Origin of the sequence: Lysinibacillus capsici (genome assembly GCF_003367505.1) — a bacterium.
Classification (GTDB): Bacteria; Bacillota; Bacilli; order Bacillales_A; family Planococcaceae; genus Lysinibacillus; species Lysinibacillus capsici.
In genome coordinates this window covers 288,356-346,026 of the sequence record NZ_PXXX01000018.1, presented here as the reverse complement: position 1 = coordinate 346,026, position 57,671 = coordinate 288,356, and the positions used below count along the sequence as shown (strand labels likewise).

Below are 57,671 nucleotides of genomic sequence, written 5' to 3'. Positions count from 1 at the left end.
CATCGTTTGTAGGTTATTTGAAAGGGAAGAGTAGTTTAATGATATTCGATCGGCATGTGAACCTGAAATACAAATATGGAAATAGGAAGTTTTGGTGTCGCGGATATTATGTAGATACAGTAGGTCGAAACAGAAAAATTATACAGGAATATATAAAAAATCAATTGCAAGAGGATATTCTTGAGGATCAAATGACCATGAAAGAATTCATTGATCCATTTACAGGAGAAGAAATACAAGCAAAAAAGCGAAAATAATAAAACCACTTTAGTGGAAGCGTGAAAACGGAGTGCGGTTGGCGGACCTTTCAGTGTGTCTTTAGACATGGGCCAGTACCCCAGCGTTTCACGCGTAGAGCAAATCATCAGTTAGACTGGTGGTTCTGATTTTTTATACATTGATGTATAAGTTCTCGATAGTGCCTAAGAGGTGCCAAAATCAGTCTTTTTGATCGAAAAGTTTATCAAAATGAGAACTAGCTCGTTGAAATGTTTCTTGTAAAGTGGTATTAAATGTGAAACAAGACTGTCCAGAGACAGTCCTGCTAAGAATGTTTTTAAAATAAACTAGAAAAGAAATTTTTCGTAGTATTAACAATTGAATTAAAAGTAGAGGAAATGAAATTAATAGCAGCACTTATTGCATTTTTTACAGTTTCCACAACAGTAACAAAAACATTTAAAACTTTATCCATAATATCTTGTATAAAGGCACCGACTTTATCAGCAATAGTAAGGATGAGTGTTTGAGCTGCAGGATGCTCTTCACCAAAATCTATCAACGAATCATAGTATTTATTGATCATGTCTTCGGATTTTTTTAAAGCTTCCTCTTTTTTCTTCCGCATATTTTCAAAAAAAGCTGTTTGATTTTTATCATTTTCTAACTGCTTAACATTTTCTTTTAAGTCTAATTCTTCTTGTACATAAAAACTATTAACGTTCTCCTGATATTCTTGTGTTAGTTTTTGTAATTCATCAGGTGCGTCTGATAATGAAGGAGCTTGAAGTCCAATGAACGCTGCTAAAGAAAATTCATTGGTTTGCTCTCCCGTATAAGCATCTCTCATTTGATTCATAATACTACTAAAATTTTTTACTGCTACTGTCATAATTATTCCTCCTAGTAATTTAATTGTTGAAACAACTATAGATTATCAATAAAAGGTTAAAATTAGGTTAAAAAACATAAATTTACTTTTTTGTTTTAATATATAATATACTGGCTATGAGATAAGTTAATTAAAATAATATGTATTTAATAATAGTAGAAACACCACTCCATGATGGGTGGTCTCAATCTTTATATAGGGTTACATGATGTGGAGAAAATTAAAAAAGACCATCTCTAATAGAGTGGTCAAAAATACTAACTTGTCTTACATTATAATGAAGTTGACTTACCTTTTTTCTCATCCATAATAAGGTCTTCTTCACGTTGTGGGCGTGGGGCTTCAGTATATTCTTTGCGCCCATTAGGTTTTTTTGGGTCTACTTCACTAGCAAATGCTTGTTTTGTTGGCTCGTCTGTTGCAAATTCTGTATTTTTTTTGTCTCGTTTCATGTCGACACCTCCTCAAGATATTATTTATCTTATCCAATAAAATATCCCTTGTTTATTTCTATTTCATCCTTAAAATTTCAGATCACCTCAAGACTATGTAAGGTAAATTTGGTAGGGAATTTCTGATGTTTGGTTTTTGCATAAAATAATTGATTTTTTAGAAAAAATGAATTTTTATGTTAAAATAAACCAAAGAAAACATTTTAGAAAAGTATCGGCGCTTTGATTGGAGGTTGAACAGGTGGATGAGAAGAAGAAGGGGAAATTACAAATCCTCGTAATAATTTTAATGATATTACTTTTGGTTGCAACGTTTGGTGTATTTTTCATAGGTAAATATATGTTGGCATTTATTTTATTTGGAATTTTTATGCTAATACTAAATTTTATTAGTAGCTGGAAAAACCTAGATAATGCAGATTACGTTTATAGAAAAATTCATAAGAGTAACCAGAAGTGGTAATTACTATACATTTAGCTTAGGAATGTTGTTATACTTATGTTACTTGTAGTGCTTATTTGGATAGCTGAAAGAGCAAAGAAGGATTCCTCACTTTATATGAAGAAATAGTGAGTTATAATGTTTTTCACAACTACGGAGGTGCTTTTTTGCAAACATTTTTTAAATATAATTGGCTAGTTAGGGAAGACTGGTTTCGTTGGTGTGAAGAGTTGACTGAAGAAGAACTTTTGCAAAACAGAACTGGTGGGATGGGCAGTATTTTGCACACACTTTTCCATATCATTGATGTTGAATGGAGTTGGATTCGTCTATTACAAGGTAAAACTGATTTTCAGGAGAGCTTTGATGAATATAATAGCTTGGAAAAAGTTCGTAAATTGGAAGCAGCATTTCATTTAGAAGTCGAAAGCTTTGTAAATCAATGGGATGACAGTATGGAAGAGCGTATACTTCATATTCCATTAGACGATGGTAGTATGGAGACGCATACATGGGGTGAAGTCATTCGTCATACCATTGCACATGAAATTCACCATATAGGACAATTATCAATTTGGGCAAGGGAAATGGGGAGAGCGCCTGTTTCTGCAAATCTAATCAGAAGAGGTCTTTCTTCATCATTGAAAGATTCAGTAGGTGCTCAAATAAATAAAGAAACGTTTAAATAGAATGAGAGACACTGTAGAAATATATATATGCTAGAAAAATGTTGCAATAATATCCAATTGTTTATTAGCAAAAAGTGAATAGCGTACCAGAGTATCTTCCAATTCATTTGAATGGAAGATTTTTTGATGCCCAAATAAGAGAAATTGCGAGGTAAATTTCATATAGATATTTAAAGAACCAACCATCTCTATTATGGCGTAAAATACCCAGTAAACATTAGTTAAAAACTAATGTTTACTGGGTATTTTTTGGACAATATTTAGGTTAATTAGAAATATTTATATGAAGAATAGCTAACAACTTGACAGAAGTTTAAATGGGGAGTACTATACATTGGTCGCGAAAAAAGCTATTGTAACGTAACATTTTAAAAGTGCAATACAGTACTTATCAGTTAAGTTCATATATATCTAGATTTTAATTTAATCAGTAAAAGGTAGGTGCAAAAATGAAAAATCTAGCAAATAAAAAAGATAACCTATTACAAAACTTTTTAGGAATTTATATAGTAGCAGTATTAATGTTATGGATTAAAACATACATCTCTCAACTATCACAATTTGACTTAGGTGTAGAAGGAATCATTCAACAATTCCTTTTACTAATAAATCCGCTGGGCTCAGCAATGCTATTTCTAGGATTTTCATTTTTATTTAAAGGAAAAAGAAAATACACATCACTCGTTGTTGTCTACACTTTGATGTCTATTGTTTTATATGCCAATATTGTCTATTACCGATTCTTTAGTGATTTCATTACATTACCTACACTTTCTCAAACGCAGAACTTTGGAGATTTAGGCGGCAGTGTTCTTTCTTTATTAAAGCCTTATGATATCTTGTTCTTTGTGGATGTAATGGTTATGTTTTATCTACGATTCTCTAAAAAAATCCAAAAAGATACCAAACGTTTTGGCTATAAAAAAGGAATGGCAATCATTGCCTTTGCATTAGCGGTATCAATCCTTAATTTAGGACTAGCTGAAACTAATCGTCCTCAACTATTAACACGAGGTTTTGATAGAAACTATATTGTGAAATATCTAGGGATGTATAACTATACGATTTATGACTCAGTTGAAACGATGAAAGCCTCTTCTCAGAGAGCTTTGGCAGATAGTAGTGATATTACTGAAGTAATTAACTATACAAAGTCAAACTATGCCAAACCAAATGCCCAATATTTCGGTGCAGCAAAGGGAATGAACGTTATCTATTTACATTTAGAATCATTCCAAAACTTTTTAATCGACTATAAATTAAACGGTGAAGAAGTAACACCATTTTTAAATTCATTAGCAAAAGATAAGAATACATTGTATTTTGATAATTTCTTCCATCAAACAGGTCAAGGGAAAACATCTGATGCAGAATTTATGCTTGAAAATTCTTTATTTGGATTACCACAAGGATCTGCTTATATTACAAAAGCACAAAATACGTATCAGGCAGCTCCTAGTATTTTAAAAGATTATGGTTATACATCAGCTGTATTCCATGGTAATAACGGAAGCTTCTGGAATAGAAATGTAATTTATAAATCATTTGGCTTCGATAAATTCTTCGATGCTAGTTACTATAACACAGGTACTTCAGAGGACATGGCTGAATATGGTTTGTTAGATAAACCATTCTTTGAACAATCTCAAAATCTTTTAAGCTCCTTACCACAACCTTTTTATACAAAATTAATTACGGTAGGGAATCACTATCCATATAAAATGAATCAAGATTTAGTGACAATTGATAAAGCCAATACGGGAGATGCAAGCGTTGATAATTATTTCCAAACAGCTCGTTATGCAGACGAAGCAATTCAACAGGTCTTCCAGCAATTAAAGGAATCAGGATTATATGATCATTCAATGATTGTTCTTTATGGTGACCATTACGGTATTTCCGATAATCATAATAAAGCGATGGAACAAGTCATTGGAAAAGAGATTACACCATATGAAAGTGCTAATTTACAACGTGTACCATTATTTATACATGTTCCAGGCATACAAGGTGGGACCAACCATAGCTATGGTGGCCAAACAGACCTACTGCCAACGTTATTGCATTTACTAGGAATTGATTCACAACAATTTGTTCAATTTGGTTCAGACTTATTATCAGAAGAGCATGATGAAATTGTACCATTTAGAAATGGCGATTTTGTCAGTCCTACTATTTATTCAATTAATGAAAAATATTATGATAATAAAACAGGCTTACCATTAGACGACAGTCAATTAGAGGAAGCAAAGACGATTAAAAATGAAGTAGATCATAAATTGGCGTTATCTGATAGAGTAGTGAATGGTGACCTATTGAGATTCTATACGCCAACAGGTTATACGCCAGTTGATCCTTCTCAATATAATTACTCTCCTGATGAAAATGTAGAGTCTAAATAATTTAAGGCAGTTCAAGGAATTGTGTACGATATCAAAGTCTATAGGATATCATACCATTACCTTGAATTGCTTTTTTATTGGTCATTTTTGAACAAGTATGGCAATACCAAGGTTTTATATTCTCCTTTAGGTTCAAATAGAAAGTTGGACTAACGGAAAAAGCGATTCAAATCCTTTAATAGTAAGGGTTTGAATCGCTTTTATTAGTAAGGAGAGGAAAGAACAAACATGATGGCACTCATCATCCTTACTTATTTCTTTTTAAAGAATAACTTAGATGAAAAAAGGAAAGAAATAGGTGTAAATTTGAGGAGTTGATCGGAATGGAGTTTTATAAAGACATAGTCATTTACTGTTATAGTTGTCGTAAAAAGACTGTGTTTACATGTAAAGATACACATGAAAAAAAGGGTGTCGATAGTCACTGCAGTGAATGTACAGGTATTTGGTTTGAATGGCAAAACCGAGCTGTCGAGAGAGAAATGGAGAAGTGGATTGCATATAATAAAGACTTAGTAAATATAAACCACTGATCTAGTTAAGCTGAATACACCTAAAAAGTGTAATTATCAAGTAAGTACGATGAGGCGTTGAAGTGCCATTTTCTTTTAAGAGAGTGGTTCTTTTCTTTTGCTTAGACAAAAGCTCTAGCTAGAATAAACAAAATTACTATTTCTTTATCTCATTTGATAAAGAGAGGTGAATAATAGAATTATTGAATCTAAACTATGATTTGTCCGTATACATATTATTATGATAATTAGGGGGGCATCATGGACGTTTATAAAAAGATAGCAATTATCGGTGGAACAGGTAAAGCGGGGCGTTACATTGCTTCTAAAGCATTAGAGAAAGGGTATCACGTACGGATGCTTGTTAGAAACCCAGAAAAGTTAGTTTTCAGAGACAGTAGGATTGAGGTAATAGAAGGGAATGTACAAAATATCGAGGATCTTCAAAAGCTATTAAAAGATTGTCAAATCGTTATCAATACTTTTGGTCAACCAATGAAAGAAAAACAAATTTATAGTAAATTAACGGAAAATATATTGGGAGTCATGTCTGATTTACATATGGATCGTTATATTGGGGTAACGGGTGGATCGCTAACCATTGCTGGAGATACAAAGAGTATTATAAATAGAATGGGTGCAAAGATATTTGAAATTATTTATTCAAAAATGATGATGGATAAGAAAAAAGAATGGCATCTCCTTAGCCATAATCAAGTTATCAAATGGACACTAATTCGGCTTCCATTTATCGTAGAGGGAAATGAAGTAGGGTTCATAAAGGAAAATCTTAGAAATATGCCAGGTACAAAAATAACAAATCGGGATATAGCTACATTCATCATTAACCAAATAGAAAATCAAAAGTATGTACAAAAAGCACCGTTTATCTCCAATTAATCTAATTTAAAGGAGAATGCCACTTGGAGAGGGAAGGGTCAGCGCCTCAACTAAATGACTTTATCCCTTTTGAATGCCCAACAAAATTTTCCTTTGCCTCAATCGTATTGGTACAAAAAATCAAATGACATCCTTTTGAGCAGTTTTTTAATTAAAACCTTCTCCAATAAACTTTCCAACACCTCTCAACAACCAATAAATGATTCTAAATGGGAGGAAAAGTAATTCTGGTATCCAAATTAGTACATCAAGAAATAAGTCAATTAATGAATATTGATCTTTACGTCTCTTATCTCTTCTCTTTTTGTTTTTCCTTCCTTGCAACCATTCTCTCACATTACTCGACCCCTTTTACAATGGCTTTTTCTTAAGTAAGTATACGATTCATGGTTTTAGGTGGTTTCATTTTTAAAAAACTTTATGATGTAAAAGCGGATATGGGGCGTAAATGGAAGTAAAAATGTTGGCTTATTATATTTCTTTAGCGATGTGTATTACCGCAAATGTGGGAAATGGAGAATTTAAAATTAAATAAGGTGAAAAACAAGCAGGTTTAAAAAAGGGTCACTAGGCTGGAAGTGACCCTCTTTGCTGTGGATGTATCGACATTAATGTGAGCTGCTATTAATGAAGATCATCCCTTTTTCATGTTTATCAATAAATATTAATATTCTTTTTGCACGAATGTTGCTCCGACAATAATCAGAAGAATGAATAGCACAACGATTAAAACAAATGTTGAACTATTGTTTTTGCCGCCATAGTCCATGCCACAACAACCCATACTATAACCGCCGCTATAGTCATTACCATAGCCTCCATAACAACAATTGAAATTACCCATGTTTCCAAAGTATCCCATCAAGATCTCTCCTTTCTTCAGTTTATTGTATGAATGCCGTTGAAAGAGAAAAGGGTATTCGTCTAATGAATCGTATTTAGGTAATTTTAAAGAGAATCTTGGGTGAAGGATGAGTATCACTAAACCCTTGATAGGATGAAACTCAAAGGTGCTTGTTACAGCCTGATGATTAGTTGTCAATCCAGTCCAGAAGATAAAAAATAATTTTTTGATGCATGATGATGGAGCGGTTTTGAAACAGTAAGTCTATGTTTTTCCGTTTCTATTTTTAGCTACAATGTGTTGCGGAAAGGAATCATTTGTTTTTTTATTTAAATAATGTGAGAGTTTTCTTTCATTTGCTCGTTATTACTTGTAGAGAAGAAAGGAAAGGAGGTTTTCTAACTTCGTGTATTCATTAATTAATCAGCTACAAAAAAAGGATGAACAAGCTTTAAGAGAAGTGATTAACAAATATGGAGGTTATGTTAAAGCCATTGTAGTGAAAGTGTTACAGCCCAATCAAACAGCTATTGAAGAATGTATCAACGATGTATTTCTAACCATTTGGCAAAAGAGTATTCAGTTTACTGGCGATGAGATTGATTTTAACAAATGGATTGGCGTTATTGCAAAATATAAAGCGATTGATACATATAGAAGCCTTCAAAATAAGCCTAAAACAGTCGAGTTACTTTCATCAATTTCAAATAGCAAGGATCTACCAGAAAGAATCGTCGAACAAAAGGTACAAAAAGAGCAACTATTTATCAGTATTTTAAATTTAAGTAAAAACGATCAGGAAATTTTTCTCTTGAAATACTACTTAGGATATTCCAACGGAGAAATCGCTGAGATATTTGGTCTATCTAAATCAGCTGTAGAAAATCGTTTATATCGAGGCAAGTTAAAGTTAACAGAAGAGCTGGGAGGTATCTAAATGAACGAAAAGGACTTCATCGAAATAGATATTGAAGAGATTGAACCAATTGAATTATCTGATTGGGAAAAGATTAATATTGAAAAAAGTGTTTTACGGTCATCTTCAACCAAGAAGTATGTATTTAAAAAATGGAAGTGGGTTAGTATTGTCGCCATGCTCACATTTATTTTTACTAGTAGTAGCATTTGGCTACCTGTAGTGGCTAATCGAGTACCAATTGTACAGCAACTATTAAATAACAATGATAATCCCCAATTACAAGTATTTAGTGATAATGCATCAATCATCAATCAAATAGACGAAAGTAACGGAACCTCCATTGAATTAGCTGAGGCTTTTTTCGATGGAACGATTGTATCGGTTAGTTATGAAATGAAACACGAACAATCGATAGATGAACCCCCTCTATTTTGGAAGGGCGATTTAGAAGTCAACGGAAACAAGTTAGACGTACTTAGTCATCAAATCGTTAAAAAGAATGAGGCTACTTGGATTGGTATGTTTACAGCGAGAATTTCAGACAAAGTAATGGATGAAAAGGTAAATGTTCAATGGCGTCCTCAAGATTTTATAGGTATGGAAAATACGACTCTTGTAGAAGGAGCTTGGGATTTTCAGTTAGAACTTACACCAACCCGAGCCTATTCAAGAAAAGTAAATATACCATTTGGTAATGATCAATACCAGTTATTTTATAATCAAATAACAGAGGGAAAATATATAACCACTCTTTATTTTGAGGGAAATCTTGATTGGGAGACAGAATTTTTAATGGTAGACATAAAAGATAATCTTGGAAATGTATATGAAAATGTAGGAACAACAACTATTAAAAGCGGTTCTGGGCGAGTAAATGGTTATTTTGAGGTTTTTATACCTGATTCTACTATTCGAACGCTAATCATTACGCCAACTATAAGAATTGTTGATGAAAAAACATTAGAGCGGAAAGAGCTTGTTCCGCTCCCAAGTATTAATATTTCTCTAAAATGATATGGTCTGTTCCTACAACTTCTTTCCAAAGTGCTGAAGGAATCAATTCTTACCTTCAAAGATGGATGTAGTTGCAATGAATGATACAGGTCAGTATCTTTACCTTTAGCTCATATTACGCAGTATTCAGTCAAAATAAAGCTATTAATTGTAGCTAAATATCTTTTAAACTATTAAATTTTTAATTATTCCTTTTAGTACCAATCATCAAAAAGCCTATTAATAAATATAGAAGACTGGCCGAAATGGAGCTATACAACAGGAATGTAATAGAAGTTGGTGCCCAAACTTTAATAAATGTCCAATTTAAGCCGCCAAGTACTATGTTAGGCGTGATAAATAGTGCTGTCAGCATTGTCGCCACAAGTATAGTATGGGCAGATAATAACAATATTCTTTTGTAATTTAGATTTGCCATACTACGTTGTTTTTTATAAAGGTTGCGTATATTTTGAACGAATAGATAACAGAAAATAATGCTGATTGCGATGATGATAGCACATATGATTGTTACAATTTTATCTAGCTTTTGATAGCTGCTGATATGTTGCATGTCAATCGTTTTGCCCTCCCATAAATCCATGACACCTTGTCCAATCGCTGTTGTAGAGCTTGTATTCATATTGGCTAAAATAGCCACGCCGATTTGTTCGTCAGGTTGCAAAATGAAATACGAGGAAAAGGTTGGATTCTCACCAGCATGGTATATATATGACTTTGTGTCCTTTTTCACAACGGCCCAACCGTTTGCATAGTAAGTATTCGTATCAAAAGGCTCCACTGTTAGATCTGGAGTATGCGATTCTTGAATTAAATTGTTACTGATTGAATAGATATCACTGTTTCCTACCTGTAATTTTAACCATCTGGCTATATCATTAGCGTTACTGATGATATAACCAGCAGGGATGTTGCCACGATAGATAGGTGGTATGTATCGCTGCTCTCTCATTAGACCTATTTTATAGCCAGAAGCCATATGTGTGGAATGTACTTGGTGAATTCCTACAAAAGATTGATGCATACCAACAGGTTGTAAAATTTTCTGTTGAATATACTGATCGAATGGCTGTTTTGCAACTTGTTCAATGACGAGGCCTAAGACATCATAGTTGATGGTTGCATATTCAAAAGAACTCCCTGGTTGACGATTTAGTGATTGATCCAGCAGTGTTTTAACTGTTAATTCAAGGGCATTATCTGCTGTGCTTTCTGGAATTCGAGTAATGGAATTTGAGGGAATTCCGCTAGTATGAGACAATAGCTGCTGTATTGTCACAGCTTGATCCTCGCCATTATAGGATAATGTTAACCAAGGGATATACTTTCGGACATCATCTGATCGTTTTAACAAACCTTGTTTTTCTAATTGTAAAATAGCGAGTCCTGTAAATGCCTTAGACGTGGAGCCCAACTCAAAAAGAGTATCAGAGGTAACAGGCGTTTTTGTTTTCGTATCTGCAAAGCCAAAGCCCCGTTGATAGACGGTTTTCCCTTTATCAACAATAATTACTGAAATTCCTGGGATTTTACTAATGGTTTGCTGCTCCTTAATAAACTGATCAATTTTACTAATTGTATCATTTGATGCTGCGTGTCCAAATCCGGGTGTGAAAGTAAAAAATAGTAACATTACTGTCATCATCACCGATTTCTTCATGAATAATGTCATGTTGTTTTTCTCCTTAGAACGTAATGTGCTTGTGACAACATGGTTTACTGTAACAAGAAAAATAAGGGTAAACCATCGATTAACATGACTATTTCCGGGATAACATGACAAAATTGTCACTTCAAAAAGGGCCACTCCTAAAACCAATAGGAGGGCCCTTAAAATTTTATTTAATTTGTTTCTGGCTCTGGCGTAAAATCTTGACCGTTAAATGTTAATTTAGATGGTGAGATAAGAATTTCTCTGTTCGCTTCATAGTAAGGGTCTAAAACTTTATAAAAGGCTTCCCATTGCTCGCCAGCTTTTTCATCTTCACCCTTTTGTTCAAGGGCAACTGCTTCTTCATAGTGTTGTTTTAATTTTGCGTAATCCGCATTACTAATGCTGAATTCGATATCTGCCATATATTCCTCGAAGGGAACTGGTTTAAAGTGTGGGCGAAGTATTTCATAGAATTCATCCCATTTCTTCATGGCCAATTCTTCGTCTTTATCTTTTTCAGCTTTTTGTGCCTCTTCATAGAGCGTTTTAAGTTTTGCAAGTTCCTCTTTTGTTAAATCGACGTTCATATCCGCCATATACTCTTCAAAAGTTAAAGGTGGATATAATTCTTGGTAATAAGGTTCAAGAATAGTGAAAATTTTATCAATGTTTGCTGATGCCTCATCCGTTTTATTTTCTTTTACATACTTAATCCAGTTACTATAAAGTGTTTTTAGCTGTTCTTTATCTTGTGCTTTGATAACAATATTTTTTTCAGCGAATGCAGCTTCATTAATAAATTCTTCAAAAGGCTCAGGTTGCCAATTTGCTAATTCGTAAGGTCTTGTGATGTTATCCATCGCCACATAGATTCGTTCCATTTCCTCATAATTCTCTTCTTTTTCAGCCTTTTTCATGTCAGAAAAGAGTTTCTCTAGTTGAACTAATTCTTCTTTTGTTACTTCTTTAGGTAAGCTTTTTTTATAGACGGCAAAGGTAAAGAAATCTGAGTAATCTTTCACAATACTACCCTCAACTAAAATTTCCTGACCCTCTGCTAGCTTTAACTGCTCAATTTGTTTATCTGAGAAATTGTGTAAACCGATGTAGTAGTTTTTTCCATCTGTTCCTTTAAGGGTAATGCTGCCACCATCAAAATATTTAATGGTACCTGTTATTTTTTGTTCTATTTGAATCGTTACATTATTTGTTGTATCAACAGCTGTTGCACCAGCTTGAAGCGGTGTTAATACAGCCATCCCAAGTGTTAATGCTGAAGCTAATAGCCATGTTTTTTTAGCAGGTTTTTTCATATTTATCAATTCTCCTTTAGGTTAACTTCTGTTACCAATTATTAGACGTTTTACCAATTGAAAAAGTTTTAACTTTTTGAAAAAAATTTTAAGAAATTAAAGAGTGGAGGATTCATGATAAGACTCACTGTTTTAGTATCTGTAGTCTTTGAAAAATAGCTATTATTTACAGCACAGACCATGCAAAGGGTTGATTATCGAAGCAAAGATTTACAAGGATTAGTGCGCTTCCAGAGAAAATTCAAGGGCACGAACTAAGGCATTATTGCAGCTGATACTGTTTTAAGCTCTTTTTCTCCTAATTGAAGATTTTAGGAGAGACGCTGTCATTCTAATGTTTAATCTCATAAGATAACTTGCATCCGTTTAATCCAAGCTCTTCTACTGTTCATCCTGGAAATAGATTTTATAGAATTTGCGATTCGTTGCCTCATCATAGCCAATTTCAATTAATTCATCTATTTGGTCGATATGTTGAATATTTACTTGGATTTCAATATTGGAATCCAGTTTGATTTTACGTTTGTATTTCTTTTCAGCTTTTTCTAGCGCACTATCAGAAATGATAGTCTCATAGGGTTTGACCGAATTAATGATGATATCTTTTTGAGTAGTGTCCGCTTGCTCAAAAACAGTTTCAATATAATGATTCACTTGAAACTCCTCTTCATTTCTAAAGTAATCCAGTGTTTTATTCAAGAGCCCAAGTTTTTCTGTGCTTGTATAATTTTCTTCCTTTAAAATGAATTTTTTACATTCTGTTAATGCTAAATTGGTTTTATAATAATGTTCATCCGCTGCCTTAATTTTTAAAAATCGTTCTTGCCAATAAACAATATCTTCTTTACGTTTTGTTTTAATATACACGGCAGGAGATTGATCTGGTCCCATATCAACAATAATAGCCATATTATTAATTTTCTTCACGTTAATGCCATCCACGCCGTTCACGATCATTTGATTGTGTTCATTTTTCACATCTAAAAACATTTCTTTTTCATCAATATTGACAATAGCGATAATCTTTTTAGCCTCATTTAATAGAAAACAATTTTCAAAAAGGCCAATAAACAGTTCTCCGCTTTTGATGTTAGGATGCTGTGACACACTATGTAAGTGTTTGGCAATATTTTGTGAGTGTTCTAGGAAGTTACTTCCCTGTTCGAAAATAGCTCTTGAATACGTAAAAACTTCATTGAGTGCAATATTGCTTTCATGGAAAAATTCATATTGCTGTTCCACATCAATTTTACTAAAAGCGAGCTGTGTAAAGGCTGCTTCTAACATGACCTCAGGTTGTGTAAAAACTTCTTCTCCTAAAATAAGCGTCTCACTCAAAAAATGCAGACTATATTGTGTTAATTTACTTTCACTGACTTCTAGCATAAATTTCACCTTCTAATTTTTCATAGTAGCTAGTATACCATAAGCTAAAGATTGCTTTTATAAGTACCAGTACTCATTTAAGGCTGGTTTTTTATCGTCACCGAATGTTAGTGTCTTATTATAAAAGAATGTTGAGGATTGGAAGTTTAAAATACTGCTGCTTAGATAAAGATAAAAACATGTAGGGATACTCTGTACAAGTGTACTAAAGAGGGTGATCAATATGTGGGAAAAGGTGATTTCCTACATGCCACATTGGCAAGTTTTTTTACAAGGCTTTTTAGCGTTTTTTATTCCATATTTAATTTATAAATTGTTTCATGTTTTTTTATTTGTTAATAAGAGCAATGGCAAAATTGAGATGAAAGAAAATAGTGAACAAGTTGAGATGGTACACATACCTATTCAAAAAACGTTAGAGCAATTTACAGGAGATTTTAATAAAGATCTTTTACAAATGAGGAAAGAACTTGGCCATAATTGGGATATTCATTTTAGAGAATTTCAAATAGGAAATACGGATAATCGTGCAGCGATCGTTTTTCTTAAAGGATTATGCGATAAAGAATTAATTGACAAACATATTTTGAAATCATTAATGAATGGACATACAGAAAAGTCGTCTGTTTTAAGAGGTCATGAATTACAACAATCGATTAGAAATGAAATCCTACCAGTGAGTGAACTGCTAGAGGAATCGAAAGTCATGAAAGCTGTTGGGAAAGTATTAACTGGTTCCACTGTATTAATTGTGGATGGCATACAGAATGTATTTATCATTGGTACGGCACATGGCAAAACTCGAAATCTTGAGGAGCCTGTTTCTGAAGCAATGGTACGTGGACCAAGAGTGGGCTTCACGGAAAAATTAAGTGTGAATACCTCTTTATTAAGACAGCATGGTGAGAATCGAAATTTATCGATTATCGAGATGGAAGTAGGCGAACGTACGAAAAAAGAGTTGGTTTTAGCCTATATAGATGAAATTGTGCAGCCTAATCTTGTCAAAGAGGTGAAGGAACGAATTGAAACAATCCATTTGGATGATGTTGCTGAATCGGGATATATTGAGCAATTGATTGAGGATGATTATCTCAGCCCATTTTCGCAAGTGCAAAGTACCGAGCGTCCTGATCGGGTTATTGCTGCTTTACTAGAGGGACGAGTCGCAATTCTTTTAGATGGAACTCCCTTTGCATTAATTGTGCCAGTCACGTTTAATATGCTACTGCAATCACCAGAGGATTACTATGAACGTTGGTTATCGAGCTCACTTATTCGCTTGCTTCGCTATTTTGCTGCAGGCATCTCTTTATTTGGCCCATCCCTGTACATTGCTTTTGTATCGTTTCATCAAGGTTTAATTCCCACTAAACTAGCGCTGTCCATGATGGCAACAAGGCAGGGGGTACCGTTTCCTGCATTGATTGAAGCCCTCATTATGGAAGTCGCTATTGAGATATTACGAGAAGCAGGACTTCGTCTACCGAAGCCGATTGGTCCGACAATGGGGATCGTTGGAGGGCTTGTTATTGGAGAAGCCGCCGTACAGGCAGGAATTGTTAGTCCAATCATGGTCATTGTGGTTGCATTAACAGCAATTTCCTCCTTTGCTATCCCTCAATATAATGCTGGTATCACGCTAAGAATGCTACGTTTTGTGGCGATGTTTTCCGCAGCTTTATTTGGACTATATGGCATCATTCTATTTTTCTTATTCCTTTGCAGTCATTTGGTAAAGCTAAAGAGCTTCGGTGTATCATATTTGAGCCCAACTATTCCGTATCGAGCAGGTGATTGGAAAGATTTTATGGTGCGAATGCCGTTAAAGATGATGAAGCATCGTCCAAGATTGTTAAAGCCAAAAGATTCGGTCCGCAAAGGGGAATAAGAGAAAGGGAGCAAAACAGCCATGAACAGCAGTATGAAAGATAAAATAACGACGTCACAAGCAGTTGTTATTATTATTAACTATATTCTTGCCACTGGGATTCTTACTTTACCTCGTGCATCTGTAGAAAAAGTAAAAACGCCAGATGTTTGGATTAGTGTATTTTTAGGTGGAGTCGTTGCAATGATTGCAGGTGTAATCATTGTGAAGCTAAGCCAACAATACCCTGACAAAACATTTTATCAATATAATCAAGATATCATAGGGAAGTGGTTAGGCTGGTTTATAAGTGCGTGTGTAATTGCCTACTTTTTTACCATTTCTGCCTTTGAAGTTCGCATCATGGCTGAAGTAACTTCTCTCTTCTTATTAGAAGGAACCCCCACTTGGGCGATTATTTTGCCTTTTTTATGGGTTGGACTTTACTTAATAAGCGGTGGCATCAACACAATCGCTCGCTTATTTGAAATCATTTTTCCTATTACCTTTGTTATTTTTTTACTTGTGGCCTTTTTAAGTTTAGGGATTTTTGAAATCGATAATTTGAGACCAGTACTCGGTCTGGGCGTTGTTCCGATGTTAAAGGGAATAAAAACAGCGACACTGGCATTTTTAGGGCCTGAAATTATGCTACTACTTGTGGCATTTATGTACCCCTCAGATAAATCAAAAGCCGTAAAGGTTGTACTGGCGGGTATAGCCATACCTTTGCTCTTTTATGTCATCACGGTTGTGATGGTCATTGGTGCTCTATCCATTGAGGGGGTTTTGACAAGGACTTGGCCAACAATTGAATTAATGCGAAGTTTTGAAATCCCTGGTTTAATTTTTGAACGCTTTGAGTCATTTCTTCTTGTAATTTGGATTATGCAAATCTTTGCTACCTTTACGATTACTTATTATGCCGCTACTTTAGGATTAGCCCAACTGTTTAAGAAAAATATGCATCCCTTCTTATACGGGCTACTTCCGATTATTTACATTATTGCGATGACACCTAAAAATATTAACGATCTATTTACATTTGGCGATAAGATTGGTCATGCTGCATTAATTTTATTTGGTGTAGTACCGATAACCTTACTCCTTATTTCGAAATTGAAAGGAAAGAAAGCATGAAGCGAATTCAGTGTTGTGTACGTTTACTTCTAGTTGCAACGGTAACCTTACTTCTTACTGGCTGTTGGAGTAGTAAAGAGATTGAGGATTTAGGTCTTATTGTAGGTACATCATTGGATTTAGAAACGGGTGATGTTTCCTCTGAAGAGCAACAAGATGCTAGGTATGCAAACAGACAGTTGCTAACAATTACCAATCAATTTGTTACGTCAGAGACTACGGTTTCTGGAACAAAAGAGGGAGCATTGCCAGAAAAAGCGTATAAAAATGTTTCTGAGACAGGTGATGCGGTGTTACCAACTTTACGAAATATGCTGTTAAAGGTTGATAAACGTTCCTTTGCTGAACATTCCAAAGTAATTATTATCGGTGAGGAATTAGCTAGTACTATCAATCTTCAACAAACGTTGGATTTTTTTCTAAGAGAATTAGAAATACGGCCGAGTGGACTGCTCTTTATTGCTCAGGATCAGGCAAGTCAGGCACTTGAAACAAATGAACCAACTAAAATTCCTGCCTTTCAATTAGTAGAAATGATGGAGGGACATGAAAGGACGACAAAAATTTTGCCTCCGATGACCGTAGCCAAACTAGAGGGGAAGCTGTATTCAGACTCTAGCTTTTTATTGCAAAATGTGAGTACGGAAAATGGAGAAGTAAAATTTGCAGGCGCTGCTATCATTGAAGGAAAAACGAAAAAGCTACGAGGATTTTTAAATGAGAGTGACCTAGAAGGAATTGCATGGATGTCTGGCGATGCGAAAGGTGGCCTAGTCAAAGGCTTTGATGAGGAGTCAGGAGCACCTATTGTGTATGAAATTATTTCAGCTAAAAGTAAAATTATTCCACATGTAAAAGGGGATCAAATCTCCTTTACGATAAAAATTCAATCAGAGGGAAGAATTGCTGAACATTGGGTTCTCTCCGATAAAGCATTTGACAATCAATTTTTGAAAAAAGCAGAGAAAGTATTTGAAAAAGAGATAGAGCGATTAGTGAGGAAAGCACTAGATAAAACGCAACATGAATTTCAAACAGATGTTTCTGGGTTTGGCAATAAACTAAGAATCGATTACCCGAAAGTATGGCAAAAAAGAAAAAAAGAATGGGATCAAACGTTTAGTGAGGTTCCTATTACATGTGAAGTGAAGGTTTCCATTAAGGATTATGGCACGTCGGGTGATTAACATTGTTAATCATCTTTTTTTCTGTCCATTTAGTCTATACTGAAATGAAAGGACATATAGTAGATATTCGAAAAGATGGGGGATAAAAGACATGCAATATACTATTCAATCAATCGCTACCGTTCGTAACAATCGGCAAATGTTAAAAGATGATCATTGGGGAGAGATTATTTCAACTATTGAACTTGCTGATCATATCCAAGAGGCGTCCTTAAAAGGAATAGAAGATTTTTCTCATCTAGAAATTATTTTTTATTTTGATAAGGTTACAGACGATCAAATTCAATATGAGGCAAGACATCCGAGAAATAATCATGATTATCCAGAGGTTGGCATTTTCGCCCAAAGAGGTAAAAATAGACCCAATAAATTAGGAAGTACAATCGTTGCCTTGTTAGAGGTCAAATCAAGAGGATTAATCGTTCAAGGGCTAGACGCCATAGATGGCACACCTATACTAGATATAAAGCCTGTAATGAAAGAATTTTTACCTAAAGACGATGTTAAACAGCCAGCGTGGTCAATAGATTTAATGAAGGCCTACTGGGCGTAATAAAATTGTTAAACGAAGACAATTGTGGGTTACTAAAAAAGGGGAGTAGCGTGCTCCCCTGATTTTTTAAAGAATGATTCCTTCTTGATAAAGAATGCTAATGGCATGAGAGCGATTTTTGGCACGCAATTTTTTGATAGCAGATTTTACATATTGTGTAATGGTTAATTCACTTAATTGCATAACATCTGCTATTTCCTTTGTACTATCTCCCTGCGCTACCTGTCTCATTACCTCTAATTCACGCTTGCTCAGAAAGCCCTCTTTTTTGCTATTTCTAGCTTGTATGATAAGCTGTCCAATCATGTTTCCAAAGGTGGTCATGTCATCTAACAGCTTATCATTTATATCGATTTCCTCTTCTAATTGAGTACTACAAATATAGCCAAAAACATATGACCCAATGAAAATAGGGACAATTAAAAACGTATTATTTTGCGAGGGAATAGAATATTTCATACTGATTTTTTTTAAATAGTCCATTCCTGTGCAAAATTTAGCCTTCTTATCTTCAATAGCAGCATAAATAATAGGGAAGCTACGAATCTCCTCACGAATTTCACCGATATGACTACCACCCGATTCATTTAAAAAAATGATTCCTTCTGCTACAAAGCCTATTGGAGAGTACCTCAATAAATAGGCATCCTTGATAGGAAAAGCATCTAAATATACCTGCAAAATGTGTATCAACAGCTCTTCATGGTTGGCATAACTTTGTACTGTGTCGAAACGTTTTTGAATGGTATAAAGATTGGACATGACCTATCCCCTTTTTTAAGTATATACTACGCTTAAAATAAGGAATTTTCAATATTTTCTGTAAGTTGTAGTATTTAAGCTAAGTAAAGCCATATTTCTCTATTTTGGCGTAAGGAGGAGCAACAGGTGAGTAGTCAAACAATTAAAGAGGTGGATGCAGTTGTTCTAGGTGCTGGATTTGCAGGTCTGTATATGCTACATCAGTTGAGGAGTAAAGGCTTTTCAACCATTGTATACGAGGCTGGAGATGGTGTAGGTGGTGTTTGGTATTGGAATCGTTATCCTGGTGCTAGATGTGATATTGAAAGCATCTATTATAACTACACATTTTCAAAAGAATTATATGAAGAATGGACTTGGACATCTAGATTTCCAGAGCAAGCGGAAATATTACGCTACTTAAATTACGTAGCCGATCGTTTTCAATTGCGATCAGATATCCAATTTAACACAAGAGTCACTGCAGCTCATTTTGATGAAAAACAACATAAATGGATGATTCATCTAAACGATGGGCAGTACATTTTAACAAGGTACTTTATTACAGGAATAGGCTGTCTATCTGCAGCAAATGTTCCTAACATCCAGGGGTTGCAACAATTTAACGGAAAATGGTATCACACGGGGCATTGGCCACATGAAAAGGTTGATTTTACTGGGAAGCGTGTAGGAATTATTGGGACAGGCTCAAGCGGGATTCAGGCAATACCTGTTATTGCAAAAGAAGCAGAGCAGTTAACGGTGTTTCAACGCACTCCACAATATACGATTCCCGCTCGTAACCATGCATATGAAGAGGACTTTATCAAAGAAACGAAGAAAAATTTTGAAGCGATAAAACGTTCCATGAGAAATTCGGTTTCAGGTACACCTTTTGCACAAAATCAGCAATCTGCAATGGAAGAACCTGATGATAAGAGGCAGGCGGTTTTTGAGAAAGCTTGGGCACAAGGTGGCTTTGCCTTCTCAGCTACTTATCATGACTTGTTAACGAATGAACAGTCCAATGAAAAAGCGGCAGAATTTATTCGCTCCAAAATAAGACAGATTGTGAAAGATCCTGTGGTTGCAGAAAAACTATGTCCTAAGTATATGTATGGAACGAAAAGACAGGTTTTAGATAGCGATTATTTTGAAACCTATAATAGGGAGAATGTTTTACTGGTTGATGTCAAAGAATCACCTATTCAAAAAATAACAGGAGAAGGTATTCAAACGGCGGATAACCATTTTGATTTAGAGATCATCATTTTTGCGACAGGCTATGATGGCATGACAGGGCCATTATTTAAGATTGATATCCGAGGAAGGAATGGCGTGTCATTAAAAGAGAAGTGGAAGGATGGGGCAGCTGTTCAAACCTATCTTGGACTCACAACAGAAGGTTTTCCTAATTTATTTATGATTACGGGACCAGAAAGCCCTTCTGTTCTCGTGAACATGCCGATTGCTATTGAGCAGCATGTCGAATGGATTGCCGAGTGCATGCATTATTTGCGTGAGCATGACATTGATCTTGTGGAACCAACAATAGAAGCAGAGGAAGCTTGGAGCACACATTGTCGAGATGTTGCTAATGCAACACTCTACGTCAAAGGTGATTCCTGGTATACGGGAGCCAATATTGAGGGCAAACCTCGAAGTTTTTTAATCTATCTAGGAGGATTTGATTATTACACAGAACATTGTAATGAAGTGGCTCAAAACAATTATGTAGGCTTTAAGTTAATGAAATTAAAATCAATATCATAGTTTGTGAGAGGGGAGCATATATCAATATGGAGCAACAAGTAGTCATTATTACAGGTGCTGGAAGTGGTATAGGAAGAGAGACTGCAAAATTGCTTGCCACTATGGGCAAAGCATTAGTTTTAGTGGATTTTGATGAAAAAAGTGGACAAGACACACTACATGCTGTTAAGGAATATCACCAACAAGCAATTTTTGTCCAAGCTGATGTTTCACAAAGCAATGATGTCAAAAAATATGTGGACGCTGCAAAAGAAACATTTGGCAGGATTGATGCTTTTATCAATAATGCAGGTGTTTTAAGCCCACCTACACTACTGGGAGATTTAGAAGAGGAAACGTTTGATAGAATAATCTCGGTCAATCTTAAAGGGGCGTTTCTCGGCTTAAAGTATGTATTAAAAGAAATGGAGCAACAGCAATCAGGTGTCATTGTGAATACATCCTCAGCAGCTGGTATACAGGGACAACCCTATCTAGGTGGTTATGCGGCAAGTAAGCATGGTGTAATTGGATTAACTAAAACGGCAGCCATGGAATATGGACCTAAAGGGATTCGAGTGAATGCAATTTGTCCCGGTGGCGTGATGACAAACATGACAAAGGGATTGGCATCAAGTCCAGAAGAAAATGGACCATTACGTAGATTAGCAAACCCTACTGAAATTGCAAATGTAATCGCTTTCTTAATTTCGCAGGAAGCTTCTTATGTGAATGGTGCTGTCGTCCCAATTGATGGCGGTTTAACATCGTAAAAACATTTTAAATAAGAGAGGAAGGATTTTAATGGAACATCGTATTGATTCAGAACTAAAAGAAACGTTAGCAATTTTTCCCCCATTAGATTTGGATAATGTACAAGCTACAAGAGAAGGAATGGCAGCCGTTGCTGTACCAGCTCCAATTGAAGAGCACATCATAGTAGAAAATAAAGTCATTCAAGGGCCTGATGATAATCATTCTCTTCGCCTTCGTATTTATAAGTCAAAAGAGCAAAAGGAAATATACCCAGGCCTGCTATGGATTCATGGTGGAGGCTATGTCTTAGGAGCACCAGAGGGTGATGATGTGCTTTGTCAGCGTTTTGTCAATGAAGCGAATTGTGTTGTAGTATCTGTAGACTATCGACTTGCGCCTGAACATCCTTATCCAGTTCCGCTTGAAGATTGCTATACAGCGTTAAAATGGGTAGCAGATCATGCAGATGAATTAGGGATAGATCCTACCCGTTTAGGGATTGCTGGAGCAAGCGCTGGTGGTGGGCTAACAGCTGCACTTGCACTACTTACACGCGATCGAAATTATCCGAAGCTTAGTTTCCAAATGCCGCTCTATCCAATGATTGATGATCGCAATAATACCCCATCTTCATTAGAAATTACGGGACATATGATCTGGAACCACTCACTCAATCAAAAGGGATGGGAAATGTATTTGAATGGAGAAAATGGTAGCGACAATGTACCACCATATGCTGCCGCAGCTAGAGCGGATGATTTATCAGGTTTACCATTTACTTATACATGTGTTGGTCAACTTGATCCGTTTCGTGATGAGACTTTACAATATGTAACCAAGCTATGTCAGGCTGGAGTAGATGTTGAATTCCACTTATACCCAGGCTGCTATCATGGCTTTGAGAGTATTGTTCCTACAGCCGCAGTCAGTCAAAGAGCTGTCACAGAGTATGTAGAAGCTGCTAAATATGTGTTACATCGAAATATTTCAGTGCCTTTATAAAAAATTTACGAAAATCCCGAAACCATAATCTACTCAGGTTTCGGGATTTTTTTGTTCAGCAAAATGATCTTTTAGCTAGTTTGTAATATCGTCTTTTAGGTTAAACTTTTATCGAGTGAAAGGAGGAGAAGATAAATTGTTACAATTTGATTCAAAAATTGTTGGAAAAGAGATAGGATTTGGCTATTTACGAGATAAAATTGCCGATCGGGGTTTCACGATCGGCGGGAATTGGGAGTACTATAAAGGTAGCTTTGACTCGGTATTATGGAAAGAGGCAGGAGAAACTATTTATTTACGTGTCCCTTTTATCGTCACATCAGGGGAGCTTGATAATGAAGATGCTCAAATTCGTTTTCAAAAGCCATTTGTCATTAAGCATGTTGAGAATATTGGTCTAGATTATGATGAGGGCTCCTTACTAGATGCAACTGGTGCTAGTCAATTTCAAACTCCGCTTGATAAAGATGGATACATTCATGATAAAAGTAGATGGATTCAAGCAGGTGAACAAGCTGTGGAAGAAAAAGTACTACCATTTTTCATTCATTAGTTAGATAAATTTAAATAGCTGCTGCAAAAAATTATATGTCTTTTATCCTTATTATTTTGGGAACATATAATCAAAAATATAAATAGAATTGTCGTAAGAATTTTCCAACATTATAATGATATTAGCACATACTACTATATGAGGTGAGTTTATGGATAAAATAGCTATAGATGATTTTCAGCATTCCTATCAGAAATTGCACCAAGAACGACTCATCCATCGTAAAGAAGCCTTTCTAGAGGTGTTAGAGAAAACAAGAACATTTGGTGAAATAATCCTGTTTGAAAGTATAAAAAGTAAGAGAGGCGTCTAGGTGGCGTCTCTTTCTATTTTTCATAAATGAGAGGATGATTAATCATGGGACGTTACATACCTTTAATACTGCTAACGATGATTCTATGTGTTGCTTGTACGTCAACGAAGGATAATAACGATAATAGGTTAGAAAGTGAGGAAAATCACGCTAAAGATGCCATGAATTCCTCTATTGAAATAATAGCAGATCAATTGCAGACACCTTGGTCGATTCAAAAAAGTGGAGATGTCTTTTATATAGCAGAAAGGCCAGGAAGTATTGTCAAGATTGCGGAAGGGGGCGTTGATAGGCAGCAGGTTATCCTGAAAAAGGAGCTATCAACTGCTCCAGAAGCTGGTATGTTGGGATTTGTGTTAGCACCTAATTTTCCTACTAGTCAAGTTGCCTATGCGTATTATACGTATGTCGAGGAAGAGGAACAATTTAATCGAATTGTTACGTTAACGTTTAGCGATAATAAATGGCTCGAACAGAATCTTATTATGGATCGAATAAAGAGTGGTACATACCATCATGGGGGACGTTTGAAAATAGGTCCTGACGGCAAGCTGTATGCAACGGTAGGAGATGCAACACAACCTTCTTTAGCACAGGATGTGGAAGCTTTAGAAGGGAAAATTTTGCGCATCAATTTGGATGGCACCATACCGAATGATAATCCTTTTCCTCAATCCTATATATATAGCTATGGACATCGAAATCCACAAGGCTTAACATGGTCTAATGATGGTACGATGTATGCCAGTGAGCATGGCAATGCAGGAAATGATGAAATTAATATCATTGAGAAGGGAAAGAATTATGGCTGGCCTCTTATTGAAGGAATGGAGAAAGAGCAGGGGATGATAACACCTCTTTTTACATCCGGTTCTTCTATCACATGGGCACCATCAGGCATTGCTATTGTAAATGATCAATTATATGTCGCTGCCCTAAGAGGCAAAGCAGTCCTAGCTTTTGATATAAATAAGAACAAACACAATGAATTACTATCAGAATTTGGTAGAATTCGTGATGTCTTTGTGGATGAAAAATTTCTTTATTTTATTAGCAATAATACAGATGGTCGTGGAAATCCGCAACCTCAGGATGATAAACTATATCGAACGCCATTGTGATATAATATTTGAGAAAACATGGAATGCTAGGATGAATGGGGAGGACAAACATGGCAAACTATCTTAAGATCGCAGTAGCAATTGATTTCTCAGAACAATCATTAAAAGCATTGGATCGAGCTAGTCAATTAGCAAAGGAACACAATGCTATTTTGCAATTGGTGAATGTCATTGATACAAAATCGTTTGGAGCAGTTTCAGCATATGACTTAAAATATGCCGAGGAATTGAAGAAGGAAAACATTCTTAAAATGAAAAAGCTAGAAAAAGAGGCATTACAGACAGGAGTCAAAGAGGTCGAATCCATTGTAGAAACAGGTTCACCAAAAGGCATTTTAACACAGTTACCTCAGGTTGATTTAATTGTTTGCGGTGCAACTGGATTAAATCGTATGGAGAAAATGATGTTAGGCTCTGTGGCAGAGAAAGTCGTACGTCATGCGCTTTGTGATGTGTTGATTGTTCGTTAGTTGTTAAAATAGTTTAGAGTAAAAGAACCTGCTTGTGCTAGTAGACAAGCAGGCTCTTTTTTTATTGGAATGTTTGAGCGTTATCAATAATGCTTTGAGGTATATCGATTGTTTTTAGATGATTAAATTCAGTATACGTAACGACTGATTTTGTATTCATTAACAATTCGTCACCTTCTACGGCCATTTTTAAGTCAAAATTCATATCCATTTTGTTCGTATCGAAAGTCTCTTTATCGATGTGTAGTACGTAGTTAATTTTTTCAATTGATAGTTGATCCATTGGATTTTCTTCTAGACCCATTTCTTGCATAGACTTATTAATCTCAGAATCGATTAGTTCTTTGAATTTATCGCCTTTTGCATCTAATGTAAGGACGTATTCATCATCCGTTTGTTCAAATGTAAAGTCCTTAATGAATTTTTTCAATTGTTCTAGCTGTTCCTTCGCATCAGCAGAAGCCGCCGTTTGATCTAATATAGCATCAAAGTTCTCATCAGGGAGCTTTAACCAGCTATCTGTTGTCGAATCCTTCATAAATAAGCCTGCATCTTTTTTCATATACATTTCAATTGGCATGTCCATTGTTTCTTTACCTTCATTCATCATATCAGGCATTGTCATAGATCCTGATAAATGCATTGCAAGTGGATCAACGATGATATCCATCTCCATTTTGGAGTCGATTGAAAACTCCATTGCTTCTTCACCAGACCCAACCTTTGTCACCTGTGTCATATCCATTTTAGCACTTGCACTTTGAATATCAGCCTGGCGATCTACTGCTTTGTCATACACTTGTTCTAAAGTGAGTTTGCTTTTATTAGTTGTGTCTTTCGTAGGCGTAGCGCTTGAATTACAAGCTGCAAGTGTCAACGCTAGTGTTCCGACTGCTAATACTTTAAAAATTTTCTTCATTACTTTCATCTCCTATTCTTGGTAAAAAACACTATCTACTACTATACGCACTAAAAAAGGAAAAGTTTCATAAATTGTTAGAAAAGAACTACTTTTTTATTAAAAAAATAACATTACTCCTACTTTTGTAATCTTTAAACGCGATAATTACCAAATGAATAGGGATAAAACAAAAAAGCTGTCATGAACTTATCGTACAAGGACGATAAGTTCAGACAGCCTTTTGCTTACACCATAGTGTAATGGATCAATTATAACCCCAGATCATAGCAAATAATGTACCAATGATTGTCACAACACCTACGAATACTGAGTATAAAATTGTTGTATATAACGTTTTTTTATCTTCAGATTCACCGATGTGCATGAATAATACTAATTGTACAGTTGCCTGTGCAAGAGCAGTTACTAGTAAAATTCCAAATGCCATATTAAGAGACATATCAAATTTTACAACTGCTAAAGCTACGATTGTTAGTAATAGTGAGAAGCCGAAGCCCATCACATGTTGTTTTGGGAATAATTCCTTCATCAGCTAATCAGTCCTTTCAAGTAGACGAAGCTGAAGATGAAAATCCAAACAACGTCTAGGAAATGCCAGTACAGTGAGAAGATAAACGCTTTATTAGCCGTTTGTGGGTTTAAGCCACGTTTCGCTACTTGGATTAAAATAGCTACGCCCCAGAAGAAACCAAATGTTACGTGGGCACCGTGCGTTCCAAGTAAAGTCATTAATGACGATAAGAATGCGCTTGTTTGAATCGTCGCACCTTCGTGTACATATGTGACAAATTCATCAATCTCAATAGCTAAGAAGCCAAGGCCTAGTAATAGAGTGATGATAAAGAATGTCATCATCGCTTTTTTACGACCAATACGCATTGCATGAACACCAAGACCAATTGTGAAACTACTTGTTAATAATAAGAATGTTTCCCATAGAACGGGCGTTAATTCGAAAATCTCGGCACCATCTGGTCCACTACCTGTACGTGTATGAAGTGTGAAATACACAGTAAATAAAGTGGCAAATAACACGATTTCGGCGCCAAGGAAAATCCAAAAACCAAAGATTTTTAGACGGTTTTCCTCTGTACTATATTCTAATGGAAGTGAAGAATCGATTTTCATATTATTTATCACCTCTCAAGCTTTTCTCAGTTGCCATTACTTCCTCAACTGAAATGTAACGACCATGATCTTTTTCAAATGAACGATGGATCATGAAGCCAAATACACCAAGCATACTGATGATGGCTGGAATCCATAGATTAAATACAGCGAAGAATGCTGCAAGGAAGAAGAATCCACTCATCCAGAATGGTGTGCCTGTGTTATTTGGCATGTGAATTTTTTCGATTGTACCTGCCGTAATATCGCGACCTTCTTTTTTCGCGAACCAGAACTCATCTAAGCGAGTAACGGTAGGCACTACGGCAAAGTTATATTCTGGTACTGGAGAATGAGTAGCCCACTCAAGTGTACGACCATCCCAAACATCTGCCTTTTCATTACGAGGCATATGCTTCCAGCTATAGTAAATATTGTAGACGATTAATGCAAAGCCGACTGCAAGTCCTAGAGCACCAACGAACGATAACATGTTCAATGGACCATAACCAGTAGACTCAGAATAAGTGTACATACGACGAGCATATCCATCTAAACCTAAAATGAATAGTGGGAAGAACGTTACGTTGAAGCTGATGGCAATGAACCAGAAACCAGCTTTCCCTAATTTTTCATTTAGACGGAAACCGAACATTTTTGGCCACCAGTAGTGGTAACCTGCAAGGACACCAAATACTGTACCTGGAATTAATACATAGTGGAAGTGGGCAACTAAGAACATCGTATTATGATATTGGTAGTCAGCACTTGCCATCGCTAGCATTACCCCTGTAACCCCACCAATTGTGAAGATAGGAATAAAGCCAAGTGCATAAAGCATCGGTGTTGTAAATTGAATTTTCCCGTGCCTCATTGTGAGTAGCCAGTTGAATATTTTAACCCCAGTAGGAACGGCGATTGCCATTGTTGTAATAGAGAAAACACTGTTTACCATTACACCATGACCCATTGTATAGAAGTGGTGGGCCCAAACTACGAATGATAGTAGGGAAATGACCACCATACTCATCACCATTGATTTGTAACCGTATAAGTTTTTACGTGCGAATGTTGCAATGATTTCTGAGAAAATACCGAAAGCAGGTAGGATAACGATATAAACCTCAGGATGTCCCCAAACCCAGAAAAGGTTGGCCCAAAGCATATCCATACCACCGTCTTGCATCGCAAAGAATTTTGTGCCGAATTGACGGTCAAACATCATAAGAGCAAGCGCTACAGTTAATACTGGGAACGCGAATACGATAATAATGTTTGTAATTAAAATTGACCAAGAAAACATTGGCATTTTCATTAATGTCATACCAGGAGCACGCATTTTAATGATCGTCGTGATAAAGTTAACACCTGTCATTAAAGTACCAATACCTGATAATTGAAGGGCTAAAGAATAATAGTTATTCCCTACAGTCGGACTAAAATCCGTACTTGCAAGAGGGAAGTAGGCTGTCCAACCAGCGTCTGGTGAACCACCGATAATGAATGATAAGTTTAATAAACCAGCACCTGCTGCAAATAGCCAGAAGCTGACAGCGTTTAGACGTGGGAAAGCAACGTCACGTGCACCGATTTGAAGTGGAATGACAATGTTCATTAAGCCGATAACAAATGGCATCGCCATAAATAGAATCATTAATAAACCGTGTGTTGTGAAAATTTCATTATAGTGTTGTGCATCAAGAAGTCCGTTATCTGGAACGGCTGTTTGTGCACGCATTAATAGTGCATCGATACCACCGCGGAATAGCATTAATAAAGCTACTGCGATATACATAATCCCGATTTTTTTATGGTCAACAGTTGATAGCCAGTTTTTGTAGAAATAGCCCCATTTTTTGAAATAAGTAAGGCCTGCTACGATAACCACTGCACCAACTACGATACTAATAGCTGCCGCTAAAATCATCGGTTCTTGCATTGGATGGAATAATTCTTCCATACTCATTGGATGCGCTCCTTTCAGAATTAAAAATTAATGTCTCGATTCGTTCAACGATAAAATCAAATTAATGACCAGAATGTTCATTATTCATGTCTTCTTCAGACATGTCCCCATGATCCATTTCATCCATATTCATGTGTTTACCATGTTCCATTGGAGCTGGTCTAAAGTCTAAGTGTGTAGATGAGAAGCTTTGGCGCCCAACATGTTCTGCCTCTAAAAGCTCATCAAATTTTTCTTCTGTTAATGGTGCCTCTTTCGATTTAACATCAGCAACCCATTTATCGAAGTCTTCTTGTGTCATAGATTGTGCTTCAAATTCCATTTCTGCAAAGCCACGTCCATTAAAGTTAGAGTTACGTCCCATAAATGAACCAACTTCATCTGCTGCAAGGTGAATTGTTGTTAACATATCACTCATAGCATATTTTTGACCTGCTAATTGAGGAATCCAGAAACTTGTAATTGGACCAAATGAGTAAAGCTTAAATTCGATTGGACGATCCACCGGAATGTTTACATAGTTAACTGTTTCAACACCTTCTTCTGGATAACTAAAGTGCCATTTCCAGTTTGATGATGATGCATAAATCACTAAAGGCTCCTTATCGTCATAACCTGCTGGTTGAGCTTCTACTGTAGATGTTGTTCTTACTGTCACTACAGCTAAAAATGCTACGATAATAATTGGAATTACTGTCCATGTAATTTCAAGCAGATGACTTCCTTCTTCATGAGGAGGCTCATAATCTGCAGCTGCTTTTGATGCACGATATTTTGTAAGCATAAAGGCTAAAAGCACATACACGACTAGCAATATAAAGGCCATTGTAATAATGGATAAGATAATTGTGTTTGATAATGTTTCAGCATTAGGTCCTTTTGGATTGAACACTGTTAATGGTTCACATCCAGCAAGAAGAGCAATCGCACTCAATGCTACTAACATTAAACTTAATTTTTTCTTCATGTTTGACTCCTTTCTATAGAACGGCTATTCATAAAATTCATGTGTTTTTTGTCAGTGTCACATTTACAAATAGTTGATACTGAGGTCACCTCTTTTATCTTGGCGTATCAATCAACAACTTAAGAAATTACAATGGCATGGTTCAATATGAAACATAAAATCTAGTGTTGATTGATCTGATGCAAGCGTTAGCAAAATCAATGATTTGCGCAATCGTTTAAATACATACTTGGTTAACTACGATTGTCACAATCTCTCGTTGTTTGCACATTGGATTATACGCCCTGTTTTTAAGAAAAAACATAATTTTGTTATGAAAATGATAGTATAGCGGTATTGAATTTGAACATTTTTTGAACAAAAATCGTTATTTTAGTATTGGTATTTATAGGTTTTATTTATTAAACACTGTGTAAACGTTGAAAATACTGCATTCCTGATGTTTACCTAAGTAAATAATTTAAAATGTGAAAAATGGTATTTCACATTTTAGACGCTGTTTTGTAATAAAATCATTGTCATACCAGACCTATTGGGATTTTTTATTTGCCTTTTATCCAAAAAAGGAGTAGATGCAATGACGTTTTATGGAAACAATAGGTTGAATTTTCAATGAAAGGAATGAGCGAGGAGGGAATAAATGGAGTGAAATATTAATTATGTTAATATAATAATAGGTTTTCTTTAATATCCATATTTTTACTTCATTTGTTTTATTTGAAAAGTAAAAAGCAAACTAAGCCAGTTCTTAGTTTGCTAGTATTTTAGAAAAAATTTATGTTATCAAGAATTAAGCGGTGTAATTCAGCATTTTTAAAATTACCTGTCAATCACCAAGCTTCAGCCATTTGGCTACTTGTCCATAAATCGTATTTTGAAGCTGTGGAGCTTTATTATTCATTTTCAAAGAAAAATACAGTGTTTTCATAAAGTTTAAGGTACAAGTTCTTCCACTAAAGAAGAGCTCATTATAACCTTGTGTCATTAAATGCATTTCAAATTTATCAAAAGCCTGCTCAACAAATTCGATCAGTGCTTCCTCTGAGTAATTTTGAAGCAATAATGCATCCACTATATTAATTAAACGTTCCTCTTCATCGTTAACAAAGACTGTTTCTTTCCAAGTGACAAGTTTTAATGCATGTAAAATGGATGGTGCATACTGTAAATCGAATTTTGGATGTTTTATTGTTGTTGTAGCTAAATCTGCACCATGTGCAATACTGTGTGCCCATCCTTTTCCTTGAACATATCCTCTCGTATCCTGTTCTAATAACAAATAACGGCCAATTTTTTTAAAGAACACTTGTAGGTCTTCATCTCTTAAAACAAGTAATTCAGCGTCCTTTGCAAGAAGACCTGCAACTAGTAAAGCAGAAAACGATCGAGTAAAGACACTATCCTCTGTTTTATCTCCGATATGTAAATATAAAAAATCCTCACCTGTAACTGTATCAAACAAATATTGAATTTGTTGAGAACTCAATAAATTATCACTTAGTAAATCAACAAAGGTGCGATAAATGAGCTGGTCTCGTAATTCGGCATCAACTGAGCCAATATGGGCTAACATCTCCTGTAATAGCCAATCACTATGTTCGAACATAAATGTCTGACGCTCAGACAGTGTCATTGTAGAAAAAGACTGTAATGTTTCTTTAATATCCATGTAAAAAAGCCCCCAACTTATTTTTGTATTTTATATTATAGCGCCATTTCATTTCGAAGGGATAAATTTGAAACCTTCATTTTAATCAAGCACAGTTAGAATGTCCTCTTTAAAACATAATTTTTACAATATTATTTCCAGAAACTATAGAAAGTTGTTATGATAGAAACGCAATAAAATGGTAAAACTAAAATGTGAACAATAAAAAAGACATACCTATTTAAGTATGTCTTTGTCTAGCTAAATAATGACTGCTGATTTAATGCCAATTGGCCATTCAGTGAGCGTGTGTTGATTTGTCTTTAACTCGACAAGAATATTGGCATTTTTGATTGCATCAATGAGCCATTCACTATAGTGACGATTTGGTTCAGGATGTTGTAAAATCTGATGCATATCTTTTTTATCAACATGTAGCAGCTTGTAGTTACATTCAATGTTTACTTTTTGAGGAATAATGGAAAGAGACTCGTTTTGATGACCAAGTGCAATAGATCCAGGAATACACCCTTGAATTTTTAAAATATAGGTGCTGGCTTCTTGTGTGTAGACATCTATTTTGGTGCGTGTTAAAAGTTCAAATTCTATCGGCTTATCTTGAAAAGGGCCGTCCGTTGTAGAAATTGAAATGACTTTAATCGATAATGCCTCGAATGCAGATGAGATACAATGATCAAATTCTGTAATTGTATCAAGTAATTGCATGGATTCCACTCCTTGTTAAGAACTTGATTTTCTTGATGCAGACAACAAAGGGGAAGCGTCTGCGAATTATTGTGATAAATTTTAGACTATTCTAATTATAATACAATTTATTACAAAATATGAATGCAAAAGCAATAATTTTTTGTTAAAAACAAGAAACTTGTGGATTTTTTTAGTAAATAGCAGAAATGAAAAATTAGAACAATGAGGTGAGAAAAATGACAAAAAGAAAGCGTCATGTCATTAAACATGACAATGTTGTTGTTTTTCCGGGCGCTGTCCAAACTTTAATACGTGAAGGACATATGTTTGCTGAAAATTTTCAGTATGAAAAAGCGGTGGCAAGCTTTGAAAAGGCATTTGTGTACGAAGCTGGAGATGAATTTGCTCTTAGTGCTTATGCTTTCGCTTTGTATGAATTAAAGGACTATAGCAAGACAAAGGATGTTTGTGAGCAATTATTTTCAATGGGTACGTCATTTTATGTAGAAATCATGGAATTGTACATTACCGTATGCATGCAGTTAAAAGAATACCATCAAGTAGAGTCATTAATTTCAACGCTACTTGAAGAAAATGTTTTGCCTCAGGATCAAATTGAAAAATTTGAACGCTTAAAAAATTTGAATAGTGAAGTGTCTAAGAATCTAGAAAAAAAAGAAAATGCACAACGTTTAATAGAAGAACAAGAATATGACCTTGAGAAATTTAGGGCACTTAGTCCAAATGAGCAATCCATTCGCTTACATCGACTTATGGATACAAATGTAAGACAATTAAAAGAGCCGTTGAAAGAGATTATTGAATGTTCCACGATCCATCCGTTTGTCCAGAGTCTAGCACTTATATTATTAGTAGAACAAGAAGTAGCTATCAATGTTACAGTAGCCAAATTTAATCAAACCAAAGTTGTTAATCCTACTGAATTAGTATTGCCTAACCAGCTACCGCAGTATGGAGAAATAAAAAATATACTAGAAGTGAAGCTAGAACAAGACCCATCGACTTTGGAAATGGTACAATATTTAATGGCAAAGCATGCCATTGTAACGTATCCATTTGAATGGCACCCGTTCGAAGCAGATGATGTTGCCTATAGTTATATTGATTTTGTCTTAGCGATGCTTGGAAATGTACAAGAAATGGACTATGAAATCATTGACTTTTTACAAATGTTAGAAAAGCTAACAGAACTACATTAGGTATGAAATAAGTTGAAACTATACACATCTATGTTATACTAAAATGGTTGTCAAAATCGTAGTTACGAATGAATTGTCTAACATCTTAAACTTGATTATTTATTTGGAGGTATTTATACATGTCAGCAAAATGGGAAAAACAAGAAGGTAATATCGGTACTCTTACAATCGAAGTACCTGCTGCAGAAATCGACGCAGCAATGGACCAAGCGTTCAAAAAAGTTGTAAAACAAATTAACGTACCAGGTTTCCGTAAAGGTAAAATGCCTCGTAAAATGTTTGAACAACGTTTTGGTATCGAATCTCTATACCAAGATGCATTAGAAATCATCGTTCCTGAATCTTATGCAAAAGCAATTGATGAAGCTGGAATTATGCCAGTTGATTACCCAGAAATCGCTGGTACAGAAAACTTTGTACACGGTCAAGATTTCACATTCACTGCACAAGTAACAGTGAAACCAGAACCAAAGCTAGGAGACTATAAAGGTCTAGAAGTATCTAAACTTCCAGTAGAAGTAACGGATGAAGAAGTAGATGCACAAATTCAAGATCAATTAGCTCGTAAAGCAGAGCTTGAAATCAAAGAAGACGAAGCAATCGTAGAAGGTGATACAGCTGTGATCGACTTCGAAGGTTTCGTTGGCGAAGAAGCTTTTGAAGGTGGTAAAGGTGAAGACTATCCACTAGAAATCGGTTCAGGTTCATTCATTCCAGGTTTTGAAGAGCAATTAGTTGGTGTTAAAGCTGGCGAATCTAAAGATGTTGTTGTTACATTCCCAGAAGAATATCATGCAGCTGAATTAGCTGGTAAAGAAGCTACTTTCAAAGTAACTGTGAAAGAAGTTAAAACAAAAGTTCTTCCTGAGTTAAATGATGAATTCGCAAAAGAATTAGATCCAGAAGTTGAAGGCGTTGAAGCTTTACGCGCTAAAATTAAAGAACAAACTGCAGCTCAAAAAGAAACAGAATCAGATGCAGCTCTTCGTGATGAGCTTGTAGAAAAAGCAGCTGAAAATGCGGACTTTGAAGTACCAGCAGGTATGATCAACTCTGAAACTGATCGTATGTTACAAGAATTTGGTCAACGTTTACAAATGCAAGGTATGAATCTAGACCTTTACTACCAATTCTCTGGTCAATCAGAAGAAGACTTACGTGGCCAAATGAAAGAAGAAGCTGAAAGCCGTGTGCGTGTATCATTAACACTTGAAGCAATTGCTGAAGCTGAAAAAATTGAAGCATCTGAAGCTGATATTGAAGCAGAATTAGAAAAAATGGCTGCTCAATTTAACATGACAAAAGATCAAATCACAAGTGCTTTAGGTGGAACAGCAGTACTTGAAAATGACATCAAAATCCAAAAAACAGTTGAATTTTTAGTAGAAAACGCTAAAATTACTGAATAAGATTTTGTGTAATTAGATAGCCCAAAAAAAACAAGGTACGGCATTCATCCGTGCCTTGTTTTATCACATAAACTCTTAGCAATCAGTCCCCTTAACATTTAATTCACTTTATACTTCACTTATACATAGTATTGTTTTAGTTTTTATCTTCATTCAGCAGATGTTTTTGTATCCAAAGTATTATGTCAGGTACAAAAAACTCCCATCTCACATAGATGGCGAGCTGTAAGCCTTTTAACCTTTTTAGTGTGTGTTTAAACCACGACTGAATGAAGATAGTGCCTGCTGGCAGGCGGCAAGGATTTAGATGAAGTCCTGGCGCTATTAGAGTCAAGGCGAAATTGATACGATGCTAAACTTAACTTCATTCAGAAAGGTTCTAACTAAATAAAATTTATTTTTTGAGTGATATACCCTTGGTTGATGAATGTAGTAGATTTATAAATAGAGATCAGTAGTTTGTAGTGTGTCGGAAGTGAATAAATGTAACTTTATAGCAGTATAAGGTGGCGAAGTAAGCAGGTTCCTATAGCATGCTTCGAAAGACAAATGAAGTAAAGTACATGACGATGCGTTATAATCTACACATGCATAATTACTGAGGCGTAAATGATGCAGACAATTTATTTGATAAAGGTTCAATAATCTTGTAAGATTGTTGCTTGAATAGGGGTGAAACATATTGTTCAAATTTAATGATGAAAAAGGCAATTTAAAATGCTCATTCTGTGGAAAACCACAAGAACAAGTGCGTAAATTAGTTGCAGGTCCAGGTGTTTATATTTGTGATGAATGTATCGAGCTTTGTTCAGAGATCGTTGTAGAGGAACTAGGTGTAGAAGAGGAGATCGAATTCCAAGATATTCCAAAACCAAAAGAAATCTTAACGATTTTAGATGAGTATGTAATTGGACAAGAGCGTGCTAAAAAAGCATTGGCAGTCGCAGTTTACAATCACTATAAACGTATCAATACGAATAGTAAAATTGATGATATTGAATTAGCAAAATCGAACATTGTGTTAATCGGCCCAACTGGTAGCGGTAAAACTTTATTAGCTCAAACGTTAGCACGTATTTTAAATGTTCCATTCGCTATTGCGGATGCTACCTCCTTAACTGAAGCAGGTTATGTTGGTGAGGACGTTGAAAATATTTTATTAAAGTTAATCCAATCAGCTGATTATGATATCGAACGCGCTGAAAAAGGGATTATCTATATTGATGAAATTGACAAGGTTGCACGTAAGTCGGAAAATCCATCTATTACACGAGATGTTTCCGGCGAAGGTGTTCAGCAGGCACTCCTAAAAATTCTTGAAGGAACAGTTGCAAGTGTTCCACCACAAGGAGGACGAAAACATCCTCATCAAGAATTCTTACAGATCGATACAACCAATATTCTTTTCATTGTTGGCGGTGCATTTGATGGTATTGAAACCATCATTAAACGACGTCAGGGTGAAAAAGTAATAGGATTCGGTTCAGATCCGAATAAAGTAGATGTAGATGAAGGTTCTATCATGTCCAAGCTGATTCCTGAGGATTTATTGAAATTTGGTTTAATACCAGAGTTCATTGGTCGATTACCTGTACTTGCGAGTCTGGAGCAATTAAACGAAGCAGCACTAGTACAAATTTTAACAGAGCCGAAAAATGCACTAGCCAAGCAATATCAAAAAATGCTTGAATTAGATGGCGTTGAGCTTGAATTTGATGAAGATGCTCTTGTGGCAATTGCTAAGGAAGCAATTGAACGTAAAACAGGTGCGCGTGGTCTTCGTTCAATTATTGAGTCAACAATGCTTGATGTAATGTACGAATTACCTTCACGTGAAGACGTGAAAAAATGTATCATTACAGCAAAAACAATTACGGATAAAGAAAAACCGAAATTGCTTCTTGAAGATGGCACTGAACTCGATGAAGGTAGCGACACTAAAACTTCAGCATAATGAATAGACGTGGCTGTCTACCGTTGTGAGATAGAGAGTAATTAGCTGACTTCGATTGTGCAATATTCGCACATATCGACAGTCAGCTTTTTATTCATTCCTACATAAAGCCAGCTGTAACTTGAAGAAATTTTTGGCTCGCTTCAATATCTAGTGTGAATCAACTTTTTAAACACATACTAGTAGCGCGGGATGTTAACATGAAAATTTTGACGGAGGTGAATGCCCGCATGGTGACAATACAAAAAACAACAAATGTACCATTATTGCCTTTGCGTGGACTTTTAGTATTCCCATCGATGGTGTTACATATTGATGTGGGTAGAAATCGTTCTGTAGCGGCGCTTGAGCAGGCAATGTTAGAGGACCAAATGATTTTATTGGTAACACAAAAAGAAATGCACGATGAACAACCTGAAGAGCAAGATTTGTATTCAGTTGGTACAATTGCTTATGTCAAACAAATGCTTAAATTACCAAATGGCACGTTACGTATCCTTGTAGAAGGAGTTGCTCGTGCAACGTGGAAAAACTATCGTGCGTTAGAGAAGTATACGGTTGTCGATATTGAAATTAAAGAGGAGTCAACGGAAAAAGATGTAGAAACACAAGCATTGATGCGGACATTGTTGACGTATTTTGAAAAATATGCAAAATCCTCCAATAAAATTACAACTGAGACGATCAATACTGTAACGGATATTGAAGAGCCTGGCCGTTTAGCTGATATTATTGCTTCTCATTTGCCGTTTAAAATTGCCGACAAGCAAGAAGTATTGGAAATGCTAAGCGTTAAAAAACGACTAGATCATTTAATTATTCGCTTGCATGATGAACAGGAAGTATTGGATCTAGAAAAGAAGATTAATTCCAAAGTAAAGCAGTCAATGGAGCGTACGCAAAAGGAATATTATTTACGTGAGCAAATGAAAGCTATCCAAACGGAGCTGGGAGATCGCGAAGGGAAAACTGGAGAAGTTGCAGAATTACGGAAGCGTATCGACGAAGCTGGTATGCCAGAAACAACAAAGGAAGCAGCACTGAAAGAATTAGATCGCTATGAAAAAATACCTGGAGCTAGTGCTGAGAGCGGTGTTATTCGCAATTATATTGATTGGCTTATTTCATTACCGTGGACAAATGCTACAGAGGATCGCATGAATATTGCCCATGCTGAAAATATTTTAAACCGAGATCATGATGGATTAGAAAAAGTCAAAGAACGTGTTCTAGAATATTTAGCAGTACGTCAGCTGAAAAATTCACTGCGAGGACCTATTTTATGCTTAGCAGGGCCTCCTGGTGTTGGTAAAACATCATTAGCTCGCTCCATTGCCGAAAGTTTAGATCGAAAGTTTATTCGTATTTCTTTAGGTGGTGTTCGAGATGAATCGGAAATTCGCGGACATCGACGTACGTATGTTGGTGCAATGCCAGGACGTATTATTCAAGGAATGAAAAAAGCAGGTACCATTAATCCAGTATTTTTATTAGATGAAATCGATAAAATGTCGAATGATTTTAGAGGTGACCCTGCAGCAGCAATGCTTGAAGTTTTAGACCCTGCACAAAATAATACATTTAGTGATCATTATATTGAGGAACCATATGATCTATCTAATGTGTTATTTATTGCAACTGCCAATGATTTAAGTAGCATCCCAGGACCATTATTAGATCGTATGGAAGTAATATCAATTGCAGGCTATACTGAAATCGAGAAAGCTCAAATTACAAAAAATCATCTTATACCAAAGCAGCTTAAAGAGCATGGCTTGAAAAAAACGCAAGTGGTAATCAAAGATGAAGCAGTCACTGATATTATACGTTATTATACTCGGGAAGCAGGAGTTCGCGGTTTAGAACGACAAATTGCTACGCTTTGCCGTAAAATTGCCAAAGTAATTGTATCTGGTGAGAAAAAACGCGTAACGGTTAGCTCAAAATCATTACAAGATTTACTTGGTAAACATCGTTTCCGCTATGGACAGGCTGAAAAGGAAAATCAAGTGGGTGTCGCTACTGGACTTGCTTATACAACAGTTGGTGGAGATACATTACAAATTGAAGTTTCTTTAACACCAGGTAAAGGGAAGTTACAACTAACTGGTAAGCTTGGTGAGGTAATGAAGGAATCTGCTCAAACAGCCTTATCCTATGTTCGTACGAAGATGGAACACCTTAATGTGGATGCTGAATTTTTTGATACACATGATATTCATATCCATGTGCCAGAGGGTGCAGTACCTAAAGATGGACCTTCAGCTGGTATTACAATGGCAACAGCTATCGTTTCGGCTATTTTACATCGCCCGATTCGCCGCGAGGTAGGTATGACAGGTGAGATTACCTTGCGTGGCCGTGTATTGCCAATCGGCGGCTTAAAAGAAAAAACATTAAGCGCTCACCGTGCAGGATTAACGACAATCATTTGTCCAAAGGATAATGAACGCGATATAGAGGATATTCCTGATAGTGTACGTGAGCAACTAACATTTAAACTAGTGACATCGGCTGATGAAGTTTTAGCCTATGCGCTGGACGGAGGTTTTTAAAAAAATGAAAGTCCATAATGTCGAAATGGTCATTAGTGCGGTACGACCAGACCAATATCCAGAAGATGGACTGCCAGAATTTGCATTAGCAGGTCGTTCCAATGTAGGAAAGTCTTCCTTCATAAATCGAATGATCGGACGTAAAGCTTTAGCACGTATTTCATCTAAGCCTGGTAAAACACAAACCCTTAACTTTTATAAGATTGAAGAACAGCTATTTTTTGTAGATGTTCCAGGGTATGGTTATGCAAAGGTTTCTAAAACAGAGCGTGAGGCATGGGGAAAAATGATCGAGCGCTATTTTACAGGACGCCAGGAGTTAAAAGCAGTCGTACAAATTATAGATTTGCGACATCCTCCGACAGCTGATGATCGTATGATGTATGATTTTTTAAAGCATTACAATATTCCTTGCATTGTCATCGCAACAAAGGCAGATAAAATTCCAAAAGGTAAGTGGGATAAACATAAGAAAATTGTCAAAGAGACACTGGAGATGGAAAAAAGTGATTCACTTATTGTCTTCTCATCAGAAACGGGTCTTGGCTTTGAGGAAGCTTGGAAAACAATCGAAAATAAAATGTAATAAAAAACATCTATTGTATCTAAACCGTTAGGACAATAGATGTTTTTGTATTTTCAATCGAGTGGTGTAGAAAATTAGGGAAAATACTTGATGATGAAACTATTTGTCCGATAAATTAGATAGGAGGTGGACTAGATGGATATCGCAGCTTTATCGATGGCAATGAACCAAGCAACACTTATGCAAAATGTATCTTTAGCTGTTACGAAACAGGCAATGGAAATGCAACAGCAAAATACAGAACAGTTAGTTGAAATGTTAGATGCTCCACATCCAACAGCCGGACATACAATTGATATTCAAGTATGAAGTAGGCAAGGTAGCTTGATGTTAAAAGCTACCTCAACTTTTGTTTTTAGAAATAAATTCAAGAAGGCCTAAAATGTAACTTTTCGAATAAGAAAAACTACCAATAATACGATATACTAATAATTAGTAAGGAGGCAGGTTTTTTGAAAAAATATTTATACATACTGATGATTACGTTACTGATGATAGTTGGTTTTTCCTTTAATCAATCTGCTAAAGCAGCCCAACTAGTGACAGGGACATTTGTTGATGTAACGTTTTCAGAATATACGAAGCCTGATGGTACGATAGAAAAGCAACTTAGTAAAATTACATTGGAAAATGATCGTGGACGAACAGTAACGTTTAATATTAATAAAAATACTAGATTATATATTAATAATACGTCTACAACGATTGAGGGTTTTAAGATGGGGATGGAAGTCGAGGCTGAAATTTCTCTTAGAAGTGTTGTTGAACTTCGCGGTACCTCTCATACACCAACAGAAACAAATGTACCATCAACAGGAAGCAGTAACGGTAAAACAACTGCTGGTGTCGTCACGAGTATTGATCCAAATGGTTTATTTATCATGGTAAAACCAGATGTTGGCGCAGAAACGACATACTATTTAAACAAAGAAACCAATTATCAAAAAGGTTCTTCTGCAACAGATATTAGTGCATTATACGTTGGGGATCGAGTTAAATTAAGTTTCAAAAATAAAACTTCCTCAATCATATCAAAGGTAGCTATCAGTGAAACAGGTACGCTCGTTGAAAACTTATATAAAGGCGAGATACAAGCGGTCAATCCTAATGCCAACAAGCTTACCGTGAAAAATCAGCATGCCTTTGTAAACTGGCAATTTGGCTCTCAAACAACAAATGATCTTTCAACTATGCCTTTTACATCCAAAGTACCAATCTATGTTGGGAATACGAAAGTCGAGAAAGGTCAGCTGAAAAATTATATAGGTAGCGAAGCATACTATGCGACCGTTAAACAATTTGGTAAGGAAGTAATCGAGAAAATTGTCGTATTAAAAAATAATGAAAGAACATATTACGAACCAATGCTGTCTGTTGATACAGATTATCAACTATTAAAACTGAAAACAGCAGGAACAATGTATTTCCATAATGGAACTATTTTAATTCGAAATGGACGATTAATTGAACCTACTGGTCTTATGGCATATGGTACTGCTTTTGTCGTGGCTGATGGTGCTACTCGTGATCACTATGCCCAAGTAATACAAGTTACAAGTGATAGCTTCATGTCACCTAATCTTGCAGGTCATGAATTATATTATGGACGCTTATCTCAAGCAGATGGATATGTAATTGAAATTGACGATGCGATGAAGATTGAATCAAATGTTTTCAAGAAAGCAGATCGTACTGTACTGTCAGTTAGTAATACAACGAAAGCTATGGTAGATGACGGCAATAAAACATATAGTGTCATGCCAGATATTGAACTTTACTTATCTGAGGGAGACTATGGTTATTTCTATGTGAAGGAAGGCCATGTACAAGCTCTTCATATTTTAGACAAGGCTAAACCTGTTGCCCCTCTAATGCTTGCAGGGAAACTACAGTCTGTAAAATCTACGTATCCTGCAGTCATTAATGTCAAGAGTGTTAGTCAATGGCAAAATGGTCGTTGGTATGAAGCGGGTGAAATGGTTAATATGAATATTGACCAAGCGACACTGATTAAAGCAGGTAAGGTGATTCAAGCTTCTGACTTACAGCCATCTGATCGTTTAGTTGTATTATCAGATCGATTTGTTAAAGCTCATTTTATTTTGGTAGATTAGTATAAATATTAAACTAAAAAATCTGCGAGTCCCATGCGAATATGTTTCATAATCGAAAGATGAAGAAGTTACTTCGAATAGGCTAAATTGTGTATATATTCGCAAGACGAGCAGATTTTTTAGTTATATTAGAAACAAGCTTCATTATGCACGCAAATGCACAGTGAAAGAGAGGAAAAGCGAATGCAAAAAAAATTATCTAAAATAATGTTTCTAGTCCTTGCTGTCTTTTTGATTGGAACAACTATTCCATTCAATGCATCAGCCGCTTCATTAGAAACAACAGGTGCTGTAAAAAACGAATATACATATGAAGAAGCTGTGTTCCTTTCAGGGACACCTGTTATTTTTAAAGGGACAAGTAAAGATATTAAAATTGCTCAAAAAGAATCAAAAGGTAAATTAACTGAAACGTATAGCATGAAGTTAACAGCAAGCAATGGCGCAACATTGACAAGAAATATTGCCTATGAATCAGATGTAGTGGATTATGCAGTTCTTGGTCAAAAAACATCCAATGGTGAAGTGAAGAAATACACTGAAAAAATCACAATTGGCGCCATTACTTATTCCTTAGTCGATTATCAATTTTCACAAGGAACAGTTACTGATAATCGTGCAGCCTCTGATTATTACTCAGGAAATATTATTTCTAGAAAAACCTATGCTTTTGAAACAGGAAAAGGAAAAAATGCTGTTCAAAACACAGTAACAATTGAAACAGATAGTCGACATGCAGGCTATGAGAACTTCTGGGGTGCGACAGAAACTCAAATCACGGAATCTGTTTATTCTTATAGTGATGGTAAAACAAGTCATGTGAAAAATCGTTTATCTACAAGTAAATCACGTGTTTTAAATTATGAGGAAAATCTCGGTAGCTTAGGGAGTTTTGAAGGTGGATATGCAGTCGTAAGTGAAAAGGATGTTATTTCTGAATATACATACGACCTATCTTCAGGACAAAAAGGTACACTTGATTTAGATACAGAGTACATGCCGACAATTGAACGTCTTATCATTCCTAAATTCAGAGATTTAACAACCCATTATGCGAAAGAAGCAATTGAAAAACTTTATTCTCTAGGTATTTACTCAGATTCAAGTAACTTCTTTTCTCCTAATACACCAATGAAACGTATTGATTTTACGACGGCTATTGGTAAAGCGGTTGATTTACGTGTGTTTGAAGAAAAGAAATCAAAAAAGACACCTACTACAAGTGTTTTTAAAGACTTGAAGCGTTCTATCAAAGATTACGGTTATATTGAATCAGCGTTAAATAAAGGGATAATCAAAGGTGTATCAGCTGACTACTTTAAGCCAGATAATGCTATTAATCGCGCACAGGCTGCAACTATCTTTGTCCGTGCCTTAGGACTTGAAAATAGAGCACCTGATCCTGGTTACTTAACTAAATTTACAGATGACAAACAGATTCCAAATTATGCGAGAGATGGCATCTATATAGCGAATGAACTTGGCTTAATGATTGGTGATGCTGCTGGTCGTTTTAATCCAAATAAACCGCTAACGCGTGCAGAGGCGTCAGTTGTTTTAGAACGATTCTTGAAATATTTAGAGGATGACTTAAAACAAAACTATCGTGATGACATATTGTTCTTTAACTAAAGAAAGGATGGAACAAAAATGACATATGTAAAAAAAGCATTGCTTGCTATGCTTTGCTTCATGCTTCTACTGATGACAGCTACACCTACTGTTACGCAAGCAGCTACAACAATTAGAGATGTTCCAACAAATAGCAATAATTATAAAGCTATTTCATGGGCGGTCGATAATGACCTGATGTCCTTAAATAGTGCAAGTAACTTTTTACCAAATGATCAAGTGACAGATCGCGATCTTGTTCTGATGTTTGCCAAACTAGATCGTAACTATGCTTTATCTTATATTGATAGTGTTGCTTATAATTTCTACAGTGATTTTTATTTACCATTTAATGGTACACATGTAAATACGAATCGAACAAAAGCTGTAACACGTGGCCAATTTGCCCAAATTTACGCGGCTTTTAAAGGCTTGGATTTAGATGAGCCACAGGCAGTTCAATATTTATATTCAAATGATTTATCTACAAGCTCTACAGGCAAAAACACATTCGCTAGCTTTAATCCATCCACAAAACTAACACGGGGTGATGTTGCTGTATTTTTCTATCGTGCTGTTCAAAATAGCACTTTCGCAGTACAAGGATTAAAACGTAGTCCAGCTGGTCGTGATAATGATAGCATTACATTACCACCTGGTTTTATGGGATCTAGTAGTGCTGATTTTGAAGAGCCAAAGGATAATTCAAATGATTTTACTGGACCAAATAATGTTAATAATGCATTGCAGAGTATCGTGGTGGAAAAACCGGATTTAATTGCAAATAATGTAGATACCACACTAGTTACAGTGTCTTTAAAGGCTTGTAATGGTGATCCTATCGCTGATGATAAATCTTATTCATTCCGCGTGAAGGCATCCTACGGAAATATTGTTGATACTGCAGGTGAAGCAGTTGACATTGTCCAATCGGATGGTTCAACGGTATCTGCTATAGTGGTAGCACCAAAATTAACTAAATCAGTACGTGATACAATAACTTTTGAGCTGATTAATAATACGGACCCAGCAATGAAGTGTCTAGTTGGAGAGAAACTAAACGCAGAAGTGCGTTATGCACCACAGCCTGAATTGCGTATTGATTACCAAGTATACGACCCAGCAAATACAGATGATAATGGGAGCGTGATTCCTGAATTTCCAAAAAGTGAAGATATTCCAGAGTTCTTTACGCAAAATTTAATTGATGTTTATAGCCCAGTTCCTCTAGATTCTAATTCAGATAAAAAATTATTTAGTATTGGGCAGCAAACAAATGTGAAGGACGTTTTAGGGAATGTGCAAAACATCTATTTGCGTTACGGTGGATCTGATCCTAAATATCCGGCATTAGGTTATGAAAATGCTATTCTTCAATTTGAAAACTATGATATTTCTGTTCACTTATTTGAGGAACTTTTAAAGACACGTTTTGAGAACTCTGTTACAACGCCAGCTAAAACGGAAATAATGTATTTAATTGCTGACGATGGTCGTCCTATTTATCGCGTTCAGGGCATTGATGATGATATTGCCTCACAGGTAGAAAACATTAATCCAGTAGGCGCCATTATTCAGCTTATGAAAGAAATGCCAGACGAAAAAGATTTAACATTAGAACATTATGACAGTGTTATGAAGATTTATTCGATCTTCACTAACTTAAGTAACTATGACCGCACGGTATTATTAAAATACCAAGGCGGAAAATTACTTGGACAAGTAGAGGCGTTTAAAAAACGAGTAGAGGCCCTAAAGGAAAGTGCGGATGCTGCATCAAGACCTTCAGGAAAAGATCGTTATACAAAAGTAATGGTGACTTTAGTGCGTCCTGGTGGAGAGCCTATTACAGATTATCAAGGAACAGTCAAAATTAAGTATGACGGAGTAGAAAAAACAGCTTCATTCATTACGAACACTTCTGATCCATTAAATAACACAGGGAATCCAGGTACTGCTGTAGCCTACTTTGATTCAGTTATATATGGCAAATCTAAAGTGGAAGCAAGACTTGTCAATCCAATAGACCCTCGCTATGCAACGTCCTTGAAGGGTTTAAAAGATAAAACAGTGACGAAAGATATTTTTACGAATCCATACTTCAGTAAAAACTCTTGTTCTTTAGCAACAGAAATTGCCTATGTAGTGGATTATTCTTCTTCCATGAAGGCTGTTGATCCAACAAATTATCGTGGGAAGAAAATGATTGAACTAATCAATCAATTAAAGGCTAAAAATAACATAGTCATTGAAACCAATACAAAAGCGACAGTACTTGGAGAAGGTACAACAGAAAATGTGTTGAAAAAAGATCTTTATAAAGCATCGAAAGATAAGGGTGCAACCGATATTTTTGCAGGCATCGATATTGCTTTAACAAAATTCTCGAACGATTCGAAAACATCCAAAGCTATTGTCGTTGTATCTGATGGTAAAACGAGTAAATCAAAAATGACAAAAGTTATAAATGAAGCGAAAAAGCAAGGTGTCAAAGTATACACAGTAAGTATGGGCAAAAAATCACAAGTAAATGACGCTACTTTAATGCAATTATCTTCAGAAACGGGCGGAACGTACTTCCATGCAATTGATAATTTGCAATTGCATCAAGTCTTCCAGAAGTTAATTGATACAATTTTATGTAAAACGCAAGCTTCAAGCTGTATCAACCCAGAAGATTTATTTGAAGAGACAAGTGTTTCGCTACGAAAAGGTTATATTACAATGAGTGCTCGAGTTGATGGTAACTGTCAAAACGTTGCGAAGATGAATGTACGTTTTAATTCAATCAGTGGAGATGTCCAGTTTGATTTGCAAAAGCGTAGTGATCAAGTGTATATGTTAACAAAAACTGTTCAAACTATGCAGGACTTTAAAGTCAATGATGAGATTGAGTTTATAGCATACGATAAAGATGGAAATATGATTGCAATAAAGACTGTTACAATAACAAATTAATGAGAAAACTGCCTCCGATAATGGGGGCAGTTTTTTAATTTGAAACAACACGTATAATTTGTTACACTTAGTTTATAATAATTCTAATGTAGATGACGAATTGCAGTTCTTCATGACATGTTCACAAATTATTGATGAACTCTTGTCGAACTGTGCTATAATGAGATTTGTGAATTAGAACGTGTGAGGTGTTATTCATGCATACCATCGTAGTAGGCTTGAATTATAAAACAGCGCCTGTTGAAATACGTGAGAAGTTATCATTCATTGAGAGTGAACTGCCACAAGCAATGGAAGCGCTGCAAAAGCAAAAAAGTATATTAGAGAACGTAATTGTTTCGACATGTAATCGTACAGAAATATATGCTGTTGTGGATCAATTGCATACTGGACGTCATTTTGTGAAACAATTTTTAGCCAACTGGTTTGATTTGCCTGTGGAGACATTTTCTTCGTATTTAACGATTCGTGAAGAAGATGAGGCAGTCGAACATTTATTTAAAGTGACAGCTGGAATCGATTCAATGGTTCTAGGTGAAACACAAATTTTAGGGCAAGTAAAAAAAAGCTTTTTAAGTGGACAAGAGATTGGCACAACAGGAACGGTATACAATCAGCTATTTAAACAAGCAGTAACATTTGCAAAGCGTGCTCATAATGAAACAGCGATTGGTGAGAATGCGGTATCCGTTTCCTATGCGGCCGTAGAATTAGCAAAGAAAATTTTTGGCTCATTACAACGCAAGCATGTAGCTATTTTAGGTGCAGGAAAAATGGGGGAACTTGCAATTGAGAACCTTTACGGTAGTGGTGTAGGGAAAGTTACTGTCATTAACCGTACATTTGAAAAAGCAGAAAGCTTAGCAGCTAAATTCCATGGTGAAGCTAAATCAATGAAGGAATTACAATGTTCTTTGTTAGAAGCGGATATTTTAATTACTTCAACAGGTGCTACTGATTATGTTATTGATTACGAGCTAATGCAATTTGTGGAACGTTTACGTAAAGGAAAACCATTATTCATGGTAGATATAGCGGTTCCTCGTGATATTGACCCACGAGTTGGCGACCTACCAAATGTTTTCCTATATGATATTGATGATTTACAAGGTATTGTCGAAGCGAACTTAGCAGAGCGTGAACGTGCTGCTGCTGATATTACTAATATGATTGGCGAAGAAGTTGTGCAATTTAAAGACTGGGTAGCTACTCTTGGGGTAGTGCCAGTCATCTCAGCATTACGTAAAAAAGCAAATCGTATTCAACAAGAGACTATGACAAGTATCGAAAATAAAATGCCAGATTTAACGGAACGTGAACGTAAAATTTTAAGCAAACATACAAAATCTATTATCAATCAATTGTTAAAAGAGCCAATCTTGCAAGCTAAAGAAATGGCTAATTCTCCAAAAGCAAATGAACAGTTACGTTTATTCCAACAAATTTTTGGTATAGAGGATGCTGTGGAAGCTGAAGTTCATGAGATGACAAAGCAAGAGCTTGAGCGCAAAGAACGCGCACAGGTATCTCAGACTTCTACTGAACCAAAGTACTCTTTCTAAATTATCTATTGCGCTCACGTAGAAAGCTGTGATTGTACATGGGTGTTACGCGCAATTGGATTTTCTACTGATATTACACGAGGCGTTTTCGTATCTGTATGGTAAACTAAGGATACGAAAACGTTTTTTTGTTTTCTATGCTAAAATAGTTTATTAATTTCACGACAAAGAAGGGATGTCTATTGGCTGATTTGACCATGACGAGGCTCTATGAAGTGATGATCGTCTTGTATGCGATCAGTCTAGTTTTTTACTTTACTGATTATTTTTATAAGCAAGTACGTGCAAGACGCATTGCTTTTTGGCTTGTTTCATTTGTATGGATGATTCAAAGTGCCATTATCATTTTAACGTTTGTGGAAACGAAGCGTTTTCCGATTTTATCCTTGTCTGAGGGAATACTTTTTTATTCCTGGTTACTCGTGACGTTATCCATTATCCTTCATTGCATAGCAAGGGTGGATTTACCTGTGTTTATTATTAATATACTAGGATTTTTATTCGCTAGTATATTTACTTTTATGCCGAAACGTCCTACAGGAGCTGTCGGGGATACTTTAATTTCAGAGATGCTTTTTATTCATATATCATTTGCAATATTGTCTTATGCAGCTTTTACATTAACATTTGTGTTTGCCATTTTGTATCTCGTTCTATATCGATTGCTGAAAAAGAAAAAGTGGTCGCATTTATGGACTAGATTGCCTTCCTTGCAGCAGACAAGCAGCTGGATGAATATTTCATTTTTCATTGGAATTCCGATGTTATTTATAAGTTTAATATTAGGGTTTGAATGGGCACTATTAACATTAGAGAGTCTTTCGATTTTCGATGCGAAAATCATAGGGTCCTTCATTATTTTAATTTTGTATTGTTTTATCCTATATGTGAATCGCAAAAGCAAGCTGACAGGTACAACTTATGCATGGGTACATATTTATGCCTATCTATTAGTTGTTGTAAACTTCTTCTTAGGTAGTAGTTTATCGCGATTCCATTTATGGTATTAGAAGAAAGGTTGGAGACTGTTGAGAAAAATTATTGTAGGTTCTAGGAGAAGTAAATTAGCGCTAACGCAAACAAATTGGTTCATTAATGAATTAAAAGCGGCTGGTGCACCATTCGAATTTGAAGTAAAAGAGATTGTAACAAAAGGTGACCAAATTTTAGATGTACAGCTTTCAAAAGTAGGTGGGAAAGGGTTGTTTGTAAAAGAAATTGAACAAGCCCTTTACGATAAAGAAATTGACTTTGCTGTTCATTCTATGAAAGATATGCCTGCTGTATTGCCAGATGGGCTAGTGATTGGTTGTATTCCACCACGTGAAGATGCTCGTGATGCATTTATTTCGAAAGAGCATGTTAAATTTGCTGACCTTCCTGCGGGAGCAGTCGTTGGGACAAGTTCTTTACGTCGTAGTGCTCAGCTTTTAACAGTACGTCCTGATATCGAAATTAAATGGATTCGTGGAAATGTTGATACACGCTTAGCTAAGCTTGAAACAGAAGAATATGATGCCATTATTTTAGCAGCGGCTGGTTTGAAACGCCTTGGGTGGAGTGATGATGTAGTCACTGAGTTTTTACCTGTCGAACAATGTCTACCAGCTGTAGCGCAAGGTTCTCTTGGCATTGAATGTCGTGCCGATGATGCGGAGCTTTTAGCCGAATTAGGTAAGTTGACTGATTCATTCACTTGGCAAGAAGCACATGCAGAACGTGCATTTTTAGCTGCAATGGATGGTGGTTGTCAAGTTCCGATTGCTGGTTATGCCACTTCAAATGGGGAAGAAATTACATTAACAGGCCTTGTTGCTGCTCCAGATGCATCTGTTGTGTATAAGGAAACAGTAGTTGGCACAGATGCACAAAAAATTGGAGAAGAACTAGCTGCTAGTTTAACAAAACAGGGAGCTTTCGATTTAATTCAGCGTGTAAAGGCAGAGCAAGATGCCCAGTAATTTACCTCTAAAGGGTAAAACCATACTTTTAACAGGCACATCTAAGACAACAACCATTGTCGAAAATATAACAGCTTTAGGTGGACATGCCATCGTAGCCCCATTAATTGAAACTTGTGAACGATTAGATAGCAAGGATCCTGAACTATTGAACCGCGCTAAGCAATATGATTGGTTGATTTTTACTAGTCAAAATGCTGTAGAAGCTTTTGCTAGTAAAATGCTTCGACATCAATTTAATGCAAGTCATTTCAAAGGAAAAATAGCTTCCATTGGATCTAAAACAACAACAGCATTAGAAAATTTAGGATTTCAAGTGAGCTTTATGCCTTCCATATTTAGTGCTGATATTTTCGTTAAAGAATTTCCGAGTGTAGCGGGTGATCAACCGAGATGTCTGTTTATTCGAGGAGAAAAGGCGAAAAGTACGCTGAAGGATGGATTGCCTTTTGAATTAAAAGAATGGACAGTCTATGAAACGATAGAACGACATGATCAAACATCTGTTATTGTCAGTTGCATCCAGCAACATCAAAATGTTACAGTGATTTTTGCTAGTCCTTCAGCAGTTGACGTGTATGCAATGGAAGTTGTTCCACATATTGGCTGGGAAGCAGCTCGCATTGCAGCCATCGGTCATATTACGGAAGCAGCTCTTGAACAATACGGTGCTACTGTGGATATTATGCCAAGCGTTTATACAATGCAAGCAGTCATCGAAGAAATTATGAAAGTAGGGGACAAATCATGACAAAACTACAATTTCAAAGACACCGTCGTTTGCGTGCCAATGCAACGATGAGATCAATGGTAAAAGAAACATACTTACATAAAGAGGACCTGATCTATCCTATTTTTGTAATAGAAGGCGAAAATATTAAAAATGAAGTACATTCAATGCCTGGCGTTTTTCAATTTTCATTAGATAAACTAGAGGCAGAGGTGGATGAGGTTGTAGCATTAGGTATTCCTGCAGTTATTTTATTTGGCTTGCCAGCTGAAAAGGATGCGGTTGGAACAGGTGCATTTCATGATCATGGCATTGTGCAAGAAGCGACTCGACTCATTAAAACACGTCATCCTGAGTTGTTAGTCATCGCGGATACATGCTTATGTGAATTTACGGATCATGGACATTGTGGCTTAATTGAGGGCGATCAAATTTTGAATGATCCTTCATTAGATGTTTTAGCTCGCACGGCGATATCACAAGCAAAAGCTGGCGCTGATATCATTGCTCCATCAAATATGATGGATGGCTTTGTAACGGCAATTCGCGCTGGTCTGGATGAAGCTGGTTTTGAACATATCCCGATTATGTCCTATGCAGTCAAATATGCATCCAGTTACTATGGACCTTTCCGTGATGCTGCAGATGGTGCTCCGCAATTTGGTGATCGTAAATCCTACCAAATGGATCCATCAAATCGTCTAGAGGCATTCCGTGAAGCGGAGTCAGATATCGAAGAGGGCGCAGATTTCCTAATTGTCAAGCCTGCCCTTAGCTATTTAGATATTATTCGAGACATGAAAAATAACTATCCATTACCGCTTGTTGCGTATAACGTTTCAGGTGAATATGCAATGATTAAAGCGGCTGCTATAAATGGTTGGATTGAAGAGAAAAAAGTTGTGCTTGAAACATTATTAGGCATGAAACGTGCAGGCTCTGATTTAATCATTACGTATCATGCAAAAGATGCTGCACGTTGGTTGGAGGAGAAATAAATGACACGTTCTTACGAAAAATCAAAACAAGCCTATGCTGAAGCTGTTCAATTAATGCCGGGCGGTGTAAGTAGCCCAGTACGTGCATTTAAATCAGTAAATATGGACCCGATTTTCATGGAATCTGGCCATGGGGCAATCATTAAAGACATTGATGGCAATGAATATATTGATTATGTATTGTCTTGGGGTCCGTTAATTTTAGGACATACACATCCAGAGGTAGTGAAAGCAATTGCAGATACAGCTGCGAAGGGTTCTTCCTTCGGTGCTCCAAGCTATACAGAAAATCGCTTAGCTCAATTAGTATTAGACCGTTTACCAGGAATGGAAATGATTCGCTTTGTTTCTTCTGGAACAGAGGCTACTATGTCTGCATTACGTGTAGCACGTGGTGTGACAGGACGTGATAAGATCTTAAAGTTTGAAGGGTCTTATCATGGTCACGGTGACTCCTTATTGATTAAAGCTGGTTCTGGTGTTGCCACATTAGGCCTACCTGATAGCCCTGGCGTACCTGCAGATATCGCCCGCAATACGTTGACAGTTGCCTATAATGATTTAGAAGGGGCAAAAGTGATTTTTGAGAAATTTGGCACAGAGTTAGCTGCAGTCATTGTGGAGCCAGTAGCAGGAAATATGGGTGTTGTACCTCCACAACCAGGTTTCTTAGAAGGTTTGCGTGCACTTACTTCAGAGCACGGTGCATTATTAATCTTTGACGAAGTCATGACAGGTTTCCGCGTAGATTATGGCTGTGCACAAGGGTATTTTGGGGTAACGCCTGATATGACTACTTTAGGTAAAGTCATCGGAGGTGGTCTCCCTGTAGGCGCATTCGCTGGGAAAAAAGAAATTATGGAGCAAGTAGCACCAGCTGGACCAATTTATCAAGCAGGAACATTATCGGGGAATCCGTTAGCGATGACAGCTGGTTATGAAACGTTATCCCGTTTAGACCATGGTACGTATGATTACTTTAAAAAATTAGGGGATCAGCTTGAGGCTGGTTTCCGTGAAGCAGCAACTAAATATAATATCCCGCACACTGTTAATCGTGCAGGCTCTATGATTGGCTTCTTCTTCACGAATGAAGATGTCATTGATTTTGCTTCTGCTAAAACATCAGATTTACAATTATTCGCTGAATATTTCCGTCTAATGGCAGAGGAAGGTATTTTCTTACCTCCTTCTCAATTTGAGGGACTATTCATCTCAACAGCTCACACGGAAGAGCACATTGCGACAACAGTGGCAGCATTCCATAAAGTATTTGCGCAATTAGCGCAATAAAATTTGATAGAGCATGCTAGAATTATTTCTAGCATGCTCTTCTGCTGTTGAAAAACAAAACCATCACTAGAATTTTTGCGAAAGGTGAAAATGGTTTCCGTTGTAGGCTACTTGCTTTCCTATGGCTCACCTCTTTAGCTATCCCATGGGATTCAAGCACCTTCCACCCCACCCCATAAAAATGTTTCTTAATAGCAAGATTTTCAAATAAAGTAAAAGTGTTCACTACTCATTTTATTTAGAGGTGTTGTCACTCACGAACGCCCCCCTGGAAAGGATGCTAGCGGAATGGAATAAACCCTCGCTTTGTAAAATTGCTTTATATCCCATTGACATTACCTTTTTTAATGGATTAAGCAGAAGGCATTATAGTGCTTGAGGAATACATGAGTAAAAAGGAACAATAGCATATATTTACTAGTAAGTACGCTCAACTATACTGGATGAAGGACCTGCTTTTGTCAAAATTACATCTTTCAGCATAGCCAAATTGTGGGCGATATCGTTTATAATATAGCTATTCATAAAAGAAAGTAGTGAATTGATATGGCAACAGGCACACACACGGTCGAAGTACCCGTAGGGATTGAACATGTATGGGATTTCGTTAGTGATATGGAAAAATGGGCAAAGCTTGTCCCTGGTTATAATGCACATGAAATGATTGATGAGAAACACTCCACTTGGACTTTTAAAGGCAATGTTGGCGTTTTGAAAAAAACAGTTGAAGTAGAAATTACAATCTTAGAATGGATAGCACCATCAAAAGTTACATTTGAATTAAAGGGGCTTTCTGATAACTTCACAGGAAATGGCTATTTCCTCGCAGAAAGTATCGACGCTGAAAATACTAAAATGACAGGATTCTTAGAAGTCATTGCAGGCGGGTTAGCTGGCCCTGTTCTCAATCCGATTTTTAAACCGATCGTACCAAAGGCAACACAAATGCTAACAGATCGTGTAGCTAATAAAATTAAATTAGTAAATGTTTAATGATACGAACATCCATGGGAATGGCATGCTAGACTATTACTTCTAGCATGCCATTTTTTTAGTAGTATCTATTTTTAACTCTGTTCAAATGGCAACATCCTAGCATACTATCCTTCAAATCGTCATATGATGCAAAGGGAGGGATTATTATCGAACACAAAACTTGGAATATGCGCGAAACATTTTGTTTTCCTGGATATGGCTGCCCAACTGAAATAGCAGCTGTTCAAATTAAGCCACAGTGGCAGGCAATGCAGTTAGAGGATTCTTTGCGACTTATGGGCATCTATCATATCACCGCACACGTTCGCTTTGATTTTCAAGATATGCAAGCATTTGCGGAAAATGAAGATTTAATTACAATTGATGCCCTTGATATTCAAGGAGATACTGGTTATTTTGAGTATGCCGTTCCTTTACATGTGGATTTACCAAAAGAATCAGATGTCAAAGATTTAATGGTCAAGGATATTCGCCCTAGTCTAACAAATCAGATGTGTCAGCTTGAGTGGACAGTCACAAGCGCTTTCAATGAGTATGAACCTGTTGTTGAAAAAGATGTGTTAGACAATCCGCACCTATCAACACATGCTTTCGAACAAGAGGAGACATTGGCTGCAATTGAAGAAAGTGTTCAAGTGAAACAACCTGCCGCAGTAGCAGCAGCTTCACGCCAAGAGAATTCTACAACAGTTGACCAAAAAGCTGTATTAAGAGAATCCTCAAGCCATATTGTTGTACGCGAATCCAGTACTTGGCATGAAGTGCCTTCTATGATTTGGGATCTAACAGAAGAATATACACCGCTTAAAGTTCGTGTTTCAAATGATGTCTTTCAAAAGTAAATAGCAGAGAAGTAGCAGGAGTAATAAGAAGACTAAATCACCTGATGTTGGCACAATAATGACACGGATAAACTGAAAAGCACAAATCGGCACGATGATGGTTCTGCAATAAAAACGAACTTGTCGTAGCCAAGGTGGTAAAAGCCAAGGGTTATACTTGCGTCGTCGCATTTGAATTGTCACTTCCTTTTCTATTTACTTTCCTCTTACTAAAAGATGACTAAATCACTTGAAAAATGACACGATCCTGCGGTACAATAAGGAAAATCAAATACAGATGCTATGATAGGGAAGAGTAAATTTTGACTACATTTTCAGAGAGGAAACGGTAGCTGAGAAGTTTCTATTTGTACGAAATTGAAGGTAGCCCTTGAGCAGCTTTAGTGAAATAATAGTAGTTAAAGCCGGTTAAACACCGTTACCGAATTGAGAGCCAGTAGAATAGGCTGAGAAAATATGTTATTTAATATTTATCTTAACCCTGCTGGAATTAAAGGTGGTACCGCGAACTAAAACTCCTTCGTCCTTTTAGACGAGAGGAGTTTTTTTATTGGGTAAAAAATAAATAGTATTTCTTTACCAACAGTTTTCAAACAATAGGAGGAGTCAATATGACAGAAAACATTTCAATGCCAACTAAATATGACCCACAGTCCATTGAAGCTGGTCGCTATGAATGGTGGTTACAAGGGAAGTTCTTCGAGGCACAGCCTGAAAGTGGGAAAAAGCCCTATTCAATCGTTATTCCACCACCGAACGTAACAGGTAAATTACACCTTGGTCATGCTTGGGATACAACATTACAAGATATTCTCATTCGTATGAAACGCATGCAAGGCTATGATGCCCTATGGTTGCCAGGTATGGACCATGCTGGTATAGCAACACAGGCAAAAGTAGAAGCCAAGCTGCGTGAGGATAATATTACACGTTATGATTTAGGACGTGAAAAATTCCTCGAAAAAACATGGGAATGGAAAGAAGAGTATGCTGGACATATTCGTGATCAATGGGCAAAGCTTGGTCTTGGATTAGATTATACACGTGAACGTTTCACATTAGACAAAGGTCTTTCAGATGCCGTAAAAACAGTTTTTGTTCAGTTATATGAAAAAGGTTTAATTTATCGTGGTGAACGTATTATCAACTGGGACCCAGCAGCAAAAACAGCATTATCTGATATCGAGGTAATTTATCAGGATGTGCAAGGTGCCTTCTATCATATGAAATATCCATTAGCTGATGGCTCTGGCTATGTAGAAGTTGCTACAACACGTCCCGAAACAATGCTTGGTGACTCTGGGGTAGCTGTTCACCCGAACGATGAGCGTTATCAGCACTTAATTGGTAAAAACGTTATTTTACCGATTGTAGGTCGCGAAATTCCAATTGTTGCTGATGAGTACGTTGATATGGAATTTGGTACTGGGGTTGTAAAAATGACACCAGCCCATGATCCGAACGACTTTGAAGTTGGTAATCGTCATAATCTAGAGCGCATTCTAGTAATGAATGAAGACGGCACAATGAATGATCTTGCTGGCAAATATAAAGGAATGGATCGCTTCGAATGCCGCAAGCAAATTGTTGCTGATTTACAAGAAGCAGGTGTGTTAATTCGCATTGAAGAGCATATGCATTCAGTAGGACACTCTGAACGTTCTGGTGCTGTTGTTGAGCCATATCTTTCAGCACAATGGTTCGTTAAAATGCAACCACTTGCTGATGCTTCCCTAGAGCTGCAAAAGGACGAAGAAGGGAAAGTAAACTTTGTTCCTGCTCGTTTTGAAAACACATATTCCCGCTGGATGGAGAATATACGCGATTGGTGTATTTCTCGTCAATTATGGTGGGGCCATCAAATCCCAGCCTGGTACCATAATGAAACAGGAGAAATATACGTAGGTAAAGAAGCCCCAGCAGATGCAGAAAACTGGACGCAAGATGAAGATGTACTAGATACATGGTTCTCTTCAGCACTATGGCCGTTTTCTACTATGGGTTGGCCAGATGAAGCAAATGAAGAATATAAACGTTACTATCCAACAAATACATTAGTAACAGGCTATGATATTATTTTCTTCTGGGTTTCTCGAATGATTTTCCAAGGCCTTGAGTTTACAGATCAACGTCCATTTAAAGATGTGCTAATTCATGGTTTAGTACGTGATGGTGAAGGGCGTAAAATGAGTAAATCACTTGGCAATGGTGTTGATCCAATGGATGTCATTGAACAATACGGTGCAGATTCATTACGCTACTTCTTAGCTACTGGTTCATCACCTGGTCAAGATTTACGCTATACAACTGAAAAAGTTGAAGCAGTATGGAACTTTGCCAATAAGATTTGGAATGCATCACGTTTTGCGCTTATGAATATGGATGGTATGACATATGATGAGATCGATTTAACTGGTGAAAAATCTGTAGCTGACAAATGGATTTTAACGCGCTTAAATGAAACGATT

Annotated in this window: 51 protein-coding genes, 1 pseudogene and 1 other annotated feature (2 of these 53 running past the window's edge); of the genes and pseudogenes, 36 read left to right on the top strand and 16 right to left on the bottom strand. The window is 36.3% G+C overall.

The genetic code is table 11. The features are described 5' to 3' along the window. Positions 1–257, top strand: a pseudogene (tnpA, locus tag C7B89_RS17285) (IS200/IS605 family transposase); it begins 219 nt to the left of the window's first position. A gap of 299 nt (positions 258–556) precedes the next feature. Here the strand turns inward: tnpA and C7B89_RS17280 are convergent. Both C7B89_RS17280 and C7B89_RS17275 read right to left on the bottom strand, forming a co-directional pair. Continuing rightward, on the bottom strand, positions 557–1,111 hold the full coding sequence (locus tag C7B89_RS17280) for a hypothetical protein (protein WP_048393709.1): 555 nt from the start codon (positions 1,109–1,111) through the stop codon (positions 557–559). Between the two features lie 272 nt (positions 1,112–1,383). Beyond that, positions 1,384–1,563 (bottom strand): hypothetical protein, encoded by a 180-nt coding sequence (locus tag C7B89_RS17275; protein WP_115674170.1) that lies wholly within the window; start codon positions 1,561–1,563, stop codon positions 1,384–1,386. Between the two features lie 241 nt (positions 1,564–1,804). Between C7B89_RS17275 and C7B89_RS17270 the strand changes: the two genes are divergently transcribed. The 4 genes from C7B89_RS17270 to C7B89_RS17250 all read left to right on the top strand — a co-directional run bounded on the left by C7B89_RS17270 (position 1,805) and on the right by C7B89_RS17250 (position 6,508). Then, positions 1,805–2,026 carry a hypothetical protein gene (locus C7B89_RS17270; protein WP_115674168.1) on the top strand — a complete coding sequence of 74 codons (222 nt, stop codon included), beginning with the start codon at positions 1,805–1,807 and terminating at the stop codon, positions 2,024–2,026. A 146-nt stretch (positions 2,027–2,172) separates the two neighbouring features. Next, on the top strand, positions 2,173–2,694 hold the full coding sequence (locus C7B89_RS17265) for a DinB family protein (protein WP_115674167.1): 522 nt from the start codon (positions 2,173–2,175) through the stop codon (positions 2,692–2,694). Positions 2,695–3,143: 449 nt separating this feature from the next. Continuing rightward, complete coding sequence (gene ltaS, locus C7B89_RS17260) at positions 3,144–5,096, top strand: lipoteichoic acid synthase (RefSeq protein WP_115674166.1); 1,953 nt, start codon at positions 3,144–3,146, stop codon at positions 5,094–5,096. 773 nt (positions 5,097–5,869) lie between these two features. Then, entirely contained in the window at positions 5,870–6,508 is a 639-nt protein-coding gene (locus tag C7B89_RS17250; RefSeq protein WP_115674164.1) for an NAD(P)H-binding protein, read from the top strand. Positions 6,509–6,655: 147 nt separating this feature from the next. Here the strand turns inward: C7B89_RS17250 and C7B89_RS17245 are convergent, their stop codons facing one another. Then, a complete protein-coding gene (locus C7B89_RS17245; RefSeq protein WP_115674163.1) occupies positions 6,656–6,844 on the bottom strand; it encodes a hypothetical protein in 189 nt (62 codons plus the stop codon). 328 nt (positions 6,845–7,172) lie between these two features. Beyond that, positions 7,173–7,370, bottom strand: coding sequence for a YjcZ family sporulation protein (locus C7B89_RS23545; RefSeq protein ID WP_048395072.1), 198 nt, complete (start codon positions 7,368–7,370; stop codon positions 7,173–7,175). A gap of 388 nt (positions 7,371–7,758) precedes the next feature. Here C7B89_RS23545 and C7B89_RS17235 point away from each other — a divergent pair, with 388 nt between their 5' ends. Together C7B89_RS17235 and C7B89_RS17230 are read left to right on the top strand one after the other, a co-directional pair. After that, positions 7,759–8,289 (top strand): sigma-70 family RNA polymerase sigma factor, encoded by a 531-nt coding sequence (locus tag C7B89_RS17235; protein ID WP_115674162.1) that lies wholly within the window; start codon positions 7,759–7,761, stop codon positions 8,287–8,289. After that, entirely contained in the window at positions 8,290–9,285 is a 996-nt protein-coding gene (locus tag C7B89_RS17230) for a DUF4179 domain-containing protein (RefSeq protein ID WP_115674161.1), read from the top strand. Positions 9,286–9,466: 181 nt separating this feature from the next. Here the strand turns inward: C7B89_RS17230 and C7B89_RS17225 are convergent, their stop codons facing one another. The 3 genes from C7B89_RS17225 to C7B89_RS17215 all read right to left on the bottom strand — a co-directional run bounded on the left by C7B89_RS17225 (position 9,467) and on the right by C7B89_RS17215 (position 13,638). Further along, the gene (locus C7B89_RS17225; protein ID WP_115674160.1) at positions 9,467–10,957 is read right to left on the bottom strand and encodes a serine hydrolase domain-containing protein; all 1,491 of its coding nucleotides are present in this window, start codon (positions 10,955–10,957) and stop codon (positions 9,467–9,469) included. A gap of 170 nt (positions 10,958–11,127) precedes the next feature. Next, positions 11,128–12,252 carry a hypothetical protein gene (locus C7B89_RS17220; protein ID WP_115674159.1) on the bottom strand — a complete coding sequence of 375 codons (1,125 nt, stop codon included), beginning with the start codon at positions 12,250–12,252 and terminating at the stop codon, positions 11,128–11,130. Between the two features lie 381 nt (positions 12,253–12,633). Next, the gene (locus tag C7B89_RS17215; RefSeq protein ID WP_115674158.1) at positions 12,634–13,638 is read right to left on the bottom strand and encodes a nucleoid-associated protein; all 1,005 of its coding nucleotides are present in this window, start codon (positions 13,636–13,638) and stop codon (positions 12,634–12,636) included. A gap of 223 nt (positions 13,639–13,861) precedes the next feature. On the opposite strand from C7B89_RS17215, the gene C7B89_RS17210 reads away from it, so the two are divergent. The 4 genes from C7B89_RS17210 (at position 13,862) to C7B89_RS17195 (ending at position 18,388) form a co-directional block, all read left to right on the top strand. After that, on the top strand, positions 13,862–15,529 hold the full coding sequence (locus C7B89_RS17210; protein WP_115674157.1) for a spore germination protein: 1,668 nt from the start codon (positions 13,862–13,864) through the stop codon (positions 15,527–15,529). A 21-nt stretch (positions 15,530–15,550) separates the two neighbouring features. Further along, entirely contained in the window at positions 15,551–16,648 is a 1,098-nt protein-coding gene (locus C7B89_RS17205; protein ID WP_048395089.1) for a spore germination protein, read from the top strand. After that, entirely contained in the window at positions 16,645–17,835 is a 1,191-nt protein-coding gene (locus C7B89_RS17200; protein ID WP_048395091.1) for a Ger(x)C family spore germination protein, read from the top strand. The genes C7B89_RS17205 and C7B89_RS17200 overlap by 4 nt, the downstream gene beginning before the upstream one ends. A gap of 91 nt (positions 17,836–17,926) precedes the next feature. Next, positions 17,927–18,388 (top strand): SAM-dependent methyltransferase, encoded by a 462-nt coding sequence (locus C7B89_RS17195; protein ID WP_115674156.1) that lies wholly within the window; start codon positions 17,927–17,929, stop codon positions 18,386–18,388. Positions 18,389–18,454: 66 nt separating this feature from the next. Here the strand turns inward: C7B89_RS17195 and C7B89_RS17190 are convergent, their stop codons facing one another. Next, a complete protein-coding gene (locus C7B89_RS17190) occupies positions 18,455–19,150 on the bottom strand; it encodes a response regulator transcription factor (RefSeq protein ID WP_115674155.1) in 696 nt (231 codons plus the stop codon). 126 nt (positions 19,151–19,276) lie between these two features. Here C7B89_RS17190 and C7B89_RS17185 point away from each other — a divergent pair, with 126 nt between their 5' ends. From C7B89_RS17185 to C7B89_RS17160, 7 genes are all read left to right on the top strand, one after another. After that, a complete protein-coding gene (locus C7B89_RS17185) occupies positions 19,277–20,902 on the top strand; it encodes a flavin-containing monooxygenase (protein ID WP_115674154.1) in 1,626 nt (541 codons plus the stop codon). A gap of 20 nt (positions 20,903–20,922) precedes the next feature. Continuing rightward, positions 20,923–21,654 carry an SDR family NAD(P)-dependent oxidoreductase gene (locus C7B89_RS17180; protein WP_103118511.1) on the top strand — a complete coding sequence of 244 codons (732 nt, stop codon included), beginning with the start codon at positions 20,923–20,925 and terminating at the stop codon, positions 21,652–21,654. 31 nt (positions 21,655–21,685) lie between these two features. Continuing rightward, on the top strand, positions 21,686–22,639 hold the full coding sequence (locus C7B89_RS17175) for an alpha/beta hydrolase (protein ID WP_115674153.1): 954 nt from the start codon (positions 21,686–21,688) through the stop codon (positions 22,637–22,639). A gap of 136 nt (positions 22,640–22,775) precedes the next feature. Further along, a complete protein-coding gene (locus C7B89_RS17170) occupies positions 22,776–23,192 on the top strand; it encodes a YugN family protein (protein WP_054550010.1) in 417 nt (138 codons plus the stop codon). A gap of 151 nt (positions 23,193–23,343) precedes the next feature. Beyond that, the gene (locus C7B89_RS23110; protein ID WP_167444838.1) at positions 23,344–23,505 is read left to right on the top strand and encodes a hypothetical protein; all 162 of its coding nucleotides are present in this window, start codon (positions 23,344–23,346) and stop codon (positions 23,503–23,505) included. 44 nt (positions 23,506–23,549) lie between these two features. Beyond that, a complete protein-coding gene (locus C7B89_RS17165) occupies positions 23,550–24,626 on the top strand; it encodes a PQQ-dependent sugar dehydrogenase (protein ID WP_054550011.1) in 1,077 nt (358 codons plus the stop codon). Positions 24,627–24,676: 50 nt separating this feature from the next. Beyond that, a complete protein-coding gene (locus tag C7B89_RS17160; RefSeq protein ID WP_115674152.1) occupies positions 24,677–25,096 on the top strand; it encodes a universal stress protein in 420 nt (139 codons plus the stop codon). A gap of 61 nt (positions 25,097–25,157) precedes the next feature. On the opposite strand, the gene C7B89_RS17155 is transcribed toward C7B89_RS17160, so the two are convergent. The 7 genes from C7B89_RS17155 to C7B89_RS17125 form a co-directional block, all read right to left on the bottom strand. Continuing rightward, positions 25,158–26,015: a DUF6612 family protein gene (locus tag C7B89_RS17155; protein WP_048395106.1), complete on the bottom strand. Its 858-nt coding sequence runs from the start codon at positions 26,013–26,015 to the stop codon at positions 25,158–25,160. 247 nt (positions 26,016–26,262) lie between these two features. Then, the gene (gene qoxD, locus C7B89_RS17150) at positions 26,263–26,547 is read right to left on the bottom strand and encodes a cytochrome aa3 quinol oxidase subunit IV (protein WP_004226585.1); all 285 of its coding nucleotides are present in this window, start codon (positions 26,545–26,547) and stop codon (positions 26,263–26,265) included. Next, positions 26,547–27,146, bottom strand: a complete 600-nt coding sequence (qoxC, locus tag C7B89_RS17145) for a cytochrome aa3 quinol oxidase subunit III (RefSeq protein ID WP_016991860.1) — start codon at positions 27,144–27,146, stop codon at positions 26,547–26,549. The genes qoxD and qoxC overlap by 1 nt, the downstream gene beginning before the upstream one ends. Before the next feature lies 1 nt (position 27,147). Then, entirely contained in the window at positions 27,148–29,091 is a 1,944-nt protein-coding gene (gene qoxB, locus C7B89_RS17140) for a cytochrome aa3 quinol oxidase subunit I (protein WP_048395108.1), read from the bottom strand. Between the two features lie 61 nt (positions 29,092–29,152). Then, positions 29,153–30,058 carry a cytochrome aa3 quinol oxidase subunit II gene (qoxA, locus tag C7B89_RS17135; protein WP_048395109.1) on the bottom strand — a complete coding sequence of 302 codons (906 nt, stop codon included), beginning with the start codon at positions 30,056–30,058 and terminating at the stop codon, positions 29,153–29,155. 826 nt (positions 30,059–30,884) lie between these two features. After that, a complete protein-coding gene (locus tag C7B89_RS17130) occupies positions 30,885–31,727 on the bottom strand; it encodes a DUF2785 domain-containing protein (protein WP_112118086.1) in 843 nt (280 codons plus the stop codon). Between the two features lie 240 nt (positions 31,728–31,967). Further along, positions 31,968–32,432 carry a hypothetical protein gene (locus tag C7B89_RS17125; RefSeq protein ID WP_048395112.1) on the bottom strand — a complete coding sequence of 155 codons (465 nt, stop codon included), beginning with the start codon at positions 32,430–32,432 and terminating at the stop codon, positions 31,968–31,970. A 218-nt stretch (positions 32,433–32,650) separates the two neighbouring features. Between C7B89_RS17125 and C7B89_RS17120 the strand changes: the two genes are divergently transcribed. The 17 genes from C7B89_RS17120 (at position 32,651) to C7B89_RS17040 (ending at position 55,203) form a co-directional block, all read left to right on the top strand. Next, positions 32,651–33,634, top strand: coding sequence for a hypothetical protein (locus tag C7B89_RS17120; protein ID WP_048395114.1), 984 nt, complete (start codon positions 32,651–32,653; stop codon positions 33,632–33,634). 119 nt (positions 33,635–33,753) lie between these two features. Then, positions 33,754–35,043: a trigger factor gene (gene tig, locus C7B89_RS17115; RefSeq protein WP_048395116.1), complete on the top strand. Its 1,290-nt coding sequence runs from the start codon at positions 33,754–33,756 to the stop codon at positions 35,041–35,043. 682 nt (positions 35,044–35,725) lie between these two features. Next, positions 35,726–36,997: an ATP-dependent protease ATP-binding subunit ClpX gene (gene clpX / locus C7B89_RS17110; RefSeq protein ID WP_036075657.1), complete on the top strand. Its 1,272-nt coding sequence runs from the start codon at positions 35,726–35,728 to the stop codon at positions 36,995–36,997. A 230-nt stretch (positions 36,998–37,227) separates the two neighbouring features. Next, positions 37,228–39,552, top strand: coding sequence for an endopeptidase La (lon, locus tag C7B89_RS17105; RefSeq protein WP_048395119.1), 2,325 nt, complete (start codon positions 37,228–37,230; stop codon positions 39,550–39,552). A 4-nt stretch (positions 39,553–39,556) separates the two neighbouring features. Beyond that, positions 39,557–40,138 (top strand): ribosome biogenesis GTP-binding protein YihA/YsxC, encoded by a 582-nt coding sequence (yihA, locus tag C7B89_RS17100; protein WP_048395121.1) that lies wholly within the window; start codon positions 39,557–39,559, stop codon positions 40,136–40,138. Between the two features lie 135 nt (positions 40,139–40,273). After that, complete coding sequence (locus C7B89_RS17095; RefSeq protein ID WP_081011007.1) at positions 40,274–40,447, top strand: YjfB family protein; 174 nt, start codon at positions 40,274–40,276, stop codon at positions 40,445–40,447. 143 nt (positions 40,448–40,590) lie between these two features. Continuing rightward, positions 40,591–42,252, top strand: a complete 1,662-nt coding sequence (locus tag C7B89_RS17090) for a hypothetical protein (RefSeq protein WP_066036515.1) — start codon at positions 40,591–40,593, stop codon at positions 42,250–42,252. 183 nt (positions 42,253–42,435) lie between these two features. After that, a complete protein-coding gene (locus tag C7B89_RS17085) occupies positions 42,436–43,884 on the top strand; it encodes an S-layer homology domain-containing protein (RefSeq protein ID WP_004226619.1) in 1,449 nt (482 codons plus the stop codon). 18 nt (positions 43,885–43,902) lie between these two features. Continuing rightward, the gene (locus C7B89_RS17080; RefSeq protein ID WP_115674151.1) at positions 43,903–46,821 is read left to right on the top strand and encodes a vWA domain-containing protein; all 2,919 of its coding nucleotides are present in this window, start codon (positions 43,903–43,905) and stop codon (positions 46,819–46,821) included. A 197-nt stretch (positions 46,822–47,018) separates the two neighbouring features. After that, positions 47,019–48,383, top strand: coding sequence for a glutamyl-tRNA reductase (gene hemA / locus C7B89_RS17075; protein WP_048395129.1), 1,365 nt, complete (start codon positions 47,019–47,021; stop codon positions 48,381–48,383). 182 nt (positions 48,384–48,565) lie between these two features. Beyond that, positions 48,566–49,393, top strand: coding sequence for a cytochrome C assembly family protein (locus C7B89_RS17070; protein ID WP_004226624.1), 828 nt, complete (start codon positions 48,566–48,568; stop codon positions 49,391–49,393). Positions 49,394–49,411: 18 nt separating this feature from the next. Further along, positions 49,412–50,344 carry a hydroxymethylbilane synthase gene (hemC, locus tag C7B89_RS17065; RefSeq protein ID WP_054550018.1) on the top strand — a complete coding sequence of 311 codons (933 nt, stop codon included), beginning with the start codon at positions 49,412–49,414 and terminating at the stop codon, positions 50,342–50,344. Then, on the top strand, positions 50,334–51,095 hold the full coding sequence (locus tag C7B89_RS17060) for a uroporphyrinogen-III synthase (RefSeq protein WP_115674150.1): 762 nt from the start codon (positions 50,334–50,336) through the stop codon (positions 51,093–51,095). Before hemC ends, C7B89_RS17060 begins: the two co-directional genes overlap by 11 nt. After that, positions 51,092–52,072 carry a porphobilinogen synthase gene (gene hemB, locus C7B89_RS17055; protein WP_048395134.1) on the top strand — a complete coding sequence of 327 codons (981 nt, stop codon included), beginning with the start codon at positions 51,092–51,094 and terminating at the stop codon, positions 52,070–52,072. The genes C7B89_RS17060 and hemB overlap by 4 nt, the downstream gene beginning before the upstream one ends. Continuing rightward, positions 52,073–53,365, top strand: coding sequence for a glutamate-1-semialdehyde 2,1-aminomutase (hemL, locus tag C7B89_RS17050; protein ID WP_048395136.1), 1,293 nt, complete (start codon positions 52,073–52,075; stop codon positions 53,363–53,365). Between the two features lie 546 nt (positions 53,366–53,911). Further along, entirely contained in the window at positions 53,912–54,358 is a 447-nt protein-coding gene (locus tag C7B89_RS17045) for an SRPBCC family protein (RefSeq protein ID WP_048395138.1), read from the top strand. A gap of 170 nt (positions 54,359–54,528) precedes the next feature. After that, positions 54,529–55,203, top strand: a complete 675-nt coding sequence (locus tag C7B89_RS17040) for a valyl-tRNA synthetase (protein WP_175400699.1) — start codon at positions 54,529–54,531, stop codon at positions 55,201–55,203. Here the strand turns inward: C7B89_RS17040 and C7B89_RS17035 are convergent. Beyond that, complete coding sequence (locus tag C7B89_RS17035; RefSeq protein WP_036124009.1) at positions 55,180–55,374, bottom strand: hypothetical protein; 195 nt, start codon at positions 55,372–55,374, stop codon at positions 55,180–55,182. The genes C7B89_RS17040 and C7B89_RS17035 overlap by 24 nt on opposite strands. Before the next feature lie 102 nt (positions 55,375–55,476). Continuing rightward, positions 55,477–55,734, top strand: a binding site (T-box leader). A gap of 80 nt (positions 55,735–55,814) precedes the next feature. On the opposite strand from C7B89_RS17035, the gene C7B89_RS17030 reads away from it, so the two are divergent. After that, on the top strand, positions 55,815–57,671 hold the 5' portion of the coding sequence (locus tag C7B89_RS17030; protein WP_048395142.1) for a valine--tRNA ligase. It continues 789 nt past the right edge of the window; 1,857 of the gene's 2,646 nt are visible here — the first part of the coding sequence; it begins with the start codon at positions 55,815–55,817; its stop codon lies beyond the right edge, outside the window.

What these genes read in the sequence shown, in the direction of transcription:
- C7B89_RS17280 (WP_048393709.1), bottom strand. Translation starts at nt 1,111, where the DNA reads ATGACAGTAGCAGTAAAAAATTTTAGTAGTATTATGAATCAAATGAGA.
- C7B89_RS17275 (WP_115674170.1), bottom strand. Translation starts at nt 1,563, where the DNA reads ATGAAACGAGACAAAAAAAATACAGAATTTGCAACAGACGAGCCAACA.
- ltaS (WP_115674166.1), top strand. Translation starts at nt 3,144, where the DNA reads ATGAAAAATCTAGCAAATAAAAAAGATAACCTATTACAAAACTTTTTA.
- C7B89_RS17250 (WP_115674164.1), top strand. Translation starts at nt 5,870, where the DNA reads ATGGACGTTTATAAAAAGATAGCAATTATCGGTGGAACAGGTAAAGCG.
- C7B89_RS23545 (WP_048395072.1), bottom strand. Translation starts at nt 7,370, where the DNA reads ATGGGATACTTTGGAAACATGGGTAATTTCAATTGTTGTTATGGAGGC.
- C7B89_RS17230 (WP_115674161.1), top strand. Translation starts at nt 8,290, where the DNA reads ATGAACGAAAAGGACTTCATCGAAATAGATATTGAAGAGATTGAACCA.
- C7B89_RS17225 (WP_115674160.1), bottom strand. Translation starts at nt 10,957, where the DNA reads ATGACATTATTCATGAAGAAATCGGTGATGATGACAGTAATGTTACTA.
- C7B89_RS17220 (WP_115674159.1), bottom strand. Translation starts at nt 12,252, where the DNA reads ATGAAAAAACCTGCTAAAAAAACATGGCTATTAGCTTCAGCATTAACA.
- C7B89_RS17215 (WP_115674158.1), bottom strand. Translation starts at nt 13,638, where the DNA reads ATGCTAGAAGTCAGTGAAAGTAAATTAACACAATATAGTCTGCATTTT.
- C7B89_RS17210 (WP_115674157.1), top strand. Translation starts at nt 13,862, where the DNA reads ATGTGGGAAAAGGTGATTTCCTACATGCCACATTGGCAAGTTTTTTTA.
- C7B89_RS17205 (WP_048395089.1), top strand. Translation starts at nt 15,551, where the DNA reads ATGAACAGCAGTATGAAAGATAAAATAACGACGTCACAAGCAGTTGTT.
- C7B89_RS17200 (WP_048395091.1), top strand. Translation starts at nt 16,645, where the DNA reads ATGAAGCGAATTCAGTGTTGTGTACGTTTACTTCTAGTTGCAACGGTA.
- C7B89_RS17195 (WP_115674156.1), top strand. Translation starts at nt 17,927, where the DNA reads ATGCAATATACTATTCAATCAATCGCTACCGTTCGTAACAATCGGCAA.
- C7B89_RS17190 (WP_115674155.1), bottom strand. Translation starts at nt 19,150, where the DNA reads ATGTCCAATCTTTATACCATTCAAAAACGTTTCGACACAGTACAAAGT.
- C7B89_RS17175 (WP_115674153.1), top strand. Translation starts at nt 21,686, where the DNA reads ATGGAACATCGTATTGATTCAGAACTAAAAGAAACGTTAGCAATTTTT.
- C7B89_RS23110 (WP_167444838.1), top strand. Translation starts at nt 23,344, where the DNA reads ATGGATAAAATAGCTATAGATGATTTTCAGCATTCCTATCAGAAATTG.
- C7B89_RS17165 (WP_054550011.1), top strand. Translation starts at nt 23,550, where the DNA reads ATGGGACGTTACATACCTTTAATACTGCTAACGATGATTCTATGTGTT.
- C7B89_RS17160 (WP_115674152.1), top strand. Translation starts at nt 24,677, where the DNA reads ATGGCAAACTATCTTAAGATCGCAGTAGCAATTGATTTCTCAGAACAA.
- C7B89_RS17155 (WP_048395106.1), bottom strand. Translation starts at nt 26,015, where the DNA reads ATGAAGAAAATTTTTAAAGTATTAGCAGTCGGAACACTAGCGTTGACA.
- qoxD (WP_004226585.1), bottom strand. Translation starts at nt 26,547, where the DNA reads ATGAAGGAATTATTCCCAAAACAACATGTGATGGGCTTCGGCTTCTCA.
- qoxC (WP_016991860.1), bottom strand. Translation starts at nt 27,146, where the DNA reads ATGAAAATCGATTCTTCACTTCCATTAGAATATAGTACAGAGGAAAAC.
- qoxB (WP_048395108.1), bottom strand. Translation starts at nt 29,091, where the DNA reads ATGAGTATGGAAGAATTATTCCATCCAATGCAAGAACCGATGATTTTA.
- qoxA (WP_048395109.1), bottom strand. Translation starts at nt 30,058, where the DNA reads ATGAAGAAAAAATTAAGTTTAATGTTAGTAGCATTGAGTGCGATTGCT.
- C7B89_RS17130 (WP_112118086.1), bottom strand. Translation starts at nt 31,727, where the DNA reads ATGGATATTAAAGAAACATTACAGTCTTTTTCTACAATGACACTGTCT.
- C7B89_RS17125 (WP_048395112.1), bottom strand. Translation starts at nt 32,432, where the DNA reads ATGCAATTACTTGATACAATTACAGAATTTGATCATTGTATCTCATCT.
- C7B89_RS17120 (WP_048395114.1), top strand. Translation starts at nt 32,651, where the DNA reads ATGACAAAAAGAAAGCGTCATGTCATTAAACATGACAATGTTGTTGTT.
- tig (WP_048395116.1), top strand. Translation starts at nt 33,754, where the DNA reads ATGTCAGCAAAATGGGAAAAACAAGAAGGTAATATCGGTACTCTTACA.
- lon (WP_048395119.1), top strand. Translation starts at nt 37,228, where the DNA reads ATGGTGACAATACAAAAAACAACAAATGTACCATTATTGCCTTTGCGT.
- yihA (WP_048395121.1), top strand. Translation starts at nt 39,557, where the DNA reads ATGAAAGTCCATAATGTCGAAATGGTCATTAGTGCGGTACGACCAGAC.
- C7B89_RS17095 (WP_081011007.1), top strand. Translation starts at nt 40,274, where the DNA reads ATGGATATCGCAGCTTTATCGATGGCAATGAACCAAGCAACACTTATG.
- C7B89_RS17085 (WP_004226619.1), top strand. Translation starts at nt 42,436, where the DNA reads ATGCAAAAAAAATTATCTAAAATAATGTTTCTAGTCCTTGCTGTCTTT.
- C7B89_RS17080 (WP_115674151.1), top strand. Translation starts at nt 43,903, where the DNA reads ATGACATATGTAAAAAAAGCATTGCTTGCTATGCTTTGCTTCATGCTT.
- hemA (WP_048395129.1), top strand. Translation starts at nt 47,019, where the DNA reads ATGCATACCATCGTAGTAGGCTTGAATTATAAAACAGCGCCTGTTGAA.
- C7B89_RS17060 (WP_115674150.1), top strand. Translation starts at nt 50,334, where the DNA reads ATGCCCAGTAATTTACCTCTAAAGGGTAAAACCATACTTTTAACAGGC.
- hemB (WP_048395134.1), top strand. Translation starts at nt 51,092, where the DNA reads ATGACAAAACTACAATTTCAAAGACACCGTCGTTTGCGTGCCAATGCA.
- hemL (WP_048395136.1), top strand. Translation starts at nt 52,073, where the DNA reads ATGACACGTTCTTACGAAAAATCAAAACAAGCCTATGCTGAAGCTGTT.
- C7B89_RS17045 (WP_048395138.1), top strand. Translation starts at nt 53,912, where the DNA reads ATGGCAACAGGCACACACACGGTCGAAGTACCCGTAGGGATTGAACAT.
- C7B89_RS17040 (WP_175400699.1), top strand. Translation starts at nt 54,529, where the DNA reads ATGCGCGAAACATTTTGTTTTCCTGGATATGGCTGCCCAACTGAAATA.
- C7B89_RS17035 (WP_036124009.1), bottom strand. Translation starts at nt 55,374, where the DNA reads ATGCGACGACGCAAGTATAACCCTTGGCTTTTACCACCTTGGCTACGA.